We start from the raw sequence: 57,671 nt of genomic DNA on the forward strand, positions 1-57,671 counted from the left end.
CTCGCCGGGCATCAATCCGTGCGATACTCGTGTTCCCCGAGCGAAACATCAGTGCATCTTCCGATGGTGGGCTGCTTTGTTAAACGCGCGTTTTATGGGGTAACATGCCAGAAAATAACGGCGATTGTTGACCGGCCAGGAAGGTCGGTGATGATCACCATCGGGGTTTTGGAGGAGACTCAATGGCCTTTGCCCAGAAGTTCATCGTTGCAGACGATCACCCGCTCTTTCGTGCCGCACTGACCCAGGCGCTTAGACAAGTCGCCTCTCAGGCAGAGATCGTCGAGGCTGACAGCATGGAAGCGACCAACGAAGTCGTTGCCCGCCATCCCGATGCCGACCTGATCCTGTTGGACCTGCACATGCCGGGAGCCCACGGCTTCTCCGGTCTGATCCAGTTGCGTGGCCAGACACCGGACATCCCGGTGGCGGTCGTGTCCGGTAGCGAGGAGCCCTACGTGGTGCGCCGCGCCATCGATTATGGCGCCTCCGGCTTCATCCCCAAGTCCGCCAGCCTCGACGTCATCGCCGAAGCCATCGGCGAGATCCTCGAAGGCGAGGTCTGGCTGCCGACGGACATCGCCGAGGCCATGGGCGAGTCTTCCGAGGATGAATCGCGCTTCGCCGAGGCGATCGCGTCACTGACGCCGCAGCAGTTCCGCGTGCTCAACATGCTGACGGAAGGTCTGCTCAACAAGCAGATCGCCTATGAGCTGAATGTGTCCGAGGCCACCATCAAGGCCCACGTGACCGCGATTCTGCGCAAGCTGGGCGTGCATTCGCGCACCCAGGCCGTCATCGCGGCCCAGCGTCTGGAAGTCGAGCCGCCGAAAGTCCGCTCCTGATCCTGCGTCAGCGCTTGAGCTGAGGCTCTCCTCGAGAGTCGCGCCTTCAAGCCACAAAAAGCCCGCCCTGTCGCTGACAGGGCGGGCTTTTTGCTTCTACTAGGTCTAAAGAGCGACAGGCCAGCCCACCTGTTCAGGGGGCTGGGTCATCCGTCGCGGCATCGGGAGCATCACTCGCGCCACTGGTGTGCTTCTCGGCGCGATTGGCCTGCAGGCTGCGCGTCAGCAGCGCACGCAGCGCGGCGGGTCGCACCGGCTTGAGCAGCAGGTGATAGCCCGCACGGCGCACTTCCTCGGCGACCTCATCGGTGCGGTCAGCGGTGATCACGATGCCCGGTACCGAGCCCGCCAGGCGTTCATCCAGCGCATCCAGCGCCATCAGGCCAGTTACCTCATTGTCGAGGTGGTAGTCGGCGAGGATGGCATCCGGATCACCATCCAGGTTGCGGATCACCGACTTGGCGCCGCCGATCGAGGTCGCCGTGAACACCTCGCAACCCCAGCCGGACAGCATCGCCTTCATGCCCTCGAGAATCAGGCTCTCGTTGTCGATGCACAGGACGCGAGTGCCGGTCAGCTTGTTGCCGGCGCGCTTGCGAGCTGGGACGGCATCGGGCAGCTCGGCTGCCGGCAGCTCCTTGCTGATCGGCACGCTGACGGCGAAGACGGTGCCGATGCCGACCCAGCTGCGCACCGTGATCGGGTGGTCTAGCACCCGGCTCATGCGTTCGGCGATCGACAGCCCCAGGCCGAGGCCCTTCTCGCTCTCCTTGTGGCGCTCGGTCTGATCGAGGCGCCGGAACTCCTGGAAGATCTCGGTCAGCTTCGACTCGGGAATGCCGGGGCCGGTGTCCCAGACCTCGATGCGAATGCGATCGCCCAGACGGCGGCATCCCAGCAGCACATGGCCCTGGCGGGTATAGCGCACCGCGTTGGAGAGGAAGTTCTGCACGATGCGTCTGAGCATCTGGCCATCGGAATCCACCGCCAGCTGCGTCATCACCACTTTCAGGTCCAATCCGCGATCTTCCGCCATCACCTCGAACTCGGCCTTGAGCGGCTTGAGGATATCGGAGAGGCGGAACACGCTGCGGCGTGGCGCCAGTGCCCCGGCATCCAGCTTGGAGATGTCGAGCAGGGTGCTGAGCAGTTCCTCGGCGGCCTGCAATGAGTTGTCGATGTGATTGGTGGTGGTCTTCATCTCGCCTTCGACCTGCTGGGCGAGGGCGGAGGTGAACAGACGCGCCGCATTCAGTGGCTGCAGCAGGTCGTGGCTGGCCGCGGCCAGAAAGCGTGTCTTGGAGGCATTGGCATCCTCGGCCAGCTGCTTGGCCTGACGCAGTGCCTGCTCGGCCTCGGCGCGCACGCGGTTCTCGGTGCGCAGGGCCTCGTTGACCTGTGACAGCTCCTGGGTACGCACGCGCACGCGCTCTTCCAGGTTCTCGTTGGTCTCCTTGAGGGCGATCTCCGCCAGACGTCGCTCGGTGATGTCCTGATAGAGCGCGAAGAAGCCGAGGATGTTGCCCTTGGTGCTGAAGTGCGGCGTATAGGTGACCAGCATGTAACGCACGCCGCCTTCCGGGGCCTCCAGCGAGATCTCGAAGGAGACGCGCTCACCGGACAGCGCGCGCGTCATCCATGGCGCGCGTTGGCGATAGATGTCTTCCGGCATCGCCTCTTCGGCGGGCTCGCCGATCACGGCGGTACGGTCGATGCCCATCACCGCTTCATAGGCGCGGTTGGTGAAGAGGTAGCGACACTCCTTGTCGAAGTAGGCGATCAGCGCCGGCACGTTGTCGGTGTAGATGCGGATGTTGTTTTCCGAGCGGATCAACGCCTCTTCGGTGCGCTTCTGCTGGGTGATGTCCTGATAGGTGTAGACGAAGCCGCCACCGGGCATCGGGTTGCCCTGGATCTCCATCACGCTGTCATCCTGGCGATAGCGCACGTAGCGGTGCGGCTCGCCGTTGCGGATGGCATCCAGCAGCTGGTCGACGTGCTCTTCGGGGTCGCCCGGGCCGTATTCGCCGTTGTGGGCGTTGTAGCGGAAGATGCGATCGATGGGCGCACCGACCCGAATCAGGTTGTCGGGGAAGCGGAACATGTCCAGGTAGCGCTGGTTCCACACCACCAGGCGCATGTGCTGGTCGACCACGCTGATGCCCTGGTGAATGTTCTCGATGGTCGCCTGCAGCAGGGCGCGGTTGAATTCGAGCACCTGTGAGGCTTCATCGACGATGGAGATGACATCCGAGATGCCGATGCCGCGACCCTGCAGCGCCGAGTTGACGACGATGCGTGCCGAGGAGGCACCGAGCACCGAGGCCAGGAAGCGTTCGGTGAACTGGATCAGGTCGATGGAGGCGCGTGCATGCAGCTCCAGCGGCTGGCCGCTACGGCGCGCGTAGTCCTCGAAGGCGCGCTCCACCTGCTCATGGCTCAGGAATCGTTCGCATAGGACGCGCAGGTCCGAGACGGAGGTGGAGCCGGTCCAGGGGCGCGAGACGCTGGTCTGGCGGGTCTCGACGCTGTCGACGAACAGCGAGGCCTGGATGCGCTCGACCACGCGCTGCGGTGTCATCTGCGAGACGAAGATGTAGCAGAACAGGTTCAGGCCGAGTGACAGCATCACGCCGTGGGTCAGCGGGTCATTGAAGCGGAAGCCGAAGAGACCATGCGGCGACAGCCAGTCGATACCCAGCGGCCCCTGGTTGACGATCTCGGCCGGCATCAGACCCGCCTGTGCCAGTGCCGGCACGAGCAGGGACCAGGCCCAGACCGCGAAGCCGACATTCAGGCCGACGATGACGCCGAGGCGGTTGCCGCGCTTCCAGTAGAGGCCACCCATCAGTGAGGGCGCGAACTGGGCGACGGCGGCAAACGACAGCAAGCCGATGGCCGAAAGGGTGCTGTATTCGGCGATCAGCAGATAGAAGCCGTAGGCCAGCGCCAGGATCATCACGATGGTCAGACGGCGCGCCAGCAACACGATATGGCTGTAGTCGCGTGCCTCGGTATCGAACCAGCGCAGGCGGAACAACAGCGGAATCACGATCTCGTTGGAGATCATGATCGAGACCGCGACGGCGGCGACGATCACCATGCCGGTGGCGGCGGAGAAGCCGCCGATGAAGGTCAACAGGGTCAGCCAGGTCTGGTCTGCCGCCATCGGCAGCGCCAGCACGAAGCTGTCCGGTGATACCGAACCATCGGGGAACATGGTCAGACCGGCGGCGGCGATCGGCAGTACGAAGAAGGAGATGGCGATCAAGTAGATCGGGAACATCCAGCGCGCACGCCGGGCGTCATCGTGGTGGGTGTTCTCGACTACCGCGACGTGGAACTGACGCGGCAGGCAGAAGATCGCCAGCATCGCCAGCAGAGTCTGGGCCCAGAAGCCGGTGCCGAAGGTCTGAGTCTCCAGCTGCTGTTGCAGCTCCAGATAGGTGTCGGCCTTGGTGAACAGATCGCCCAGGCCATTGAACATGCCCCAGGTGACATAGACGCCCAGGGTCAGGAAGGCGACCAGCTTGACCAGCGATTCGAAGGCGATCGCCTGCAACAGGCCGACATGGTGCTCGGTGGCGTCGGTGTGGCGGGTGCCGAACAGGATGGCGAACAGCGCCATGATCGCCGCCACATAGAAGGCGGTATCGCCCAGCCAGGCGGTTCGCGTGACATCGCTGGTGTCGGTAAGTACCTGATAGGCACTCGAGACGGCCTTCAACTGCAGGGCGATGTAGGGCAGGGTGCCGACCAGGGCCACCAGCGAGGCGAACACCGCCAGCGACTGTGTCTTGCCGTAGCGCGAGGCGATGAAGTCGGCGATCGAGGTGATGTTCTGGCGCTTGGCGACCCGAATCATCTTGAGCAGGATCGGCCAGAACAGCAGGCAGGCCAGAATCGGCCCGATGAAGATGCTCAGATAACTCCAGCCGCTAGTCGCGGCCTGCCCGACGCTGCCGTAGAAGGTCCAGCTGGTGCAGTAGACCGCAAGCCCCAGACTGTAGACCGCTGGGCGCCGATTCGGCGACCCGTGTTTCTTGGCGTTGCGATCACCCCGCCATGCAATCGTGAACAGCACCGCGATATATGCGAGTGCCACTGCGATCAGCCACCAACCCTGGAACATGTCGCTCTCCTCTCTGGAAGCGCCATTCTACGCAGCCCCGCCACGAGTCCCAAGCACTGTGCATGACAGACTCGGCGTCTTGAGAGTCGTGAGGGAGATGCTCCGTCATCCATTGATACGCAGACGCCTCGATGATCGGCGTCAAGAAGCCGTAATTGGCGTCTGCACAACGGGCTTATTTTTCGGTATCGGCCAATGTCATGCGCGCAACGCGCGGAAGATTTCGTCAATCATCCTTCGCCCATTTGGCCAATAGACCAAGGGATTGCATCTTTAGGATATGAATCAACTTGTTGATTTTAAATGAATTGCATCGTTCTCAACCTTGCTCCATCAGGGGTGGCTGACATTCTCGACTAAAGTCAGCCTGCAACGTTGCAGGGCCTTGTCTACTGTCAGATTCGAGTCGCCAAGTTTCCTGTCATGCTCTGAAAAGCGCAGGAAATACCCATCAACCGCTGAGAAAGGATCATCCGCTGATGGGTGGTCATCGATCTCTGGATCACCAACCACTCCACTTCGCCAATCACAATAACAATGCGAGAACACCATCATGAAGGAAGCGAATGCCAAGGCGTATTGGTCCGCCAATATCAAACTGATCATGGGCTATCTCGTGGTCTGGTTCGTGGTGTCCTATGGATGCGGGATATTGCTGGTGGACGTGCTGAACAACATCCAGTTCTTCGGTTTCAAACTGGGCTTCTGGTTTGCGCAACAGGGGGCGATCTACTTCTTCCTCGCGCTGATCATTCTGTATGCCCGTTCGATGAACAAGCTCGATGAGCGCTTCGATGTTCACGAGCAATGAGTCAGTGACACGCCGGGCACAGGCCGCTCGTCGTGACGCACCGTAGTGTGAATAAGAACAATATGATCGACATCGCCAAGGACACTGCCAATGGATGTTCAACTGCTGACCTATCTCTTCGTTGGCGCATCATTTGCGCTCTATATCGGGATCGCGGTGTGGTCGCGAGCCGGTTCCACCAAGGAATTCTATGTCGCCGGGGGTGGCGTTCACCCCATCGCCAACGGGGCAGCGACCGCCGCTGACTGGATGTCGGCGGCCTCGTTCATCTCGATGGCGGGTATCATCGCCTACGTGGGCTATGACGCCTCCGTCTATCTGATGGGCTGGACCGGCGGCTACGTGTTGCTGGCCATGCTGCTGGCGCCGTATCTGCGCAAGTTCGGCAAGTTCACGGTGCCGGACTTCGTCGGTGACCGTTACTACTCCAGTGTCGCACGCACCGTGGCGGTGATCTGCGTCATCTTCATTTCCTTCACCTATGTCGCGGGCCAGATGCGTGGTACCGGTATCGTCTTCGCGCGTTTCCTCGAGGTGGACGTGAATGTCGGTGTCGTCATCGGCATGGCAATCGTCTTCTTCTATGCCGTTCTGGGGGGCATGAAGGGCATCACCTACACCCAGGTGGCGCAGTACTGCGTGTTGATCTTCGCTTTCCTGGTACCGGCCGTCTTCCTGTCGATCATGATGACGGGCCATGTGCTGCCGCAGACCGGTTTCGGCGGCACCCTGGTGGACGCACAAGGCAACGATACCGGCGTCTATCTGCTCCAGAAACTGGATCAGGTCGTGACGGATCTCGGCTTCCGCGAATACACCGAGGGTTCCAAGTCCACTATTGATGTGTTCTTCATCACGGCCGCGCTGATGTGCGGTACGGCGGGCCTTCCCCACGTCATCGTGCGCTTCTTCACGGTGCCGACGGTCAAGGATGCGCGTATCTCCGCCGGCTGGGCGCTGTTCTTCATCGCCTTGCTCTACACCACTGCGCCGGCCGTGGGGGCCTTTGCACGGGTCAATCTGGTCGAGACCGTCAACGAGACGGCCTATGAGGAGCTGCCGGGCTGGTTCTACAACTGGGAGAACACCGGGCTGATCGGCTGGGTCGACAAGAATGGCGACGGCATCATCCAGATGCGTGGCGGTGACCCCTTCGCGGGCAAGCCGAGCTACGAAGGCAGTGCCGACAGTCAGGCGGCACGCGGTGAGCACGGGCAGCGCCTGGTGAGCAACACGCCCACCGACAATGAGAGCGAGGTCTACATCGACCGCGACATCATCGTGCTGGCCAACCCTGAGATCGGCAACCTGCCGGCCTGGGTCATCGCACTGGTGGCGGCGGGTGGCGTGGCGGCAGCACTCTCGACGGCGGCCGGTCTGTTGCTGGTCATCTCATCGGCCATCTCGCATGACTTGCTCAAGAAGACCTTCAAGCCAGACATCAGCGAGAAGCAGGAGCTGATCGCGGCGCGCATGGCGGCGGCCGTGGCCATCGTGATCGCCGGTTACTTCGGCATCAATCCGCCAGGGTTCGTGGCGCAGGTAGTGGCCTTTGCCTTTGGGCTTGCGGCATCGAGCTTCTTCCCGGTCATCCTGCTGGGGATCTTCTCCAAGCGCATGAACAAGGAAGGTGCCATCGCGGGCATGCTGGTCGGCCTGGTCTTCACCTTCAGCTACATCGTCTACTTCAAGTTCATCTCGCCGGAACTCAACAGTGCCGAGAACTGGTTGCTGGGCGTATCGCCGGAGGGGATCGGCTCGCTGGGCATGGTGCTCAACTTCGTCGTCGCGGTCATCGTCTGCAAGATGACCCCGCCGCCGCCCGAGCACATCCAGCATATCGTCGAGGACATCCGTGTTCCGCGCGGGGCTGGAACAGCAGTGGATCACTGATTCAGGCAGCAGGGCCTGTTCGCGCAGCACGCAGCATCGGCGCGAACAGGCCCCCGTTTCCCGAAGCCCCGTCTTGCACCTGCAGGCGGGGCCTCGTGGTTTGAGGGCTCGTGCATCGATCAGCGGTGCACGCGCAGAAGGGAGTCGCTGTCATGCAAGCGTCACTGGTGGATATCGATTTCGAGGAGCCGCCGTTCAGTCTGCTGGGTGAGCGACTTCGGCAACGACTGGCCGAAGGGGTGGATCTTCACTATTTCGAGGCACTGGCGCAGCCGCTGGTGCCGGGGGCCGTCGGTGAGTCGGTCTACATCATTCACAAGGGCGAGGTGGCGGAACTGGCCGCCGATTCGGCACTGCCGGACGCCGCTAAGCTCGACAAGGCGCAGCGCGAGGGGCTGGATGCCTGGGTCAGTCTGCGCATTGGTCATTACACCGCGGGGGACCTGTTCGGGGCGCTGACGCTGCTCAACGGCCATTGCCGTACCCGCTTCGTCTGCGAGCAGGAGACGCTGTGCTACCAGCTGCCCGCACAGCTGTTCTTCTCGCTGTGCGACGAGTGTCCTGCCTTCGGCGAGTACTTCCAGCACAGCCTGAGTGACAAGGCGCGACTGCTGGCGGCTCAGCGTGACACCCGTCAGGGCGCGAGTCGCGACCAGGCGGGTTTCATGCTGGCGCGGGTAATGGACTGCATGCGTCCTCCGCTCAAGCTGGCGGCCAGCGCCAGTATCGAGCAGGGGGTCAAGGCCATGCAGGCGGCGGGGGCGGACAGCCTGATCATCACTGTCGAGGGGCGTCAGGGTGTGGTGACACGTACGGACCTGCTCAATGCGCTGGTGATTCAGGGCTTGGCACCCAGCCATCCGCTCGCCTCGCTGGGCAGTTTCGCGCTGGTGGCGGTCACGGCGGAGGAATATCTGTTACAGGCGCTGGTGCAGATGACTCGACACCGGGTCGCGCGAGTCGTGGTCAAGGAGCGCCTTCTGCCTGCCGCGGCGGTCGTCGGTGTCATCGAGCTGACCGACGTTCTGGGGTTCTTTTCCAATCGCAGCCAGCTGGTGAGTCTCGAGATCGAGCGCGCCTCTGACATGGCGGCGCTTGAGCAGGCCAGTGCGCGTCTGCCGGAAATGGTCAGAGCGCTGGCAATGCAGGGAGTGCACATGCGCCATGCGATGGGGCTATTGAGTGCGCTCAACGGGCGCCTGATCGAGCGCACCTTCGCCATGCTGGTGGAGGAGGAACACCGCGCCTCGAGTTGTCTGATGCTGATGGGCAGCGAAGGGCGCGGAGAGCAGATCCTCAAGACCGATCAGGACAATGGACTGATCATCGCCGATGGCCATCAGTGGCCCGATAACGAGGACACCCTGCAGCATTTCAGTGACGCCCTGGCGGGCCTCGGCTACCCGCCATGCCCGGGAAATATCATGGTCTCCAATCCGGAGTGGGTCGCCACCGAGTCGCGCTGGCGCGGCAAGATCGCGCGCTGGTGCGCCGGGCGCGATGGAGAGGCGTTGATGAATCTGGCCATCGTCTTCGATGCGCGCGCCAGCGGCGGCAATGAAGCACTGGTCGACAGCTTGCGCGGACACCTTGTGCGCCACGCCACGCGTGATGAACTGCTGCTGTCGCACTTCGCGCGCCCGGCGCTGCATTTCTCGACTCCACTGACGCTGTTCGGCTCCTTGCGTTCGCCGCGACACGGTATCGATATCAAGAAGGGCGGCATCTTCCCCATCGTGCATGGCGTTCGCACCATGGCGCTGGAACGTGGAGTGATGGCCACCGGTACCTTCGCGCGGCTTGAGGCGCTGGTCAGTGATGGGCGTATCGAGGCCAGCGACAGTGCCGACCTTGCCGAGGCACTGTCGCTGTTTGCCGATTTGCGCCTGCGCCAGCAGCTGCGCCATCTGGATGAGGCTGAACACGGCACGGGCGGGACTCGCGACTCGCGCAATGATGGCCAGGACACGACCGCGGCGGCGCGTGAGGCGGGGAGTCGCAACCTGATCATCACCCAGTCACTGTCCTCGTTGGAGCGTGATCTATTGCGCGATGCCCTGAGCCGGGTCAAGGACTTCAAGCAGCGACTGTCACATCGTTATCACCTGGAATACTGAGCCGGCCTCAAGGCCGAGGGGAGGTGGCATGTTCGAACAACTGAGGCGCGCCAGTGATCGTCGTCGTCATGCGCAGGGAGAGTTCGCCGAGCTCTTTCGTCCCTGGCATGCCGCCGAACGGGGCGGAGAGCGTGTGGCGCTGGATTGCGAGACCACCAGTCTCGATGTTGGCCACGCCGAGCTGGTCTCGCTGGCGGCGGTACGTTTCGATGCGCGCCATATCCATGCCTCCAGCGCCTTGTCGCTCTACCTGCAATGTCCGCAAGGGCTGCAGGGCGACTCGATCCGCATCCATCGCCTGCGCGGTATCGATCTGCATGGCGGAGAAGCGCTGGGGGATGCACTGCGACAGCTGCTGGAGTTCATCGGCAATCGTCCGCTGGTGGGCTGGTGCATCGACTTCGATGTCGCGGTGATCAATCGCCATCTGCGGCCACGCTTCGGCTTTGATCTGCCCAACCAGCGTCATGATCTGGCGCGCGATTACGCCCGGCGCTGCAAGCATGAGCAGCCGGATGCCGCCCCGGACCTGCGTTTCGAGGCGATGGCAGATGCCCTGGGCGTGCCGGTGATCGGTCGTCACAGCGCGCTGGGGGACGCCGTGACCAGCGCGCTGATGGCGCAGCGCCTGATGCAGGCCCCGCTGTCGCCCTCGCTGGCCAGCCAGGCTTGAGCGGGGCTTATGCCAGGGACTTATGTCAGAGGCTCTGGCAGGGCTTATGTCAGGGGCCTAGGCAGGCGCTGGATGAGTGTCAGGCCCGGTATCAGACGTCTCGTCAGCCGACATCATCCTCAAGGCTATTATTCCAAGGTCTGTTGCCGGAATGTCCAATGGCCCGGCTCACTGCCTTTGTCCACACTGGCAGCCATACGACACGCCCGCTGTGGCGAGAGGTCGACTCTGATTACACGCCAGTGCACTACCGGCCAGCAGTACGGCCAAGCCATGCAGGATGCAAGACCGAGCAGCTTAGATAACCATAATGAAGCGGCGACAGCGAGCAAAGGCCATGCGTGATACGGACCTGCTGTCAGCCAGCCACTGTCAGGCCTGAGGACGGAATCATTCTCTTCAGGATCGTCATCACTGCGCCAGGTGATGACTGTCGGGCCTCGGGCATCCGCTCGGGGCCCGGCTTCAGATAAGGCATCCGCCCGCGATTGCCTTCCTTATGACTCAGGGGTACTTGCCCACGAGGTGCGACATGCTGATCGCGACCAATACACTGTTGATTCTTGGCCTGGCCATCGTGCTGCTTGCCTACGGCCTCTATATTCGCCGGACTCAGGACATGCGCGGTGTGCTGATGTTCTGGTCACGCAAGCTTGCGCTCACTGCGCTTGAATTCAGACTGCAACGCTTCGGTATCCTCGTGATGCTGGGCGGGGTGGTGATCCGCTATCTGGAAGTGCTGCGCCTGTTCTAGTCCGCGCGGTCTTCCTGCAAGCGCCGTTGCTCCCCACGGCGCATGCCACACGCCAACGCCCGCTGACTGCGGGCGTTGGCGTATCTTGCGTCGGCGCCACGCCACCTGGCCTGACAGGGGCAGACCCCGCCTGAAGCAAGCTGCCTCTGTGACCGTCTACTAGCCAATGCTAGACTGTGCGCCCTTCCAAACTGCCAGCCTGATGCCCCATGTTCACACCCGATAGCGAGCTTTCGTCCAGCCCCACTGATGCGGCCACTGCCAAGCGCGAACTGAACAAGTTGCAGAAGCGCCTGCGGCGCAATGTCGGTAACGCCATCACCGATTACGGCATGATCCGTGATGGCGACAAGGTGATGGTGTGTCTGTCCGGGGGCAAGGATTCCTACACCATGCTGGATATCCTGATGAACCTGCAGCGCAATGCGCCGGTGCAGTTCACGCTGGTGGCAGTGAATCTCGATCAGAAACAGCCCGGCTTCCCGGAACATGTGCTGCCGGCATGGCTCGAGTCGGTGGGCGTCGAGTATCACATCCTTGAGCGCGACACCTATTCCATCGTCAAGGAGAAGGTGCCGGAGGGCAAGACGACCTGCGGGCTGTGCTCGCGTCTGCGTCGCGGCTCGCTGTATGGCTTCGCCACCGAGATCGGCGCGACCAAGATCGCCCTCGGCCACCACCGCGATGACATCCTCGAGACGCTGTTCCTGAACATGTTCTTCGGTGGCAAGCTCAAGACGATGCCGCCCAAGCTGCTCTCCGATGACCAGCGCCATATCGTGATTCGCCCGCTGGCCTACTGCCGTGAGTCCGATATCGAGGCCTATTCCAGCGCGCGCGAGTTTCCTATCATCCCCTGCAACCTGTGCGGCTCGCAGGAGAATCTGCAGCGTCAGGTGGTCAAGGAGATGCTGCAGGACTGGGAGAAGAAGCATCCGGGGCGGCTGGAAACGATGTTCCATGCCGTCACCTCGGTGGCGCCTTCACATCTGGCAGACCGCGACCTGTTCGATTTCGCCGGCCTGGATGAGCAGCGTGACCGCTTCCAGGCATCGCGCATCGATGCATTGGACATGAGTTCCGAGCAGGCCGGCATGGCCGATGATCTGTTCGAGGCCGAGCGCCGCGTCAAGCCGCTGGCCGACTCGGCGGCCTCGCTGGGGCATGAGCTGTAAGCCACACTCGACTGGCCATCGTCAGACATCATGAACGCCACCTCGCTTGCGGGGTGGCGTTCTGCGTTTCAGGTGGTCCGCTGCCATCCCGGCCTTGGTGGATGGCGCACCTGGCGTGAGTCAGGGGTGAAGGCCCGCGACCATTGTCGTCTCGCTTGCTGGCGCGACAGTCCGCATGCTTTGGTCATGTCAGGTGACTGAAGGGCAGGGAGGCGGCGATGGGCAATGATGTGGACAGTGACGAGCGCGGCAATGGCCAGCAGGGCCAGCGACTGGCGGCGACCGTGTTGCATGGCTTCGATGAATATCGATCACGCTTCAAGCAGATCTCCAGTGATGCGCGGCGACGCTTCATCGAGGCCGACTGGCGTGAGGCCCAGCAGGCCTCCGCCGCGCGTATCAACCTCTACGACGAGAAGGTCGCCACCACCATGGAGCGGCTGGAGCGCGCCTTCGAGCCCGACCGCCTGTGCGAGTGCACCCTGTGGGGCGAGGCCAAGCGGCAGTACATGGCGCTGATCGATCAACGCCTCGACTACAAGCTGGCCGAGACCTTCTACAACTCCATCTTCTGCAGCGTGTTTTCCCATCGTCACATCCGCGATGACTGGATGTTCGTCTCGCCATCCCGCCAGGGGCCGGCACGCCATTCCGGCTTGAGCATCAGTCATCGTGTGCCGGTCGAGGGTGACTGGGCCGGGGCACTCGAATCCGTGCTCAACGAGGCGCCGCTGGGGATCGCCTTCGAGCACCAGGGGCGCGATGTGACGCTGGGCGCCGAGATGTTGCTCGCGACGCTGCCTGAGGCGGTGCGCGATGCGCCGGACGCTGCCTTCGAGATGCTGCGCAGCGTCTTCTATCGCAACAAGGGCGCCTATCTGGTCGGGCGCATCGAGGGAGGTGGCCAGACCCTGCCGCTGGTGTTGCCGGTGCTGCATACCGAGCGCGATGGCGTCTATCTGGACACCGTGATCATCGAGCCGGAGGAGGTCTCGATCATCTTCTCCTTCACGCGGGCCTACTTCCAGGTCGAGATCGAAGTGCCCAGCGAGGTGGTCGGGTTCCTGCAGACTCTGATGCCCGAGAAGCCCATCGGCGAGCTGTACGCCGCCATCGGCTTCTACAAGCATGGCAAGACCGAGCTGTTCCGCGGCCTCAACCAGCATGTGGCGAGTCGCTCCGATCGGTTCATCATCGCGCCCGGCGTGCGCGGCATGGTGATGGCGGTCTTCGTGCTGCCCAGTTACCGGCTGGTGTTCAAGCTGATCAAGGACCGCTTCGCCCCCGGCAAGGACATGAGTCGTGATCAGGTGCGCGAGAAGTACCGTCTGGTCAAACGCCATGATCGTGTCGGGCGACTGGCCGATACGCAGGAATTCTCGAACTTCACCGTCGGCAAGGACCACTTCGACCCGGCCTGTCTCGAAGAGCTGCTGGAGGTGTGCAGTTCCTCGATCAGCCTGCGCGGCAACAAGGTGCTGATCCGACACTGCTATACCGAGCGCATGATGACGCCGCTCAACCTGTATCTCGAGGAGTGTGACGCCGAGGAAACCCGCGCGGTGCTCAATGATTATGGCAATGCGATCAAGCAGCTGGCTGCCGCTGATATCTTCCCCGGCGACATGTTGCTCAAGAACTTCGGCGTCACGCGCCACGGGCGGGTGGTCTTCTATGACTACGACGAGATCAGCTACCTGACCGAGTGCAACTTCCGTGAGATTCCCGAGGCACGTTACCCTGAGCAGGAACTGGCCAGCGAGCCCTGGTATTCGGTGGGGCCCAACGACATCTTCCCCGAGGAGTTCGGCCCCTTCCTGTTTGCCGACCTCCAGCTGCGCAAGCTGTTCTACGAGCTGCATCCCGAGATCTTCCAGGCCAGCTGGTGGCGTGGCCTGCAGGACGCCATCGCGCAAGGGCGCGTGATCGATGTCTATCCCTATCGCAACAAGCGTCGCTTTGGAGTCGATCGCAGTCAGGACTTCATCGATGACTGAGTGTGGTCGCCATGCCCGCTGTTCGAACCTGTCCAACGCCAGAGAGAGTGCTAGATGAGTGAAGGCTTCAAGGACCCCGGTGCACGCCATGGACGCCATCTGGTCGTGTTGAGTGGCGCCGGCATCAGTGCCGAGAGCGGCCTGCGCACCTTCCGCGCCGAGGATGGCCTGTGGGAAGAGCATCGTCTGGAAGATATCGCGACGCCGCAGGCATTCCGACGTGACCCCCAGCAGGTGCTGCGCTTCTACGATGATCGCCGCATCCAGGTGCGTCGCGCCAGGCCCAACGCGGCCCACAAGGCGCTGGCTGAGCTGGAGCAGCACGGCTTTCGCGTCTCGGTCATCACCCAGAACATCGACGACCTCCACGAGCGAGCAGGCTCGCGCGAGGTCGTGCACCTGCATGGCGAGATTCTCAAGGCGCGCTCCAGCGTCGACCACGGCCTGCGCTATCCCTTGCCGCGTGGCGGCATTCGCCTCGGGGACCTGTGTGACAAGGGCAGTCAGCTGCGTCCTGACGTGGTGTGGTTCGGTGAGGCGGTGCCGCTCTATACGGTCGCCGAGGAGATCGCCGCCGAGGCGGATCTGCTGTTGATCGTCGGCACCTCGCTCAAGGTCATGCCGGCGTCCAACCTCTATGCAGCAGCTCCGCTGGACGCCCCCATCGTGCTGGTAGACCCCAATGCCGATGAATTGGCCGAGCCCGGCGTGCTGCCGCTGGCCGAAAGTGCCGGTCAGGCGGTACCGAGGCTTGTGCGCCATTGGTTGTATCAGGGCCACCTGGGGCTGCCTGATACGTTATGATGCGCGCCTTCAGGCCTGCCATGGGAGGCGGGCCAGCAATTTCCGGGAAATCGATGCCCCGGGCGACCGAAAAGTGAAAAGCATGTTCGAGACGCTGAATCGTTTCTTCCCCTTGTGGGCGCTGGTATTTGCCGGCATCGCCGTGGTGGCTCCGACGCCGTTCGTGGCGCTCAAGGGCACCATTCAGCCTCTGCTGGCGCTGATCATGTTCGCCATGGGCCTGACCCTGTCGCGTGACGACTTCATACGCGTGGCACGTCGCCCCGGCCCGATCGCGCTCGGATTGCTGCTGCAATATAGCGTGATGCCGCTGGCCGCCTTCCTGATCGCACGCCTGCTGGGGCTGGACCCGGCGCTGACGGTGGGCATGGTGCTGGTCGGCGCCACGGCAGGGGGGACCTCCTCCAACGTGATGACCTGGCTGGCCGGCGGACATGTGGCGCTATCGGTCTCGATGACCATGGCCTCGACGCTGCTCTCCATCGTGATGACGCCGCTGCTGACCTGGTGGCTGCTGGGCACCGATATCAACGTGCCGGTCAGCGGCATGCTGCTGAGCATCGCCAAGCTGGTGGTCGCCCCCATCGTGCTCGGCGTGGTCGTGCACCACTTCGCGCGAGATCTGATCCGCGAGTGGGAGTCGGCACTAGCGAGTCTGGCCATGTTGGCCATCGTGCTGATCATCGCCATCGTGGTCTCGCTCAACGTCGGGCGCCTCGCCACGCTGGGCCCGCTGGTCGCGCTGGCGGTCGTGGCACACAATGCCATCGGCCTGAGCGCAGGCTATGGCCTGTCGCGTCTGTTCGGGCTGGATGAACGCACTTCGCGCACCATCGCCATCGAGGTCGGTATGCAGAACTCCGGCCTGGCGGCGTCACTGGCCAGTCAGTTCTTCTCCGCCACGGCGGCGCTGCCGGGGGCGATCTTCTCAATCTGGCACAACGTCTCGGGGTCGCTGCTGGCAGGCTACTGGAAGCGTCGTCCGCCCAGGTTCGTGACCGGCAGCAAGCACCGCTACGAGGTCTGATCCCGCGAATCGGCAGCCTGAGTTGCGACAGAAGAATGGGAGAAAGGGACGCGCATGCTAGAATGCGCGTCCCTTTTTCTTTGGTTCTGACTGCTCATCATGTGTGATTCCCGCCCCCCGCCGGCTGATGGCGACGATATCGCCGCCTGTGCGCCTCACTCTGTTTCCGCTGTCGTCTCCAGCGTCGATGGCGACGCTGTGGCAACCGATACCGTCGCGCCAGGCGAAGGCAGTGGCATCACCACGCTGCCCAGTGGCGAGCCTGAGGCGTGGCACGGGCGGCATCCACGCCGCGAGTTCAAGGCACGTGGCAGTCAGGTGATTCGCTGTGAGGCGTGCCGTCTGCCCAGGCTCAATTGCCTGTGTCCGTATCAGGTCACCGCCGAATCGCGGATCAAGTTCTGGCTGATCACCCATCCGCTGGAACATTACAAGCCGACCAATACCGGGCGTCTGATCTCGGATGTGCTGGCGGGCACCGAGGTCTTCAGCTGGTATCGCGTCGAGCCGGACCCGCGCCTGCTGGCGCTGCTGGAAGATGAGCGCTATCAGCCCTTCATCATCTTCCCGGATGACCAGCCCGACTACGCCGACCGCGTGGTCGACGTGAATGCCATCGCCGGCGTCGGCGCCGATGTGGCGACGCATACTGCCAGCGGCGAGGCGCGCGTTCCGGTGTTCATCCTGCTGGATGGTACCTGGCGTCAGGCTCGGCGCATCTTCCGAAAGAGTCCGTATCTGGACGGCTTGCCGGTGTTGCCATTGCACACCACGCGTCTGACGCGCTATCACCTGCGCAAACCGGCGTCCCAATCACATCTGTGTACGGCGGAGGTGGCGGCGGAGCTGTTGCGTCAGGCCGGAGAGGAGGAGGCGGCCAGCGTGCTGGATGATTACTTCGATGCCTTCAACGACTGCTATCGTGCCAGTCGTATCCACTATGTGCTGGAGCCGACCGCGCCGATGCGCCGCCTGCTGGCGCGCCGTGACGCCACTACCGGCGAGTCATAGTCGAAGCAATGCAATACAAACGCCCCCGTCGGAGTGCTCCGACGGGGGCGTTTGTATTCAGGGCGCCGCTCCCGGCCTTCTGGCGGCTGTCAGCGCCGCCAGAAGGCCGGCGTGAACAGCACCAGGATGGTGAAGATCTCCAGACGCCCCAGCAGCATGGCGAGGATCAGGATGCCCTTGGCGGCCCCCGGGATATCGCCGTAGTGGGTCGCGACCTCACCCAGTCCCGGCCCCAGGTTGTTGAGCGCCGAGCCGACCGCAGACCACGCCGTCACCTGGTCAAGCCCGGTGGCCAGCATGCCCAGCATCATCAGCACGAACAGCATCAGGTACACGGAGAAGAAGCCCCATACCGCCTCAGCCACACCCTCGGAGATGCGCATCTTGCCGACCTTGACCGACAGGATGGCATTGGGGTGGATCAGACGATGGATCTCGCGCACGCCCTGCTTGAGGATCAGCAGGATGCGGATGACCTTCATGCCGCCACCGGCGGACCCGGAACAGGCGCCGATGAAGGCGGCGATGAACAGCATCATCGGCAAGACGCCCGGCCAGCCGGTGAAATCGGCGACACCGAAGCCGGTGGTGGTGGCGACCGAGACGGCCTCGAACAGGCCGTGGCGCAGCGCCTTGCTGTCATCGTAGCTGCCGGTGAGCAGCAGGCCGGCGATGGTGACGCAGGTCAGGATCAGCAGCAGGATCAGGAAGAAGCGCGTCTCCGGGTCGCGCAGATAATGACTGATGCGACCCTCGCGCCAGGCGGCGAAGTGCAGGCCGAAGCTGATCGAGGACACCACCATGAAGAACACGCAGATCATCTCGATGCTGGCGGAATCGAAGTAGCCGATACTGGCATCGTGGGTCGAGAAGCCGCCGACCGCGACGGTCGAGAAGCTGTGGCCCAGGGCATCGAACCAGCTCATGCCGGCCGCCCAGTAACTGGCGAAGCACACCAGCGTCAGCGCGGCGTAGATGTACCACAGCGCCTTGGCCGTCTCGGTGATGCGCGGCGTCAATTTGGAGTCCTTCAGCGGGCCGGGAATCTCGGTGCGGTAGAGCTGCATGCCGCCGATGCCGAGTGTCGGCAGGATCGCCACCGCCAGCACCACGATCCCCATGCCGCCCAGCCATTGCAGCTGCTGGCGGTAGTAGAGGATGGAGTGAGGCAGCAGATCGAGTCCCGTCATCACCGTGGCGCCGGTGGTGGTGAGTCCCGAGAACGACTCGAACATGGCATCGATGATGGTCAGGTTCGGGTCTTCGGCGAGCAGGAAGGGCAGCGAGCCGAAGGCTCCCAGCACGGTCCAGAACAGCACCGTGATCAGGAAGCCATCGCGGTTGCGCAATTCCTTGCGGGCATGCCGATTGGGGTAGAAGAGCGCGAAACCGGTCAGCAGGGTGATGCCCATTGCCACGGCGAAGGCGCTCAGGGTGTCGTCCTCGAAGACCCTCGAGATCAGCATCGGCGGCACCAGCGTCAGGCTGAACAGCATCAGCAGGATACCGAGGATGCGAGAGATCACGCGTAGACTCATGCGGCGCCTCCCTGAGAGAGGCGCAGCGTGGCGAGGCCGCCGAGTGACAGTCGGTGCGGGTGCGGGGCGGTAGTCATTGAGGCCGGCATCAGAAGAAGGTCAACCCGACCTGGAACAGACGCTCCACCTCGCGGATGCGACGCTTGTCGACCACGAACAGGATGACGTGGTCGTTGGACTCCACCACCAGGTCATGATGCGCCACCAGCACTTCCTTGCCGCGTACCACGGCACCGATGGTGGTGCCCTCCGGCAGGTTGATATCCTCGATGCGCCGACCTACCACCTTGGAGGAACGCTCATCGCCGTGGGCGATGGCCTCGATGGCCTCCGCCGCACCACGGCGCAGCGAATGGACATTGACGATGTCACCCTTGCGCACGTGGGTCAGCAGCCCGCCGATGGTCGCCTGCTGGGGTGAGATGGCGATGTCGATCTCGCCGCCCTGCACCAGGTCCACGTAGGCCGCGTTGTTGATCAGCGTCAGCACCTTCTTGGCACCGAGTCGCTTGGCCAGCATCGACGACATGATGTTGACCTCGTCGTCGTTGGTCAGCGCGCAGAAGATGTCGCAATCCTCGATGTTCTCCTCCAGCAGCAGACGCTTGGAAGTGGCGCTGCCGTGCAGGACCACGGTGCGATCGAGGCGCTCGGAGAGGTTGGTGCAACGCGCCAGCGAGTGCTCGATGATCTTGACCTGATGGCTGTGCTCCAGCGTCTCGGCCAGACGCTCACCGATATGGCCGCCACCGGCGATCACCACACGGCGGAAGTTGCGATCGACGCGTCGCAGCTCGCCCATCACGGTACGGATGTCCTTGCGTGCCGCGATGAAGAACACCTCATCATCGGCTTCGATCACGGTGTCTCCGCGCGGGATGATCGGACGGTTGCGACGATAGATGGCGGCGACGCGGGTATCCACGTTGGGCATGTGACGACGCAGGAAACCGAGCTCCTGACCGACCAGCGGCCCGCCGTAATAGGCCTTTACCGCGACCAGCTGGGCGACGCCATTGGCGAAGTCGAGCACCTGCAAGGCGCCGGGGTACTCGATCAGGCGGCGAATGTGGTCTGTCACCACCTGCTCGGGGCTGATCAGTACGTCGACCGGGATGGCGTCGTGCGAGAACAGGCCCTTGCGGGTCAGATAGGCGGTCGAGCGCACACGCGCGATCTTGGTCGGCGTGTGGAACAGGCTATGGGCGATCTGACAGGCGATCATGTTGACCTCGTCAGAGTTGGTCACCGCGATCAGCATGTCGGCATCCTCGCCACCCGCCTGCCGCAGGATCTGCGGATAGCTCGCCGGCCCCGTGACCGTGCGGATGTCGAGTCGGTTGTGCAGCTCGCGCAGCCGTTCGCTGTCGGTATCCACCACCGTGATGTCATTTTCTTCATGGGCCAGATGTTCGGCGAGCGTTCCGCCGACCTGACCTGCACCCAGAATGATGATTTTCATGTCCGGCTCGTCCGCTGTTGCTCAGTCGGCACAGGATAAACCAGTGCCAGGACGGAAGACAGCCGCGCCCCGAGAGTCGGGGCGCGGCTGTCCGGGAATGTCAGGCGTGGCGTCTCATGTCATCACGGACGTCGCGCCGACACGGCTCGCCTGGCTGTGATCAGGCGCTGGCCTTGGTGATGTGGGCCAGGTAGAAGCCGTCGTGGCCATTGACCTGCGGCAGCATCTGACGGCCAGCACCGGAGACACGGCCCCAGTCGGCCTTGATGGTCTCGGCCTTGGCGTCCGGTGTCGCGGCCAGGAAGCGGTCCATCACGCGGGCGTTTTCCTGGGTGATGATGGAGCAGGTGCCGTAGACCAGGGTGCCGCCGGGCTTGAGCATGCCCCACAGATTGGCCAGCAGCTTGCCCTGCAGGCGCGCCAGATCGCCGATGTCGTTCGGGCGACGCAGCAGCTTGATGTCCGGATGACGACGGATGACGCCACTGCCGGAGCAGGGCGCGTCGAGCAGGATGACGTCGAAGGCTTCGCCGTCCCACCAGTCGCGTTCACTGGCATCGGCACACACGACGCCGGCACCCAGCTCCAGACGCTCCAGCGTCTCTTCCACGCGCTCGAGGCGCTCGCCGTCTATGTCGATGGCGGTGGCGTCCAGGCCCGGGAAACGCTCCAGCATGTCCGCCAGCTTGCCGCCCGGCGCGGTGCAGGCATCCAGCAGGCGCACGCCTTCCCCTTCGGCGTTGATGGCCGTGACGGCCGGTGCCAGCAGCTGACCGGCCAGCTGTGCCGCTTCATCCTGCACGCTGACCAGACCTTCCTCGAAGCCTGGCAGGGCGCTGACATCGCAGGCGCTGGTCAGGGTGATGCCGTGCTCGGCGAACGGGCAGGCCACGCCCTCGATCTCGGCTTCCGCCAGCTGGGTGAGGTAGTCATCGCGGCTGATGGCGGAGACATTGACGCGCAGTGTCATCGGCGCCTGGGCGTTGTTGGCCTCGGCGATGGCCTGCCAGTCGTCCGGCCAGTTGCGCTGGAAGGTATCCAGCAACCACTGGGGGTGGGACAGGGCGACGGCGGGGTCCTTGTCGACCTCGGCTTCCAGCGCTTCCTGCTCGCGCTGGAAGCGACGCAGGCAGGCGTTGAGCACGCCGGTGGCCCAGCCCTTGCCCAGGCCACGGGCGGCGCCTGCGGTCTCACCGACGGCAGCGTGCGGGGCGATGCGCATGTACAGAAGCTGATAGAGGCCGAGCAGCAGCAGGGCATGGATGTCCTGATCCTGTGACTTGAAGGACGACTTCAGCAGCTTGCTCGCCAAGGCATCCAGACGCGGCAGCTGACGGCAGACGCCGAAGCACAGTGCCTTGTAGAGCCCCTGATCACGCCCGGCGACGCCAGACGGCAGGCTGTCCAGGTTCAGCGAGGTGCGCGCGGCCAGCACCGGGGCCAGCGTCCGCGCGGCCGCGACACGTACTGCAGCGCCCGGTGAGGCCGGTGCATTGTCAGGCTTGCGACGGGCGCCGCCATGCTTCTGAGCGCCGCCCTTTCTGCGGGCCGGCGGCAGGGAGTTGCGCTTCTTGCCGTTGCCCTTGGAGGACGGGTTGTCTGACTGGCTCATGCGGAAGTCTCGGTCTGGGAATCGGTATCTGGGGCGTGATCTGCGCCGAGGACGAGGCCCTCGGGGAAGCGCGCAGCACGGGAATTGAGCAGGTCCTTGACGGACAGCGGCTTGGCGCCGGGCAGCTGGGCGCGGGTGATCTCGAGCACCTCATGGCCATCACCGCAGGCGATGCGCAGGCAGTCCTTGCCGGGCGCCAGCAGGGTGCCGGGCGTTACGCTGTCCGCGAGGCGTTGCTCGCCGGTGCGCGAAATCCACAGGCGCAGCGGTTCGCCCGCAAGGCGTGTCCAGGCTACCGGCCACGGATTGAAGGCGCGGATGCGCGCGTCCAGCTCGGCGGCAGGGCGGGTGAAATCGAGTTCGGCCTCGGCCTTGGAGAGCTTGGCGGCGTAGGTCACGCCGTCTTCCGGCTGGCGGGTCGCGGGCAGTTCGCCAGCGGCGATGGCGTCGAGGGCCGTGACGATGGCCTCGCCACCCTGGGCCGCCAGCGCATCGTGCAGCTCGCCACCGGTGGTGCTGGCAGTGATCGGAGTACGGCGGATCAGCAGCATGTCACCGGTGTCCAGGCCGGCATCCATCTGCATGATGGTGACGCCGGATTCGCTGTCACCGGCTTCGATGGCACGCTGGATCGGCGCGGCACCGCGCCAGCGCGGCAGCAGAGAGGCGTGGATGTTCAGACAGCCCAGACGCGGGATATCGAGCACCGCCTGCGGCAGGATCAGCCCGTAGGCCACCACCACCATGATGTCGGCCTCGAGGTCGCGCAGAATCTGGCGATCGGCCTCGTCCTTGAAGTTGAGCGGCTGATGGACAGGGATATCATGCTGGAGTGCCAGCTGCTTGACGGGGCCCGGGGTCAGCTTGCGACCACGCCCGGAGGGACGATCAGGCTGGGTGTGGACACTGATGATCTCGTGGCGACTGTCCAGCAGGGCGGACAGACACTCGGCGGCGAAATCGGGGGTGCCGGCAAAGGCGATGCGCAGGGCTTTCGACATGTGCTATGACTCATGTAGGAGCACGGAGGCGGCCGTGCTCAAGGTGCTGACGGTTGCGGCAGGACGCTCAGCGCGACAGGCGCGGCTGATGGACCCGTAACTACACGAAGGCCGAGGGCATCCCCTCGGCCTTCGTGCGGTGCCGCCATGCGCTCAATATCGGCCATGTGGCCGAGCGTGAGGGATCAGGCTTCTTGCAGCTTGTGGCGTTTCTGCATCTTCTTCATCACCCGATCACGCTTGAGCGGGGAGAGGTAGTCGACGAACAGCTTGCCTTGCAGGTGGTCGTGCTCGTGCTGGATGCAATGCGCCAGCAGGCCATCGGCTTCCAGTTCGTAGGCATCGCCGTTGCGGTCCTGAGCCTTGAGTCGTACCTTCAGATAGCGCGGGACTTCGGCATAATATTCAGGAATCGACAGGCAGCCTTCCTGCATCGGTTGCTGTTCATCACCGATCGGGGTGTATTCCGGGTTGATCAGCACCAGCGGCTGGGACTGATCTTCGCTGACGTCAATGACGATGAGACGGCGATGCTCGTCGACCTGTGACGCGGCGAGGCCGATGCCACGGGCGTCATACATGGTCTCGATCATGTCGTCGATCAGGGTCTGCAGCTCGGCGTCGATCGTGTCGATCGGGGCGGCAACGTTGCGCAGACGCTCATCAGGGAATTCAAGGATTTCGCGTTTGGCCATGGCTGGTGTAATTACCGTTGTGCTGTCAGAAAGGATTTGCCTGATATTGTAGTGTGCGCAAGCGAGGAACGGAACCGAATGCCGTCAATGCTGCTACTATCGCGGCAATAGTCAGGATTGATATGACATGGCGATGGGCAGGGGCAGCAGCCACCAGGCGCGGGGCAGAGCGGGTCTGCGCGGTGCGGAGTTCAGAACAAGACCATCACCACCGAGCGATGGGTGGCAATAACGCAAGGGACGCAGGAATGGGCATGAAACGACTGGTCGGCAATGCCGTCTTAACGGCACTCCTCGGCATGGCGACGCTGGGGGCAAGTGCAGGGATGTCGCTGGCACAGGCAGCAACCGTGCGTGATGACGTACCTTCCACCTATGTGGTGGTGCGTGGCGATACGCTCTGGGACATCTCCGGACGCTTTCTGCGTGAGCCCTGGCTGTGGCCGGAAGTCTGGCGCGCCAATCCGCAGATAAAGAATCCGCACCTGATCTATCCGGGCGATCGCATCTCGCTCTACTACGAGAATGGTGAGCCACGTCTGCGCCTGGAGCGCGGCCAGGGTGGTGTCGTCAAGCTGTCTCCCCAGATTCGCAAGATTCCCAAGCGCGAGGCGGTGCCGCCGATTCCGCTGGAGAAGATCTCGGCCTTCCTGAAAGAGCATCGCGTGATTGACCCGGCGCTGCTCAACGATGCGCCCTATATCGTGGCCGGGGATGACACCCGCCTGATCAGCGGCGCCGGCGATACCATCTATGCCCGCGGCAACTGGTCCTCCAATGACACCTACAGCGTCTACCGCAAGGGGCAGCGCTATCTGGACCCGGACACCCAGGAGTTTCTGGGGCTGGAGATGATCAGCATCGGCGACATCAAGCTTGAGCGCCGCGAAGGTGATATCGGCGTGCTGCGCGTGCTGTCGGCCAATCGCGAGATTCTCAATGGTGATCTGTTGCTGCCGGCGGACGGTGGTGCGATCACCACCAGCTTTCAGCCGCAGCCGCCCGAAGAAGATGTGGGCGGCGTCATTCTCGCGGCCCCCGATGGACTGCGCAACATCGGTCGCAATGACATCGTGGCGCTCAACCGCGGCAGCCGTGAAGGCGTCCAGCCGGGGTACGTCTTCGGTATCGAGCGCCGTGGCGAGACGATCACCGACCCCGTGACCGGTGAGCCGATCACCCTGCCCGGTGAGGAAGGTGGCCTGGTGATGGTATTTCGCATCTACGACAAGGTCAGCTACGCGCTGGTGATGCAGGCAGCACGTCCCTTGAGCGTCGGTGACAAGCTGCTGGAGCCCCACGGCTGATCGAAAGCCTCTGTCACCCGCAAGCATCGGCGTGGTGAAACGCCTTGTGGTGCTGAAGCGAACAACCAGAGAGAGTCAATAATCCGCTCGGGAGGTGTGGCGTGTCGATCGATGTCGAACAACGCGGCCCCTCGCGGGCGGATTTCGTCTTTCTGGCGCGCCTGCCGGGCTTTGGCACGCATACTGCAGCCAAGCTGCGTGAGCGGGCCGACTGGCCGCAGGGCTGGCTGGCCATACTGCCGCCACGCCTGGCGGCACCGCTGCGCCTTTGGTGCGAGCGCCCCGAATCCTCGCCGCTCTATCAGCAGGTGATGACCGACCTTGCCTGGCATGCGCCGGCGCAGGGCTATCATCTGCTCACCCCCGCTGACCCCGAGTGGCCAGCCATGCTTGATACCCTGCCGGACCCGCCGTTGGCGCTCTGGGCGCTGGGGCGGCAGTCGCTGCTTGAGTTGCCCATGCTGGCTATCGTCGGCGCGCGCAAGGCGAGCCAGGCAGGCCTGCGGCATGCGCATGACTTCGCGGCTGAGCTGGTCTCTCGTGGCTGGAGTGTCGCCAGTGGGCTGGCACTCGGGGTCGATGCCGCGGCGCATCAGGGGGCCCTTGCGGCGTCAGCGCGCCTCGGCGCACACGACTATGCGGCCAGTCCCTCGACGCTGGCGGTGCTCGGTTGTGGGGTCGATGTGGTCTATCCCGCCCAGCATCATCACCTTCGCCAACGGCTGCTGGAGGGTGGCGGCCTGCTGCTCTCGGAGCACCCGCCTGGCACCGGCGCGCATGCGCGTCATTTCCCACGCCGCAATCGGCTGATCACCGGTCTGTCACTTGGCGTGCTGGTGGTCGAAGCCACGCTGCGCAGTGGCTCACTGGTCAGTGCCCGGCTGGCGATGGAGCAGAATCGCGAGGTGTTCGCGCTGCCGGGACGCATCGATGACATCACCGCCAGCGGTTGTCTGGAGCTGATCCGTCAGGGGGCGACGCTGGTACGCGACGTCGATGACATGCTGGCGGAGCTCGAGCACCTGCTGCCGGCGCACTCGACCGAGCCGCCGTCAGCGCAGGCCAGGGTGGCGTCATCCACACAGTCCGCTGCCGTCTTTACGGGCTCACTCTCAACCCCTCGCTCAGCTAATCGTTCAGCCACCCGCGACGCTGAATCGTCACTGCCCCTGCCATCGCTCGAGATGCCAGTCTTGCAGGCAGCCACGCCGCCTGTGAGTCAGGAGGCGGCGCCGCTATGCTTTCTGGGGGCGGTGCCACTGGCGCTGGACAAGCTGGTCGAGCTGAGTGGCACCTCGGTCAGCGAGCTGAGCATGCAGTTGCTGGAACTGGAGCTCGAGGGGCGAGTCATGCAGGCGCCGGGTGGCTGGAAGCGGCTCTGAGGTTCTTAGCCAAGGTCGCCGTCCTGACATTGGTGATCTGAGGTTGCCGGCCTGGCAGTGTTGATCCGAGAGGCCGGCACCCTGAACTCATTTGCCCTGGCTGACCATGCCGCTCTCGGGCTGCCAGGCATTGAGCGCCGCATCACGCATGGCGCGCTTCTCGTGCTCACTGGCACCCCAGTTGCCATCGTAGAGCACGCCTTCCCACTCGCCGTAGGTCGGGTTGGGCAACAGCACGAAGCGACGGCCGAACTGATCCGCCTGGCGGGCGACCTCGGCATTGCGTGCGCGGGTGGTGGACTGCTGGAAGGCCTGATCGAAATCGCCGAGGTTATCGCCCATCAGCAGCGCGATGTCATGCTCGGCCGTGACCCGCGCGCGACGCGCGGTCTTGTCGGAGCTGTCGGTGCGCGGCATCACGTGCTCGGCATTGGCCTGCGGGAAGCCCAGCGCGGCAAGATTGGCGATGGTGGCCTGCTTTCCGGCCGCCTTGCGGTTGGTGATGTAGTAGACATCGACGCCGCTTTCGTGAGCGTAGTTGAGGAAGTCGACGGCGCCCGGTGAAGCCGTGGAGACGGCATCATCCACCCAGTCAGCCCAGCTCTGGCTGTCATAGGTGCGGCCTTCACGCAGCGCCCAGCCACCGTAGCTGGTGGTGTCGAGCACGGTATCGTCGACATCGACCACCACGGCCAGCGGCTTGTCCTGTGCTTGGCGACGCGCCAGCGCCAGATTCAGGCGGTCGTGGGCCACGTTGAAGGCCTGCAGTGACAGGGCATGAAACTCCGCGCTGCGCTGTATCCACAGGGTCGCCAGCATGGCCTGGTCGCTCAAGGGCGCCTGCGCCGCGGCATCCTGCAGCGGGGCAGGGCGTGGCGCCGGCGCTGTCGGTGTCTGGGTGCCAGAGCTGGCACAGCCTGCCAATGCCAGCAGTAGAGCGGCTGAGGTGGTCAGTGAGAAAGCGCGACGCATGGATCACATCCTTGTCTGAAGAAAAGAGGGAGGGAAAGTGGGGGAAACGCCACCAGGCCCGGCGCTGAAGGCTGTCCAGCAAAGTGTCCAAATGACCTCGATAGTCTTTTGAAACAAGCCTTTGCGTCAGTTTCGCAATACCCTGAGGGCGATGGACCCATTCATCATGCCGTGAACTGGGCGGTGCGCCTATGCCACCCCGGCGCGACGCCGTGTTGCGTCGATGTGCAGCGTCGGTCTCGCGCCGGTGAGCGTGCTAGAATCGCCGCCATCGTGTTGCCGCAGCTAGGAGTTCGAGCAGATCATGAATGTCAGTGATGTTTCGCTGGATCAGCGTGCCCTCGACGGCGCCGCTGCCTGTCTTCGCAATGGGGGCATCGTTGCCTATCCCACCGAGGCCGTCTGGGGGCTGGGGTGTGATCCCGATGATGGTGAGGCCTTGGCACGGTTGATCAAGCTCAAGTCCCGTGACGCCGCCAAGGGCCTGATCCTGATCGCCGGTGATATCGCTCAGCTGGAACCTTGGTTGGCGGGAGTTACCGTCGAGCAGCGTGAGCAGCTGCTGGCCAGCTGGCCAGGGCCCTATACCTGGTTGGTGCCTGACAATGGCCGTGCGCACCCCTTGCTGCGCGGTGAGCACGTCAGCCTGGCCGTGCGCGTGACCGATCATCCGCTGGTCCGGACATTGTGCGCCGCCTTCGGTGGCCCGCTGGTGTCGACCTCGGCCAACCGCGCCGGCGAGTCGCCTGCCATGACTGCAGACGAGGTGCGTGACGCCTTCGGCGACGCGCTGGTCAATGACGTGATCCTCGAGGGGCCGCTCGGTGGCAACCCGCGACCCAGCACCATTCGTGATCTCGCGACCGGCAAGGTGCTACGCGCCTGAGCAGCAGGATCGCCGCTCGGGTTGATCCAGATCAGTGCCGCGTCATCCAGGTGCCCAATAGGGGTATCTTCCGGCCTGCCGAGCGTAGCGTGTCGCGGTAAGCTGGTAGTTCACCGCCAGCAGCGGCCAACGACGGGTGTCGCCCCGTCATCATTCATTCCCGTTCTACCGGAGGCATCGTGGCCCACGCCAATCTCGAAGACGTCAAGGTCTACCTGCTCGATCTGCAAGACCGCCTGTGCGAGGCACTGCAAGCCTGCGATGGCCAGGCAAGTTTCCGTGAAGACAGCTGGGAGCGTGCCGAGGGCGGCGGTGGTCGCTCACGAGTCATCGAGAATGGCGGCGTCTTCGAGAAGGGTGGCGTCAATTTCTCGCATGTCTTCGGGCATGAATTGCCGGCTTCCGCGACGGCGGTGCGTCCGGAGCTGGCCGGTCGCAGCTTCCACGCCGTCGGGGTCAGCTGGGTGTTGCATCCGCACAACCCGCACGTGCCGACCAGCCATGGCAATGTGCGCTTCTTCATCGCCGAGAAGGAGGGCGAAGCGCCGGTATGGTGGTTCGGGGGCGGCTACGATCTGACGCCGTTCTACCCGCATGAAGAAGACGCGCGTCACTGGCACCAGACGGCCTATGATGCCTGCATCGCCTTCGGCAGTGATGTCTATCCGCGCTACAAGGCCTGGTGTGACGAGTACTTCTACCTCAAGCATCGCGACGAGACGCGGGGCGTGGGTGGCCTGTTCTTCGATGACCTCAACGAGTGGGGCTTCGAGCGCTGTTTCGCCTTCCAGCAATCCGTCGGCGACAGCTTCCTTGAGGCGTATCTGCCCATCGTCGAGCGCCGCCGCGAGACGGCCTTTGGTGAGCGTGAACGCAACTTCCAGCTCTATCGCCGCGGGCGCTACGTGGAGTTCAACCTGGTCTGGGACCGTGGCACGCTGTTTGGCCTGCAGAGCGGCGGACGTACCGAGTCGATCCTGATGTCGATGCCGCCGGTGGTGCACTGGGAGTACGGCTACGAGCCCGAGGAAGGCAGTACCGAAGCGGTGTTGTATCGCGACTTCCTGCATGCCCGCGACTGGCTGGGCGAAGAGGCCTGATCGCCACATTGACCTGACGCTTTTCTGTGATTGCCCCGGAGTCCTGATGTCCCGTTACGCTGTATTCGGCAACCCGATTGCCCACTCGAAATCCCCGTTGATCCATCGCTCCTTCGCTGAGCAGCTCAAGGACTCCCTGAGTTATGAGGCACGATTGGCGCCGGTCGATGACTTCGCGGCCGGATGGGCCGAGTTCGTCGCCGAAGGTGGCCAGGGGGCGAATGTCACCATGCCTTTCAAGGAGCAGGCCTTCCGGCTGGTCGATGTGCTGAGTCCGCGTGCCCGACGCGCCGGCGCCGTCAATACGCTGATGCTCGGCAAGACGGGGCAGCTGTACGGCGATACCACCGATGGTGTCGGCCTGACCCGTGATCTCGAGCGTCTCGAGGCGCCGCTCAAGGGGGCGCGCATCCTGATTCTCGGCGCGGGGGGCGCCGTGCGTGGTGTGCTGGAGCCCCTGCTGGCCAAGCAGCCGGCGGCATTGGTGATCGCCAATCGCACCGCTGCCAAGGCCAGTGCGCTGGCCGAGGACTTCGCTGACCTGGCGGGGGAAGGCTGCCAGTTGTCCGGCGGCAGTTATGCGGCCATCGAGGGCCCGTTCGATCTGGTCATCAATGGCACCAGCGCATCGCTGGGCGGCGAGCTGCCGCCGTTGCCGGATTCGCTGTTCTCTCCGCAGGCGCTCGCCTACGACATGATGTATGCCGCCGAGCCGACCGTCTTCATGCGCTGGGCCAGCGAGCGCGGTGCGCGGGTCGAGGATGGTCTCGGCATGCTGGTGGAGCAGGCGGCCGAATCCTACTTCCTGTGGCGTCACAAGCGACCGGAGACGGGGCCGGTGGCGGGCATGTTGCGCAGGATGCTGGCGGAGGGGTGAACCGCGTGGGCTTGCCAGGCGTGCACGTCGTTTCAGACGGCTAGCCAGACGGCCAGCCAGATGAACAGCCAGGCGGTAGACGTTGAAAAAGAGCGGGGGACTCTAACGAGTCTCCCGCTCTTTTTTTGTTGGCCACGGTCCAGCGTGCTCACGCCTCGCTGTTGATGCTCAACTGCTCTTGACGGGGGCCGTGGCACAGGATTCGAGCCGATATCCGTACTGATAGACGCTTTTCAGCCTGAGCCCACGGCTGCCGTTCAGTCCTAACTTGCGCCGCAAGCGGCTGACGTGGGTGTCGACCGTACGGGTCGAGATATCCCCGTTGACCCCCCAGATCATCTCCAGCAGGTAGGCGCGTGAGTAAAGCTCTCCGACATGGCGCAGCAGCAGGGAGGCCAGCTGATACTCGCGCTGGGTCAGGGCGACCGGCTCCTCGCCGCACCAGATGGTGTGTTCATCCGGCTCGATCCGGTATTGATCGCTGATGGCCACCTTGGGTTGCAGGTAATTGGTGTCGGAGGTGACGAAGCGCCTACCCAGCGCTTCCACACGCGCCGCGAGCTCGGCAGGGCGGATCGGCTTGGCCAGGAAGTCATCGGCACCGTGCTGAAGCGCATGCACGACATCCTCCTCTCCCTGGCTTGCGGTGATGAACAGGATCAGCCCCCGCCAGCCGTGCTCGCTGCGCAGCGTGCGTGTCAGCTCCATGCCGCAGGCATCCGGCAGTTGCCAGTCGATGATCAGCAGGTCGAAGCTGTGCTCGCGCAGTGCGCGCAACAACTGACTGGCGCGCTCGAAGCCTGCCAGCTCATGTCCCTGGGCCTCGAGACACAGGGTCAGGTAATCACGTTGATCATGATCATCTTCCAGAATGCCGATTTGCATGTCGCTGCCTCCCTGCGTGGGTATCGCAAGCAGTCTACGCGTCTCTTGCGTGAGACCGCGTCACAATGGTTCACGTTTGGCAGGACGATGACGACATATACTCGAGTTCATCCCCTCTCGCTGCTTTATGGCGCGGTGCCGCTGCTGACGCGTGAATGGCGAGGATGATACGCGACGGCGAATCCCCGGCCGTCGTCCATGGTTGTCCATGACCCCTGGAGTCTTCCCATGCCGCTTCTCATTCTACTGCGATGCCTCACCATGGCGTTACCCCGTATGCGCCATTGGCTTGTGCTGCTGACACTGTCGTTTTCCCCCTTCGCCATGGCCCTCGAGGCTCCGCAGGGTCCGGTGGTGCTACGCGTCACCGGGGATGTTACCCATGCCAACGCCGGAGGCGAGGCGCATTTCGATCGCGCCATGCTCATGGCGCTGACGCAACGGGAAACCGTGACCACGACTCCCTGGCATGACGGCGAAGTGAGCTTCAGCGGTCCGCTCGGTTCAGCGTTGATGGAGGCAGTGGGCGTCGAGGATGGCACCATGCGTATCGTGGCGCTCAACGACTACGCCGCCACCGCGCCGGTGCAGGACTATTTCGATCATCCGGTGATACTGGCCATGGAAGTCGATGGCAAGCGACTGCGTGTGCGCGACAATGGCCCCATCTTCATCATCTACCCCTTCAGTGAGCAGCCGGATCTCCTCAACGAGGAAATCATGACCCGCTCTGTCTGGCAGGTGAAGCGCATTGAAATTGAACGCTGACCCCGCTTTTACCGCTCAACTTCATGAGCTCTGGCAGGATGCCCGTGCATGAACCCACTCCGTTCCCTGCATTTCAGAACCGCCATCGCCATTGCCGCGACGTTGTTCTTCGTCTCGGCATTGGTGACTGGCGTTCTGGTCTATCAGCGTCAGCAGGCACTCGAGCACAAGCTGCGTGAGAATCTGATCTGGGCGGTCTATCAGTTCGACAGGGAAGTTCGCGAGCTGCGCATGGTGGTGGCCGAGGAACAGAAGACCCCCACGCCGCCCGCCTTGATGGATGACAGCGAGCTGCTGTTGCGGCTCGACATCCTCTATAGCCGGGTGCAGCTTCTGCAGAGCGGCCAATTGGGCAGCATGCTGGCGGGGATGCCCGATCTGCATTCCCAGTTGATGGCCATGTTGCCCAGAATCGAGGTGCTGGACAGCGCCATCATGGACCTGGCGAGTCGTCAGGCGCGTGATGCGTCCCTCTATGTTCAGATACTCAGCCGGCTTGCCTCGCTTCAGGAGCAGACCGGCGAGCTGCTGCTGAACATCAATTCCGAGGCCGCTATCCAACGCACCAAGGAGCGCTCGGAGCTCCTGAACCTGTATGCCCTCGCACTGTCGCTGGTGCTGCTGATGACGTTGAGCGGCATCGTGCTGGTGGTCGCGCTGATCGTCGAGAGTCGCGGACGGGCCTCAAAGACCCGCAAGCTGGAGGAGCGCACCCAGGAGCTGGATGGCATGGTGCAGCTGGCGCAGGCGGCCAGTCGTGCCAAGTCGGAATTCATGGCGATCATGAGCCATGAGATACGCACCCCGCTCAATGGCATGGTCGGCGTGTCGGACCTCATCGGCGAGGAAGTCTCGACCCGGCGTGGCCAGCAATATCTGGCGATGTTGCGCCAGAGTGCCGAGAGTCTGCAGGCCGTCATCAATGATGTGCTGGATTATTCCAAGATCGAAGCCGGCAAGCTGGAGCTGGATCAGCGCTGCTTCTCGCTGCCCGAGTTCCTCGATTCCCTGGCCGCGCACTACCATCGCCAGACAGGCAATGCCGGCAAGGGATGCTCGCGCATCTTCCTCGAAGAACGTGGCGATGACCTGCCCGTCTGGGTCAAGGGTGACGTCAATCGCCTGCGTCAGGTACTGACCAACCTGCTCAACAACGCCTTCAAGTTCTGTCCCCAGGGCACCATCCGGCTGAGGGCATCATTGGAAGATGGCGAGACGCTTCATTTCGAGGTTCACGACAGCGGTTGCGGGATCGCCGCCGACCAGGTGAGCCAGTTGTTTGCCCCCTTCACCCAGGTGGATACCTCGATTGCGCGCCGTCATGAAGGCACCGGGCTCGGGCTTGCCATCTGCAAGCGACTGGTGGAGGCGATGGGCGGCGAGATCGGCGTCGAGAGCCATCTCGGGCTCGGCAGCCGCTTCTGGTGCCGCGTGCCATTGCCGGTATTGACCGCCGCCGAGGCTTGTCCGCAGCAGGCGGTGGGAGATGCGCCCTTGCCCCACGCAAGCGTGCTGGTGGTGGAAGACAACGAGGTCAATCAGTCACTGGCGCGGGCCATGCTCGAGTATCTGGGACAGCAGGTCACGGTGGTGGAAGACGGTGAGCAGGCACTCGAATGGCTGGCGCAGGCTGGCAACGATGTCGATCTGGTGTTCATGGACATGCAGATGCCGGTACTGGATGGCGTCGAGACAACGCGTCGCTGGCGTCATCACGAGGCCGAGCAACCCGCCAGCGCTCGTCTGCCGATCATCGCGATGACCGCCAACGTGATGCAGGAGGATGCACGCCGCTGTATCGATGCCGGCATGCAGGGGGTGCTGCACAAACCCTTCACGCGTGATGATCTGCATCGGGTACTGCAACAGTATCTGGTCCAGACCTCTGATTCGCAGGAGAAGGTGCTCGCGCCAGACAAGCCAGAGGCTTCGGCTGGCGAGCGGACAACCGCCGTGCAGGCACCTGGCGATGATGGCGTCAGCTCGTCAGCGGCTGAAGATCAGGACGCGCAGATCGACGCTGCTCCGGCGCTCGATGTGGCAACTGACGACTCAGTCGCGCGCGCTCTGTCTGATGCCGCGCCGTCATTGCTGCAACACGCAACCTGTCAGGAGCTGCTCGCGACCCTGAGTGGCGAGGCCTATTCACGGCTGCTGAGCAATTATCTGACGCGGCTCGAAGGACGCCTTGATCTAATGGTAACTCTGCTGAAGCAGAGGGATCTTACGGAGCTCAAGCGCGAGGCACACTCCCTGAAAGGGGCGTCAGCCTCGCTGGGATGCAGCGGCATTGCCGGTGGCGCCAAGGCGCTGGAGGAGGCCGTGAGCAGCGACGACATGCCCCGGGTACACCAGCATGTCGCCACGTTGCGCTCCTTGTGTATACCGACGCGGGACAGCCTCCTCGCAGAAGGCTATCTGTTCTCCTGAGAGTATTGGGACGTGATGGCGTGATAGATCGCTGTTAGCTTCACTACCGCCCCTCTTGTTCTCCCGTTCCCGCCTTCACTCGTTCTCTTCATCCTGGCCCTCACTACACAGACGCCACCCATGGTGACATGGGTGGCGTCTGTGTAGTGAAGGAGTTGCGGTATTTCCGCTGACTGTCTTGTGTTGCGGGGGATGTCAGCTCCCTCAGTGGACGGCGGAGGCGTGGCGTTGGCTGAGTGCATTGACAGCGCTGGGCGGGCAGCGACTCCAGGCATTGAAATCGGTGACGGGCATGGGGCGCGCGAACAGATAGCCTTGGCCGATATTGCAGCGGGTATCGCAGAGGTAATCGCGTTGTTCCGCGGTCTCGATGCCTTCACCGACCACTGCGAGATTCAGGCGCTGACCCAGTTCGACGATGGTACGGGTGATGGCGCGCGCTTCCGGGTGGCTGTCGCTGCGCCCGACGAAGCATTGGTCGATCTTCAGCTCGTCGAATGGCAGGTTGTAGAGCTGCATCATCGAGGAGAAACCGGTGCCGAAGTCATCCAGCGCCAGGCGATAGCCGCGCTCGCGAATGGCATTCAGCAGGTGACGAGCATAGGTGAGGCAGTCGATCCCGCAGCTCTCCGTGAGTTCCAGCGTGATGGAGTGCGGATCGACATGATGCTGACTGGCCAGGGCGTCCAGCGTCTTCAGCATGTCACGGGTGCGCAGCAGCTGCGGTGACAGGTTGAGAGCGAGATCAAGGTGAAGCCCCTGGGACTGCCATTGGCCCTGCTGGCGGAAGCCATGCTCGATGACCTGCCAGGTGAGGGCCTCGATACGGTTGCTGCGCTCCGCCAGGGCAATGAACTGGTTAGGCATGACCATGCCGCGTAGAGGATGCTGCCAGCGCACGAGAGCCTCCGCGCCGCTGAGCCGGCCGCTGGCGAGGTCGATCTTGGGCTGGTAGACGAGGTGAAGCTGGCGCTCGGTCAGAGCATCATCCAGCTCATCAAGTGTCAGCGGATTGCGTTGCTTGTCTAGCTCTGCCAGCAGAGAGGCCAGATGCATGATGTCGAAGGGTTTGCCGAGTTGGCCCAGCATCTCCAGACCGCTGCGCTTGCCCCTGGCGACCATCGCTTGCATGTCGTCGTTGTGACAGGCGCTCATCAGAATGATGCCCGCCTCGACATTGCGTTCGCGTAGATAGCCGAGCACATCATCTCCGGTGAAGTCGCCCAGTTCGTAGTCCACCAGGATGAGGTCCGTCTCCAGACAGGCGGGGTTGCAGGCGATGTCCTGCAGCCCTTCGCTTTGCGTGCAGTCGAAACCATGGGCGGAAAGCAGCCCGCTGATGAGTTCACGAAAATCCGGGTCGTCGTCAATGATGAGTGCGTGTCGAGTCATGTAAGGCATCCTCAAGCGAGTGTCGGGAATACGCTCGCTCCGTTGCGCTTGAAGTGTCTGCATGAGCAGTGCGCAGGCGAGCAGGTGATTCCAGATTAGCAATGCGGTTACATGATTCGCGGATATCGACACATTTGACGGCTTCTTTTTACATTCGGGAAGTCAGGTCGATAGTTCAGAGAGCGGGTAGCGTGAGCCAGCCAGGGGAGAGGCTGCCAGGGGCAACTGGCCAAGGAGAGACGGGGAAGATCAGCCAACAAGCAAGGGGGGGGGCAGCTGGATGGAAACTGCCGCCGCTCGCGCAGCCCCGGGTTCTTCAGGGGGCCGCGCGAGTGGGTGTTACCTGAGACTGACACCTGAGACTGATCAAGCCACACCATACAGGTGGATTCAGCGCAGTCGATTGCAGTCGGGTTTCTCGCCGGCGGCGCGGGCCTGCTGATAGGTCGGCAGAGCGGTCTCGAGGCGCTCGTTGAGGGCCGCCATGCGCTGCTCATCGCTGGGGTGCGTCGACATCCACACCGGGGGCTGCGCGCCACCGGCAGCGTTCATGTTGGCCCACAGCTTGATACTGGCGCGCGGGTCGAAGCCGGCTTCAGCCATCAGGTCGAGTCCCAGCAGGTCGGCTTCGGACTCGTGGGAGCGTGAGAACGGCTTGAGCACGCCGTATTCCGCGCCCATGCCCAGCAGGCCCATGAGCTGATCGCCACCGGTGCCTTCGAGGCCTGCCAGTGCCTGGGTCAGTGACAACCCGGCGGAGGTCAGCGATTGGGTCGAGACGCGCTCGTTGGCGTGGCGCGCCAGCACGTGGGCGATCTCGTGGCCGATGACGGTCGCCAGCTGGTCCTGATTCTCGGCGACCTCAAGCAACCCGGTGTTGACGCCGATATAGCCGCCCGGCAGCGCGAAGGCATTGGCGGACTCGTCCTCGAATACCTTGACCTGCCAGCCGCTGATGCCATAGCTGGCAGGCACCTTGGCGGTCACCGCATCCGCCACGCAGCTGACGTAGGCATCCTGACGACCTTCCACCACCGGCAGCTCCTGCTGGTACTTGCTGAAGCTGGCTTCCCCCATCTTCTCCAGTTCCTGATCCGAGTAGAGGGTCAGCTGGCTGCGGCCCAGCGGAGAGCTGGCGCAGGCACTCAGGGCGACGGACGCCGCAAGGGCCGCCAACGGGAGCAGACGACGCAGGGCGCGGGGAGATGAGAGATCGAGCAATCCTGGCATTGGGGCCTCCTGGCTAGATGACGTGACAATCTTCAAGCGCACGGCAGGGCGACGCTGAACGTGCAAGAAACGTGCAGACAGCATAACCGGATAGACGCAATGGTGCAGTCAGCGAAATGATACGTTGCTGAGATCACAGCAACGTCGGGCCAGACGGCTCCGCCGGGCATGAGATACTGGGCGTGATCTGATGGGCCTGCCACGGCCCGGACCCCATGTATCTGACAGGGAATCATCATGTCGCCAGAGTTTGAACGCCGCCTCTCGCATCTGCTGGACCGACTCGAACCGATGCTGCCGCCGACGGCTGTCGAAGTGGACTGGACACGCGATGTCGCCGCCTTGTGGACTCGGCACCCGCTGGGAGGGCGCCTGACGCCGATCGCGCCGCGTGACGCCCTGACACTTGAGGATCTGCTCGGCATCGCACGCCAGAAGCGTGAGCTGCTGGCCAACACTCGCGCCTTCCTTGCGGGCAAGCCGGCCAACCACGCGCTGCTGTGGGGTGCGCGTGGTACCGGCAAGTCATCGCTGGTCCGCGCACTGCTCAATACCCTGGGTCGTGAGGGGCTGCGTCTGATCCAGATCGATCGCCACGACCTGCCGGCACTGCCGGCGCTGGTCGCCGAGCTGGCTCAGCAGCCGCATCGCTTCATCGTCTACTGTGATGACCTGTCCTTCGAGGGCAGTGATGACGCCTACAAGGCGCTCAAGAGTGTACTGGATGGCACTCTGACCGGCCCGCCGGAGAATGTGCTGCTATATGCCACCTCCAACCGTCGTCATCTGCTGCCGGAGCACATGAGCGACAACCAGGCCACCCACATCGTCGATGGCGAGCTGCATCATGGCGATGCGGTGGAAGAGAAGATCTCGCTGTCGGACCGCTTCGGCCTGTGGCTGGCCTTCCACCCCTTCAATCAGGATGCCTATCTGGAGACCTGTCAGCATTGGGTGGAATGGCGTCTCGGTGCGGGCAGCTTCGATGAGGCGGCGCGTGGCGAGGCGCTGCGCTACGCTACCCAGCGCGGGGTGCGTAGCGGGCGCGCCGCCTGGCAGTTCGCCAATCTGTGGGCGGGGCAGAAGACGCTGGAGGCGTGAGCCTGGTGCTTGACGCCCGTGAGATGATTGCGGCGCTTGAGATGCTTGAAACATCAGTGCTCGCGACATGAAAAAGCCGCCCCTGCAGATGACTGCAGGGGCGGCTTTTTCATGGGGCAGGCTGGCGGATCGGATCCGCTGGCCTGCCATCACCCACAGGCGCAGTTCACGCCATCAACGGCGCTGCTTGCGCTCCTTGCGAGCTTCCTTGGTACGCGCCAGTGAACGCTCCTTCGCGCGCTCGCGGTCGTCAGCACCCTGGGCACCATCGAAAGGGTTATCGCCGGAGCGGAACTCGAAACGCATCGGCGTACCCTTGACCTTGAGCACCTTGCGGAAGGTGTTGGTCAGGTAGCGCTTGTAGGCTTCCGGCAGACGGTTGGTCTGGTTGCCGTGCACCACGATCAGCGGCGGATTGGCGCCACCCTGGTGAGCCATGCGAAGCTTGATGCGACGGCCATTGACCATCGGCGGCTGGTGCGCCTGGGTGGCGTCCTGCAGCAGGGTGGTCAGACGCTTGGTCGACCAGCGGGCCACGGCGCTTTCGAAGGCGCGGTCGATGGACGGGTAGAGGTCACCCACCGCAGTGCCGTGCAGTGCGGAGATGAAGTGCAGGTCAGCGTAGTCGGCAAAGCCCAGACGACGCTTGATCTCGGAGCGCATCTTCTCCTTGGCTTCGCTTTCCAGGCCATCCCATTTGTTGACCACCAGCACCAGCGCGCGGCCGCTGGTCAGCACGAAGTCCAGCAGGTGCAGGTCCTGCTCGACCAGCCCTTGGCGGGCATCGAGCACCATCACGGCGACGTTGCACTTCTTGATCGCTTCCAGTGTCTTGATGATGGAGAACTTCTCCACCACTTCGCGCACGTTCTTGCGACGACGGATCCCGGCGGTGTCGACCAGCAGGTAAGGCTTGCCACGACGCTCGAAGGGAATCTCCACCGCGTCGGTGGTGGTACCGGCCTGGTCATAGACGACCACGCGCTCTTCGCCCAGCAGGCGATTGACCAACGTCGACTTGCCGACGTTCGGGCGACCGATGATGCCGATGCGCACGCCGCGATCATCCAGTTCCGGGTGCAGGTCCTCGTCTTCGCCTTCCTCGACTTCGGGGTAGGGCGAGAGCACCTCTTCCAGCAGCGTGGTGACGTTGCGACCATGCTCGGCGGCGATGGCGCGCGGGTCACCCAGACCCAGGGTCCAGAAGTCGGACTTGCCGATCTCCTCGTCCATGCCGTCGGTCTTGTTGACCACCAGCCAGGTCTTCTTCTGGTTGACGCGCAGGTGATTGGCGATGGCCTCATCCGCCATGTTCAGACCGGCGCGCGCATCGACCATGAACAGCACGATGTCGGCTTCGTCGATGGCGGCCAGGGACTGGCCGGCCATCATCAGATCGATGCCTTCCTCGTCACCGCTGATGCCGCCGGTGTCGATGACGGTGTAGGGCTTGCCGCCGACCTTGCCGGTGCCGTACTTGCGGTCACGGGTCAGGCCGGGGAAATCGGCGACCAGAGCATCACGGGTCTTGGTGAGGCGATTGAATAGCGTCGACTTGCCGACATTCGGGCGGCCGACCAGGGCGATCACGGGGTTCATGGAATCTCACAGCATTCGCAGGGATAGCATCGATGCCGGCCCCGTACGGTCTGCTTCGAACCATGATGGCTGGAAAGCACCTTGTGCAGGCAGGGCGATAGCGATGATATCGGACTTGGGGCACTGGATGACGACGCAGGCGTCGCATGCATCCAGTATGGTCCGCCGACAGGGGGTCAGCACTGTCGGCGGAAATATCTCGTGGCTGAATCATTGGCTGCGTGGTGCGGCAGGCCTGATCAGCGGGGGCAGCATTCTAGCATTGACAGGGAGTTGCTACCAATGGCGCATTACGACAACGGCAGCCAGGTGGCTGCCGTTGTCGTGACGAGGGCTGAACGAGGCGCATGTCAGATTGCGGGGCAGGCTGACGTGCGCGCTCGATCAGTGGCTTACGGGGCTTCGAGGTCCAGCGCCGTCAGCTCTCCATCGTTGGTGTAGACATAGATGCGCTTGCCTTCGGTCAGCGGGGTGATACTGATGCCATCGCCCCCCACGTCATAGCGGCCGGCCATCTCGCCGCTCTGGGCGTCGATCAGGTGCACATAGCCTTCGTAGTCACCGACCACCAGCTTGCCATCGACGAAGGCCGGAGAGGTCAGCCAGCGGCCTTCCAGGTCTTCGGACTTCCACAGCACGTTGCCCGTGTTGGCATCCATCGCCAGCACATGGCTGGCGTTGTCGATGCTGAACAGGTAATCGCCGACCACGATGGGCGTCAGATAGCTGGAGGACGGCTTGTCCCACAGCGGCTCGCCGTTGCGAGCGTCCAGCGCGATCAGGCGACCGTTGTAGCTGGTGACGAACAGGCGGCCATCCTGGGTCAGCACCGGCTGGCCATCGAGATCGACCAGCTGGTCCACCTCGGTACGCCCGGCCGGCACGGCAACGCGCAGGTCCCACAGTTCCTGACCTGAGCGATTGTCGAGCGTGACCAGCTTGCCGTTGGCGAAGCCCGCGAAGGTGACCGGCTGGATGACGCGCGGTGCGCCGGTGCCACGCAGCGTCAGAGCCGGAATCGTGGCCGAATAGGCCCACTGCTCTTCGCCGGTGAAGCGATCAAGCGCGGTCACGGTGCCATCGACGCTCTGCACCACGACCAGCTCGTCGTTGTACTGCGGCGCGGCCAGCACTTCACTGGAGACACGCGTGCTCCACTCGATGCTGCCATCTTCCTGGCTGACGGCGCTGACCTTGCCATCGCGCGTACCGACGTACAGGCGGGAGGCATCGGCATTCAGTGCGCTGGTGATGCCAGCCGGCAACCGTGTCTGCCAGATGTCGTCGCCACTGTCGGCGGCGAGGGCTTCCAGTTCACCGCCTTCGGCACCGACGAACAGCCTGTCGTTGGCGAAGATCGGGGACAACGGATAGTGGGCACGGCCAAGGCCATTGCCGACCGATTCGCTCCAGACGGAATCCAGCGCGACCTGGCGATCGAAATCGACCAGCTCCTTGGGCGCATATTCCGGTTGGGCACTGCTGGCGCAACCGGCCAGCAGACTCACGGCCAGCAGCGAGGCCGGTACGCTCAGACGACGAGTGACGCTCATGAAGAAGACTCCGCAGCCAGATCGGCGAGTTTCAGGTCGAGACCGTAGACCGGCTGACCACTTTCCTGCGACAAGGCGCTGGCCTGCTGATAAGCGGCGATGGCCTCATCACGCTTGTCCTGTGCGGCCAGGGCATCGCCACGCACCGCAGCCGCCTGCGCTGCCAGCGGCGCCGGCGGGCTCTTGAGCAGGGCGAGTGCCGCGTCGTTGTCGCCGCGCTCGACGTTGATTCGCGCCAGACGCAGGCTGGCCAGCCCCTGCAGATAGCTGTCATCGCTGTTGTCGATCACGCTCTGCAGCGCCGTGGCGGCTGCATCGAGATCGTTGGCCTTGACCGACATGCTGGCATCCAGCAGGTGCGCCATCTGGGTGTAGAGGCTGTCGCCGTGCTCGCTTTCCAGTTCGCCGATCAACGTACGCGCCTGCTTGACACCGGCGTCTTCCAGCTTGGGCTGGCTGACGAGGCTGATCAGTTGCTGGTAACGCACGGAGGCCGCTTCGGACTGGCTGGCTTCGTAGTTCTGCCAGGCCTTGAAGGCAAAGACACCGGCGCCGGCCAGTACGACACCGGCAATCAGTGACTTGCCGTTCTCGCTCCACCAACGCTTGATGGCTTCAAGCTGTTCTTCTTCGCTTCTGAGCTCTTCCGCCACGGGCGGTCTCCTTGACCTGGCCGGCATGCCGGCACTTGCATTCGAGAGGCGGAGAGCTGGCTCTCCGCCCGATATTCATTGGCAGTCTCAGGCGCCGAAGACGCTGTCGAGACGTTCGCCCAGCGCACGCTGGTTCAGCGTTTCCTGGTCGCGTTCCTCGCGCAGGAACTTGAGCGCCACCGTGCCTTCGATGACTTCATTCTCACCAAGAATCAGCGCGATGCGTGCACCGCTCTTGTCGGCCTTCTTCATCTGACTCTTGAAGCTGCCGCCACCGCAATGCAGCACCAGGCGCAGGTTGGGCAGGGCGGTGCGCAGCTCTTCGGCCAGACGCATGGCTTCGCTTTCGGCCTGCTCGCCCATCGACATCATGTAGACATCGACGGTCTCGCGGACGTCCTGCGGTACCAGTTCCAGTGTCTCGAGCAACAGGATGAGGCGTTCGACGCCCATCGCGAAGCCGACCGCCGGCACCGGCTTGCCGCCGAGCTGTTCGAACAGGCTGTCGTAGCGGCCGCCGGCACACACGGTGCCCTGGCTGCCCAGTGCGGTGGTGGTCCATTCGAACACACTGCGCGAGTAGTAATCGAGGCCACGCACCAGGCGCGGGTTGATGACGTACTCGATGCCGGCGGCATCGAGACGTGCCTTGAGGCCCTCGAAGTGCACGCGGGATTCTTCATCCAGGTGATCCCCCAGACGCGGTGCGGCGTCGACGACGGCGGCCATGTCCGGGTTCTTGGTGTCGAGGATGCGCAGCGGGTTGCTGTGCAGACGACGCTTGGAGTCTTCGTCGAGGACATCCAGGTGCTGTTCGAAGTATTCGACCAGCAGATCACGGTAGGCGGCACGCGCCTCGAGGCTACCCAGCGAGTTGAGCTCGAGCGTGACGTGCTCCAGCAGGCCCAGCTGACGCCACAGACGCGCGGAGATCAGGATCATCTCGGCATCGATGTCCGGACCTTCCATGCCGTAGGCTTCGACGCCCACCTGATGGAACTGACGATAACGGCCCTTCTGCGGGCGCTCGTGGCGGAACATCGGGCCGGTATACCACAGACGCTGGATCTGGTTGTGGACCAGGCCATTCTCCATCGCCATGCGCACGCAGCTGGCGGTGCCTTCCGGACGCAGGGTCAGGCTGTCGCCGTTACGGTCGTCGAAGGTATACATCTCCTTCTCGACGATGTCGGTGACTTCGCCGATGGAGCGCTTGAACAGCGCGGTCTGCTCGACGATGGGGGTGCGGATCTCGCGATAGCCGTATTGGCCCATCAGCGCTTCTACCTGGTGCTCGAAGTATTGCCATACCGGTGACTGGTCCGGCAGCAGGTCGTTCATGCCACGAATGGCCTGGATCTTGGTACTCAACGTTCTCTCCTGAATTCTTGCGCGTCTCCCCACGGCGCTCGCATGACGTCATGCAGGCGGGTGGGGAGACGAAGGCGCGTCACTCTCGACGCGCAAGCCAGCCGAGACAAGCTCAGCTCTGGCGAATGATGGTGTCGGCCTCACGGGCCTCTTTTTCCGCGACCTTGTCACGGATGAGTCGCTCAAGATCGTCAACCAGGGTGTCATTGGTCAACTTGCTGGCCGGCTTGCCGTCCAGGTAGACCAGATTGGCGGGGCTGCCGCCGGTCAGGCCGACATCGGTCTCCTTGGCTTCGCCGGGGCCATTGACGACACAGCCGATGACCGAGACGTTCAGCGGCGTCATCACGTCTTCAAGACGTGTCTCCAGTTCGTTCATGGTCTTGATGACGTCGAAATTCTGACGCGAGCAGCTGGGACAGGCAATGAAGTTGATGCCCTTGGCGCGCAGCTTGAGGCTCTTGAGCATGTCGAAGCCGACCTTGATCTCCTCGACCGGGTCCGCTGCCAGTGACACGCGGATGGTGTCACCGATGCCATCCATCAGCAGCATACCCAGGCCGATGGAAGATTTGACGGTGCCCGAGCGCAGGCCGCCGGCTTCGGTGATGCCCAGGTGCAGCGGCTGTTCGATGCGCGCCGCCAGGTCACGATAGGCGGCGACGGCCATGAACACGTCGCTGGCCTTGACGCTGACCTTGAAGTCCTGGAAGTCGAGGCGGTCCAGATGGTCGATGTGACGCATGGCAGATTCGACCAGCGCCGCCGGTGTCGGTTCGCCGTATTTCTTCTGCAGGTCCTTTTCCAGGGAGCCTGCATTGACGCCGATGCGGATCGGGATGCCGTTGTCGCGTGCGGCGCTGACCACGGCACGCACGCGGTCTTCACGACCGATGTTGCCCGGGTTGATGCGCAGGCAGTCGACGCCAAGTTCCGCCACACGCAGGGCGATCTTGTAATCGAAGTGGATATCGGCCACCAGCGGAATGTTGCTCTGCTGCTTGATGCGACCAAAGGCTTCGGCGGCATCCATGTCCGGCACGCTGACACGCACGATATCGGCACCGGCATCCTCGAGGCGCTTGATCTGCGCGACGGTGGCGGCGACATCGTTGGTATCGGTGTTGGTCATGCTCTGCACGGAAATCGGTGCATCGCCGCCGACGGCCACATTGCCGACATGAATCTTGCGCGAGACGCGGCGCTTGATGGGGGAGTGACTATGCATGGGATTCCGGATCATTCACCGAGGGTAAGTTTGGCGACACTGCCGCGCGTCACGCGCGTGAGGTCGACCGCTTCATTCATGTAACGCAATTCGACGCCAGAGGCATTGCCGATGGTCAGCGTGAAGGGCGGCTTGCCCTCCAGCGTCGTGCTGGTGCCGGCCTCGTTGCTGCCGCGCAGCAGGCGCTTGCCATCGGCATCACGGATGTCGGTCCAGGAATTGATGTTGAACGTCAATTCGAGCTTGCGCGGGTCTGCCGCCGGTGCAGCGTCCTCTGCTGCGCTCTCTTGTGAGGAGGCGGCACTGGCATCGGCGTCAGCGGCGCTATCGGTGGCAGCGCCAGATGCTGACGTGCCAGCCTCTGCAGCGCCCGGCGCGGCGGCAGTTGCGCTCGTATCGAGCGCGTCAGCACTCTGCGCTGTGGCCTCGGACGAGGCTGCTGCCTCGACGGCAGATGCATCACCGGTAGCAGTGGAGGGCGGCGCCGTTTCACTGGCAGAGGACTGCGAGAGCGAAAGCTCGATGGAGCCATCGGCGTTCACGACCGGTGCGTCGTTGTCCGCATCGCTGCCACCTTCGAGGGCGGAGGTTTCGGCCGGCGAGGTGCGGCCATAATCGCCACTCTGCCACCACACGTAGCTGAGGCCGATCAGGCCAGCGATGACCAGCAGGCTGACGAGGCGGAACAGGTACTTGCCCATCTTGCCCGGCGGGCGCACCGACGGTGTGGAGCTGGGAGTGTAGCGCTCGGCTTCGGTAGTGCCGAACTGGGCATTGTACTGCCCGACGATCGCTTTCTCGTCCATGCCCAGCAGACGGGCATAGGCACGCAGATAGCCGCGACGATACGCGGCAATGGGAATCTGGTCGTAGTGGTCGCGTTCCAGATCATCGACCAGGCTGGGGCGCAGGTTGAGCTGTGTCGCCACCTCATCACGCGACAACCCCTGATGCTCGCGCTCCAGCTTGAGGCGCGTGCCAGGCAGTGAATCACTGGCGTGCTGATCAGGGGCGGGTTGATGTTCGCTCATGGCGCATCCTTGTAAGGAAAAACTGACTACCGAACGCACATCCGGGCGCTCTTCCGGTACTGCGGGAACTGCTCCTGATACTGACGCTGGAGCATGCTGACTGATGCTATCGCGCGATTGGCCGGGTGCTGCACGACTCGTCGGTCATCGTGCGAGTGAGCAGCGTGAAAAGCGATGACCCCCATGCCAATCGACGCGCACGAACACATGTTCGTCCGCGTCGGCACTATACCAAGCCCGCGCCGAGATTTTCACCGGCATTTCGGTCTTCTCGGTCCTGCTTGCAGCGACCCCGCCCACGAGGTGGCGCCATCAGCGGGGTCATTGCGCCTGGCTCAGGGAGTGCGAATCACCGCGCGACCGGATTCCCGTGTCAGGACCTGCTCGAGCTGACGGCTGTAGAGATCTGCCAGACGGCTGTCGCCGCGTGCGGTGGCCACATCGACGGCCAGGGCGAGACTGTCGCTATCGGTGCCTGCCAGGCGGAAGTAGCGGCTCAGCGCCGACTGGGCGGCGTCATTGTCGCCGGCGTCATGCGACATGCGTGCCACCGCCAACCAGGCCTCTGACTCACGCGGGTTGATCTTGACGGCGCGTTCGAAACTCTTCGCGGCCTCGCTGGTCTTGCCCAGCTGCAACTGACAGCGCCCCAGATTGGTATAGAGCTGGCCACGGTTGTCGTAGGTCAGGTCTTCTGCCGCGATCTCGAGCTGCCGACAGGCCTCGACGTATTCACCGCGAGAATAGAGAAAGGCCGCGTAGTTGTTGCGCGCACGGGTAAAGGACGGATCGCTGGAAATGGCCTGATTGAAATAGTCATCGGCGAGCACATTCTCACCCTGGCGCTGGTAGATCATCGCCAGTCCGGCCTTGGCCTCGGCATTGTTGCTCTGCAGCTTGAGTGCCTTCTGGAAGGCGCTGTCGGCGCGTTGCAGCTGATTACGACCCAGATAGGCCTCTCCGAGTTCCACGTAGGCATTCGAGGCCTTGTTGTCATCCGGCGGAGCGTAGGGGTCGTTGGTTTCCACGCGTGTCGCGCAGCCTGCGAGGGTCAGGCCGGCAAGCCCGAGGCACAGCAGCAGGGCTCTGGTGCGGCGAGTGATGCCGCGAGCAGCGGAGCGGGTGTGGGAATCATGCTGACAGGGGCCCTGTGCGGCAGTGTCATGCGCGACAGGGTCATGCTCATTGGTGCGATGACGGGGCAGACGACTCGGCATGCAATCCTCGCGTGAATGAAGGCTCATGATGTGCCTGCGGGCGAGGGTCGCGGCAGGCAACAAAAGCGCCCCCATCAAAGCGCCGCACCTGCCACAAGTCAAGGTGGCAGGGCGGCGCATGGCCATGGCGATAGCGTCAGATCAGGGCTGGCAGCCGCTCAGTCGGCGTCGAGCTGGATGGCGTTGATGTAACGCTCGGCGCGACGGGTGCGATCCTTGACCTGACCGACCAGCTGGCCACAGGCGGCGTCGATGTCATCGCCACGCGTCGCGCGCACCGGTGCGGTATAGCCCAGCTCATAGAGACGCTGCTGGAAGCGCATCACCTGGTTGCGTGACGGCTTCTCGTAACCGGAATGCGGGAACGGGTTGAACGGGATCAGGTTGATCTTGCACGGCAGCTCGTCGAGCAGCGCGGCCAGTTCCTCGGCGTGCTTGATCTGGTCGTTGACGTCCTTGATCAGGGTGTACTCGATGGTGACGATACGTGCGTCGTCACACTTGGCCAGGTAGCGATGGCAGGAGTCGAGCAGCGCGCGAATGTTCCACTTGCGGTTGATCGGCACCAGCACGTTGCGCAGTTCATCGTTGGCCGCGTGCAGCGAGATCGCCAGGCTGACATCCATCTCGTCACCGAGCTGATCCAGCTTGGGCACCACACCGGAGGTGGAGAGGGTGACGCGACGCTTGGACAGGCCATAGGCGTTGTCATCCAGCATCAGCTTCATCGCCGGCACGACGTTGTCGTAGTTCATCAGCGGCTCGCCCATGCCCATCATCACCACGTTGGTGACCGGACGCTTGCGGGTGTCCTTGCGGTCTTCGGCGCCACGGGTGGCGACCCATACCTGGCCGATGATCTCGGCGGCGGTCAGGTCACGCTCGAAGCCCTGCTTGCCGGTGGAGCAGAAGCTGCAGTCCAGCGAGCAACCGACCTGGGAAGACACGCACAGGGTGCGACGGTTGCCGTTCTCGGAGGGGATCAGCACGGTCTCGACGTAGCTGCCATCGCTGACTTCCAATACCCACTTGCGGGTCCCGTCCTTGGACTCGCCTTCATAGACGATGCCCGGCGCACGGATCTCGGCGACCTGCTTGAGGCGCTCGCGCAGCGGCTTTGCCAGGTTGGTCATCTCGTCGAAGCTGTCGACGCCTTCCTGGTGAATCCATTTCATCACCTGGGTGGCACGGAATTTCTTCTCGCCGATGCTCTCGAAGAAGGCTTCCATCGCCGGGCGCGGCAGGCCCAGCAGGTTGGTGAGCTTGACGGCGGCAGGCGCCGCGGCATCGGTGGCAGTTGCAGTGGTATCAGTCATGGTATGGGCCGGTCGTGTCAGGGATGGGCAGGCGCCTCACAAAGGATAGACGTCTGCAGGGCGACGCTGTCAGCGGAGGTGGCGATGGCTCGCAGACCTCAAGAGGCTCTCGTCATCAGCGCAGTGCGCGTGGGCGTCACATGGCGTGGGGAGAGGGCGCTGCAGCGGCTTTCAGAAAAGCGTATCGGACCTGCTCAAGCGTCGAATCTGCTTCAGGAGATGCATGCTGTCGCGCGGCGCTTCAGCACGTCCGATACCACGACGGCCCCGCCTCGCAGGCAGGGCCGTCGTGTCATGCACGGCAGAGAGACGCGTGCCCCGAAGGGCTGGGCTTCTCAGTCGTACAAGGCGAAATCAACCGCGCGGGCAGATTTCGTTGTCGCCGAAGAAGTAGGCGATTTCGCGAGCGGCAGATTCCGGCGCGTCAGAACCGTGAACGGCGTTGGCGTCGATGGAAGTGGCGAAGTCTGCACGGATGGTGCCGGCTTCAGCTTCCTTCGGGTTGGTAGCGCCCATCAGGTCGCGGTTCTTGGTGATGGCGTCTTCGCCTTCCAGCACCTGGATCATGACCGGGCCGGAAGTCATGAAGCCGACCAGCTCACCGAAGAAGCCACGTTCGCTGTGCTCAGCGTAGAAGCCTTCGGCCTGTTCCTTGGACAGGTGAACCATCTTGGAAGCGACGATCTGCAGACCGGCCTTCTCGAAGCGAGAGTAGATTTCGCCGATCACGTTCTTGGCAACGGCATCCGGCTTGATGATGGACAGAGTACGCTGAGTCATGGTGAATCTCCTGAGACAAGCTTTGAAGAGCCGCACGGCAGATGCCGCACGGCGGAAAACGGGCTCTGTCGGCATGCGCGCGACAAAAGTGGGCGGCATTATAGCGGCAAGTGCCACCGGCTGCATCCATCATGCCTGAGTCGCATGACGCGCAGATGGCAAGCGCCTCGTCGGCATGGGCTGGCGAGGCGCTGAGGGTCGGCTCAGACGTTGAGGTCTGGCTTGGACGCTGAAGCCTGGTCTACACGCTGAAGCTCTCGCCACAACCACACTCGTCCTTGACGTTGGGGTTGTTGAAGCGGAAGTAGCGGTTCAGGCCGTCCTTGACGTAATCCACTTCGGAGCCGTCGAGCACGGTGAGGGCTTCGGTGTCGACATAGACGGTGGCGCCGTGATCGACGAAGACGGCGTCTTCCTCGTTGGCCTCGTCGGCGAAGTCGAGCACGTAGCTGTAGCCGGAGCAGCCGCTGGGCTTGACCGAGACACGCAGGCCAAGGCCGTGGCCGCGCTCGGCCAGCACGACGCGGATCTGGTCGGCGGCGGAGGGGGAAATCGACAGGTGTGCCATGAGCAGTCTCCCGGGTCAGGCGCGCAGCGAGATCAGGGCATGCCTGATCTCGCCGAGCGCGGATTCAATGTCGGTGGCGGTGGTGAAACGTCCGAAGCTGAAGCGCAATGACGCCAGCGCCAGTGGACGGGGCACCCCGATGCCGGTGAGGACGAACGACGGTTCGACACTGGCGGAATTGCAGGCCGAACCGGTGGAAATCGCGATGCCGCGCAGCGCCATCAGCATCGCCTCGCCATCCACGCCCTCGAAGGCGAGATTGACGATGTTGGGCGCGCTGACCTCTATATCGGTATTGAAGTGCACGCCTTCAAGGCCGGCAAGCCCGGCGACGAACTGGTCACGCAGCGCGACGAGGTGCTGGTGGTCGGCGTCGAACTGCTCGGCGCTCAGACGGTAGGCCTCGCCCATGCCGACGATCTGATGGGTCGGCAGGGTGCCGGAACGCATGCCGCGCTCATGACCACCGCCGTGGATCAGGGCATCGACCTTGATCTGCGGCTGGCGACGCACGTACAGCGCACCGATGCCCTTGGGGCCGTAGGCCTTGTGGGCGGACAGCGACAGCAGGTCGATGGGCTGACGGCTGACATCGATCTGCACCTTGCCGGGCGCCTGGGCGGCATCGACATGGAAGGCCGCACCATGCGAGTGGGCGATGTCGCCCAGCGCCTCCAGGTCATTCAGGCTGCCCAGCTCGTTGTTCACCGCCATCAGCGATACCAGGATGGTATCGCTGCGTAGGGCGTCGCGCAGGCTGTCCGGGCTGATGCGCCCGTCAGGCTGCGGGGCGATGCGCGTGACCTCGAAGCCTTCCGCTTCCAGTGCACTGGCGGTATCCAGAATCGCCTTGTGCTCGATGGTCGAGGTGATCAGATGGCGGCCGCGCGCGGCATTGGCACGCATGTAGCCGGTCAGCGCCAGGTTGTCGGCTTCGGTGGCACCGCTGGTCCAGACGATCTCGCGCGGGTCGGCACCGATCAGATCGGCGACCTGACGACGCGCACCCTCGACGGCCTGCTCGGCCAGCCAGCCCGGCATGTGACTGCGCGAGGCCGGGTTGGCGAAGGTGCCGTCCTGCGTCAGGTGACGCATCATCAGCTCGGCGACGCGCGGGTCGACGGGCGTGGTGGCGGCATAGTCAAGGTAGATCGGCTGGGACATGGTGACTTCCTGAAGACACGACAGACAGTGATGACGGTGAACGTGATGAAGGCGATCTCGAGGGCGGCGGGGCGCGGCGAGCATCGCCTGGCCTGCTCAGCCTGGCAAACGTGGCTCAGCTGCCTTGCATGACGGTGATCGGTGTCGGCTCGCATGCCTTGCGCTGGCGACTGGCGATCTGGCGAATCTCTTCGCGCGCGACCAGGTCGGCCAGGCTGATGCCGTCGAGGAAGCCGTGGATCTCGTCGGACAGATCACACCACAGGTGGTGCGTCAGGCAGGTGTCACCGGCCTGACAGTCCGACATTCCCTGACAGCGTGTGGCATCAACTGACTCGTTGACGGCGTCGATGATGCACGCCACCGAGGTGGTCTCGAGTTCGGTATCCAGTAGATAACCGCCACCGGGACCACGCACGCTCTTGACCAGACCTGCACGCCGCAGACGCGCAAACAGTTGCTCCAGATACGACAGCGAGATGCCTTGGCGTTCGGAAATATCGGCCAGACAGGTCGGGCCGCAGCTGGCATGCAGGGCCAGATCGAGCATCGCGGTGACGGCGTAGCGTCCCTTGGTGGTCAGGCGCATGACAGAGTCCGTGAGCAGATGGAGCCTGCGACGTTGAGGACGAGGCCGGGCATAGTCGCCGCCTCTGGCGAGACGGCGTCTCAATGCGCCCCATTATGGTGGGGTGGTCTGGCGGGGTCAATCCCGACTGAATTGGTCAACTTTAGCCATGCTGACGTTCGGCGGGTTCCTGAGTATCGCTTGCCTGCTCGGTCGGCGAGTGCCCAGTCGATGACCCTTGGGTCGAGGTCTGCTCGGAACTGGAGGCTGCCCGAGCCTTGGGCGAGGTGCTGCCCTGGGCCGCGGCCACGTCAGCGACGGCCGTCTCGCCACCGCAGGGCCCTAGTTCATCGATCAGCTGGGCGAAGTCGGCATCGTCGAGCTCGGGCAGGCGCCCGGCGCGATAGCTGGCATCCAGCTTGCGCAGCGTGCCGCACATCTGTTCGATGCGCTTGTCCACGGCATGCATGTGATCGAGCATCGCATGCATGGAGCGCGCGACCGGGTCGGGCATGTCCTGGCCCATGCCATAGGCGTCAAAGCCGAACTTCTCCTTCATGGCCTCGCGGCTTTCCGGGTCGACCGACGGCTCCTCCGCCACATCCGGCTCGGCGCGCTTGACGATCTTGCCGGGAATGCCGACGACGGTGGCACCGGCAGGCACTTCACGCGTGACCACGGCATTGGAGCCGACCTTGGCGCCGGCACCGACGGTGAACGGGCCGAGAATCTTGGCGCCAGCACCGACGATGACACCGTCGCCGAGGGTCGGGTGGCGCTTGCCGGCGTTCCAGGTGGTGCCGCCGAGAGTGACGCCGTGATAGAGGGTCACGTCATCGCCGATCAGGGCAGTCTCGCCGATCACGACGCCCATGCCGTGGTCGATGAAGAAGCGGCGACCGATGGTGGCGCCCGGGTGGATCTCGATGCCGGTCAACCAGCGCATCAGGGTCGAGCCGGTGCGCGCCAGCCATTTGGCGTTGTGGCGCCATAGCCAGTGATTGATGCGATGGGCCACCAGTGCATGCAGGCCCGGATAGTTGGTCAGGACTTCAAAGAAGTTGCGCGCCGCCGGATCACGGGCAAACACGCTATCGATGTCTTCACGCAGTCGAGTGAACATGGCGTGTCCTCAGGAAGTGCGGTTGGCCGTGTCGGCTTGTGCCAGGCGAACCTGCTTGTCCACCGCGGAAAGAATGCCGCGCAGAATGTTGATTTCCATGCTGTCCGGACGCGCGCGCAGATAGAGGCGACGCAGGCGTGCCATCAACTGGCGCGGCTGTTCCGGATCGAGGAAGTCGACGCTGATCAGTGTCTTCTCGAGATGCTCGAACAGGCGCTCGAGGTCGGCGTGGCTGGCCAATGGGCTGTCCCAGTCGATACCGAACGGCTGGTCATCCTCGGCACGTGGCGTCTCGCCGGCGGCTTCCTGGTCGGCCAGCCACGCCTGGCGGCACTCATAGGCCAGTACCTGCACCGCCGCGGCCAGATTCAGCGAGCTGAAATCCGGGTTGGTCGGGATGTGCACGTGACGGTGACAGCGCTGCAGCTCTTCATTGGAGAGCCCGGAATCCTCACGGCCGAAGACGATGGCCACGCGGGCATCCGGCAGGCGGGTTTCATCTGCCAGGGTGGCTGCGAAGGCGCGCGGCGTGATCATCGGCCACGGCAGGTTGCGCGAACGTGCGCTGCAGCCGACCACCAGGCTGCAATCCGCCACGGCCTCTTCCAGCGTCTCGTGCACCGAGGCGCTGGCGACGAGTGCATCGGCACCCGAGGCGCGTGAGGCGGATTCCTGGCATTGCACCTGACATCGCGGCGCGACCAGTGCGAGATCGGCCAGGCCCATATTGAGCATGGCGCGGGCTGCACCACCAATGTTGCCGGGGTGGCTGGTGCCAATCAGGACAATGCGCAGACGTTCAAGCATGAGGACTTCCAGGATAGCAATTGAAGGGCGGGTCGGCCGACGCGGCTGGCGCAGTACGTGATCCGCATACGCAGACTCAGCGATAAATCGCGCGTCAGGAGCCGATATCCTAGCATGAAGCCGCGTCAGGGAGCAGTTTCCCGCCGGTGTTGAGGGCAAGCGCGGCGCGAGGGAGGCGCGCGCGGGCAGGGCGCAGGGAGGCGACGTGCAGGCAGAGGGTGGCCGCAGGCAATGGCAGCTCGAGCCGAGCTCTGGTAGACTACGCCGTCCCGTCATGTCGCAACATGTGTTCGCCCTCGCTGGCGCCACGTGCTGTGGCGGCTGGCAGCCTGCATGCATTGCACTATGCAGCGCGCCCCGCGCCGTATCAGGATTCCTGTGCGGGCTACATGACCGCCTGATCCGATTGCACCCAGTTTCGCTCGATCCGTGTTGCGCCGCGTTGATATCTCACGCGCCGTGGCACCCGTTCTTTAACAGCTCCCGACTCGTCAAGGCCTTGATCATGCATCCGATGGTCCAATTTGCGCTGCGTGCTGCACGCGGTGCCGCAGAGCAGTTCGTCCGTGCTCGTGAACGTATCGAAGTCGCCCGTGGCGACAACGATCTCGACACCTTCATTGCAGACACTGCACGTCGCGCCGAAGCGCACATCGTGCGTCAGCTGGAGCGCGGTTATCCGCAACACGGTCTCTCCGGCCGTTATACCGACCATCGCGATGGTGAAGGTCAGGGCTCTGACTACCACTGGCGCATCGAGCCGGTGCACGGTTACTCCAACCTGGCATCCGCAGCCTCCGGCTTCGCGCTGTCCGTGGTCTGCCTGTTCAAGGGCCGTGCCGAGCACGCCGTGGTCATCGCACCGTTCACTGACGAAGAGTATATCGTCAGCCGCGGTCGTGGTGCCCAGCACTCCGGTCACCGTATCCGCGTGACCAACGCCACCTCCATCGAAGGTGCGCGTCTTGCGATGGGCCTGCCGGAAAGCTGGCAGCGTCCGCGTCACCTGCCGACCTACCTCTCCATCGTTCAGCAGGTCGGCCCGCAGGTCGAGATGCTGCGCACCAGCGGTTGTGCGCTACTGGACGTGCTCGAGCTGGCCTCCGGCCGTGTCGACGCCGTCTATGTGCTGGGTCTGGATGCCGGTGACAGCGAGATCGTCAGCCTGTTCCTGAAGGAATGTGGCGCACTGGCAGGCAGTGCCGACGGCACGCCGGTCGTGGTTGCCGAAGGCACCCTGATGGCCGCTGGCGCGCGTCTGTACAAGGCGCTGGCGCAGACCATGCAGCCGCACCTGTAAGCCCCTGCAAGACGACGTGACCTGACAGCCTTCGGGGCCGTCTGGAGAACGAAAAAACCCCACCTCGCATGAGGTGGGGTTTTTTTGTGCCTGGCGATCCGTGCCTGGCGGTCTGTCTCTGATGGAGGAGCGAGACGCTTACGGCGCGCCGTCCTCGAACTGCTCCTTGGGCGGGGGGGTCAGATCCACACGCTTCAGGCCGACCACCAGCAACAGCGCCGCTGCCACGTAGATGGACGAGAAGGTCCCCGCGACCACACCGATGATCAGTGCGATGGCGAAGTTGTGGATCATGTCACCGCCGAGGAAATACAGCGCCAGCAGCACCAGCAAGGTGGTGCCGGAGGTGGACAGCGTGCGTGACAGCGTCGCGTTGATGGCGTCATTGAAGATCGACGGCATGTCATCGATACGCGATTTGCGGATGTTCTCGCGAATGCGGTCGTAGACGATGATGGTGTCGTTCAATGAGTAGCCGATCACGGCCAGCACCGCGGCCAGTACCGTCAGGTCGAAGTCGAGTCCGAACAGGGCGAAGATGCCCAGCAGGATGATGACGTCGTGACCCAGCGAGATGAGTGCGCCGAGGGCGAACTTGTACTGGAAGCGGAAGGCCACATAGACCATCACCACGGCCAGGGCGAGCAGCATGCCGAGACCGGACTGATCGCGCAGCTGATCACCGACCTGGGCACCGACGAACTCGGCGCGGATCAGGTTGACGCTGTCACCGGTGGCCTGCAGATGCGCCACGATGTCATTGCCGATGCCGGCTTCGAAGCTCTGCTGCAGACGCACCAGAATCTCGTTGCTGGCACCGAAGGTCTGGACCGAGACATCCTTGTAGCCGGCGGCTTCCAGTGTCTGGCGCACGCTTTCCAGTGCCGGCGCTGTCTGGTATTTCACTTCCACCAGGGTGCCGCCGGTAAAATCGAGGCCCAGGTTCAGGCCATGAATCACAAGGGCGCCAATGGCCACGATCGTCAGCACGATGGAGACGATGAAGGCCGCGCGCCGCTTGCTCATGAAGTCAAACTGTCGCATCACGATGGCCCCTCAGATCCAGAGTTTCTTGAGTGTCTTGCCGCCAATGGCAAGATTGATGATGCCGCGCGAGACCATGATCGCCGTGAACATCGACGTCAGGATGCCGATGGACAGCGTCACCGCGAAGCCCTTGACCGGGCCACTGCCGATGGAGAACAGGATCACCGCGACCAGCAGGGTGGTGATGTTGGCATCGACGATGGAGGTGAAGGCGCGCTCGAAGCCGGTATGCACGGCTTGATGCAGCGGCATCCTGGAGCGCATTTCCTCGCGGATACGCTCGAAGATCAGCACGTTGGCATCCACCGCCATGCCCAGCGTCAGCACGATACCGGCGATACCCGGCAGGGTCAGGGTGGCGCCCAGCATCGACATCGCGGCAATCAGGATCGCCAGGTTGGCGGTCAGGGCCACGTTGGCGACGACACCGAAGGCCTTGTAGCGCGCCAGCATGAACAGCACGACCAGCAGCAGGCCCAGCTCGACGGACAGGATGCCGCGCGAGATGTTCTCGGCACCGAGGCTCGGGCCGATGGTGCGTTCCTGCACGAAGTAGATCGGCGCGGCCAATGAGCCGGAGCGCAGCAGCAGCGACAGCTCCTTGGCTTCCGTCGGCGAGTCGAGGCCGGTGATGCGGAAGCTGTTGCCCAGCGCACTCTGGATGGTTGCCAGACTGATCAGCCCCTTCTCGGTGTACGGAATGCGCTTCTCGACCTTCTCGCCGTCTTCCATCACGGTGCGCGTGCGGGTCTTGTGCTCGATGAACAGTACCGCCATGTTGCGGCCGATCGCGGCACGCGTGACGCGGTTCATGATCGAGCCACCGGTGCCGTCCAGGTTGATATTGACCTGCGGACGGCCGCTTTCATCGAAGCTGGTGCTGGCGCTGGAGACGCTGTCACCGCTGATGATCACGTCCTTCATGATGTTGGCGGTGCGGCTCGGCTGGTTGCGGAACGCGAAGCTCTCCATCTCGCTGGCCGGCGTGTCGCTGGCCGCTTCGAGACGGAATTCGAGGTTGGCGGTGGCACCCAGTACGCGCTTGGCGGCGGCCGTGTCCTGCACGCCCGGCAGCTCGACCACGATGCGGTTCGGGCCCTGGCGCTGAACCAGCGGCTCGGACACGCCCAGCTCGTTGACGCGATTGCGGATCGTGGTCAGGTTCTGATTGACCGCGTAATCCTGAATCTCCTTGACGGCGGCGGCGGTCAGGGTGAGATCCAGTACGGCCCCACGCTCGACATCGCGCTCGTCGTATTCGAAGTTCTGGAAGTCGCGCGAGATCAGTGAGCGCGCCTTCGAACGGTCTTCCTCATCGGAGAACGTCAGGCTCAGGGTGCCGTCGTCGACTTCGCTGCCGCGGTAGCGAATACGCTCCTCGCGCAGGGTTTCCTTGATGGCACTGGCGTTGACTTCCAGGCGCTGCTTGACCGCGGCGTCCATGTCGACTTCCAGCTGGAAGTGGACACCGCCACGCAGGTCAAGGCCCAGCTTCATCGGTGAGGCACCGAGGCTGGCCAGCCACGACGGCGTGGCATCGGCCAGGTTCAGCGCGACGATGGCGTCATCGCCGAGCGTCTCGCTGATCAGTTCCTTGGCGCGCAGCTGCTGGTCGTTGCTGGTAAGGCGAATCAGGCCGGTGGAACCGTTGAGTTCCCCGGACTTGGGCGTGATGCCGGCGTTTTCGAGGGCACTGGTGGCGCGATCGAGGTCTTGCTGGTCGATGGCCTCGGCGCCGCTGGCGGCACTGATCTGCACGGCCGGGTCTTCGGGGTAGAGATTCGGCAATGCGTAGATCACGCCGACGGCAAGTACCAGGCAGATCACCAGGTACTTCCAAAGCGGATAGCGGTTGAGCATGGCAGCCCTGTCCTTGGTGGAGCGGGAGAGAAAAGCATGCTGCCGGCACAGGGGCCGGCAGCAGGAGGGATCAGATGGACTTGATGGTGCCCTTCGGCAGGACTGCAGCCACGGCAGACTTCTGCACGTTGACTTCGTTGCCTTCGTTCAGCTCCATGGTGATGAACTGCTCGCTGACCTTGGTGATGCGGCCAACCAGGCCACCACCGATGACGACTTCGTCACCCTTGGCCAGATTGCTGATCAGATTCTTGTGTTCCTTGGCGCGCTTGGACTGCGGACGCCAGAGCAGGAAATAGAAAATGACCACGAAGCCGACCAGCATGACGATCTGGCCGATGGCGCCGCCGCCGGCGACAGCCGCTTCGGCTTCCGCGTGTGCGGCAGGAATCAGGAATTCCAGCATGTGTATCTCCAGAGGTTGCGAGTGAACTGTTGTTATGCAATGAGCGTGATTCAGGCTCTTCTTCACGTCTGGCTCGAGTCGAATATCAAGACGACCGGAGGATTTGGCCCCCGGTCGTCATTCGCCTCGATCAGTCGGCCAGCGGCGGCACCGGCAGGCCGCGCGCGGCATAGAACTGTTCCACGAAGTCCTGCAATGTACCC

At 63.5% G+C, this 57,671-nt stretch carries 48 protein-coding genes (1 of these 48 only partly in view); 20 read left to right on the top strand and 28 right to left on the bottom strand.

Translation table 11 applies throughout. The annotated features are described in order from the left end of the window. Window positions 1-182: 182 nt before the first annotated feature. Window positions 183-845, top strand: coding sequence for a response regulator (locus QQF40_RS13155; protein ID WP_043333788.1), 663 nt, complete (start codon window positions 183-185; stop codon window positions 843-845). Between the two features lie 133 nt (window positions 846-978). Here QQF40_RS13155 and QQF40_RS13160 read toward each other — a convergent pair whose 3' ends face one another. Continuing rightward, entirely contained in the window at window positions 979-4,977 is a 3,999-nt protein-coding gene (locus QQF40_RS13160) for a NahK/ErcS family hybrid sensor histidine kinase/response regulator (protein WP_285461602.1), read from the bottom strand. A gap of 553 nt (window positions 4,978-5,530) precedes the next feature. Between QQF40_RS13160 and QQF40_RS13165 the strand changes: the two genes are divergently transcribed. The 10 genes from QQF40_RS13165 (at window position 5,531) to QQF40_RS13210 (ending at window position 17,239) form a co-directional block, all read left to right on the top strand. Then, a complete protein-coding gene (locus QQF40_RS13165) occupies window positions 5,531-5,788 on the top strand; it encodes a DUF4212 domain-containing protein (protein WP_043333789.1) in 258 nt (85 codons plus the stop codon). A 90-nt stretch (window positions 5,789-5,878) separates the two neighbouring features. Continuing rightward, complete coding sequence (locus tag QQF40_RS13170; protein ID WP_175089117.1) at window positions 5,879-7,681, top strand: sodium:solute symporter family protein; 1,803 nt, start codon at window positions 5,879-5,881, stop codon at window positions 7,679-7,681. Window positions 7,682-7,833: 152 nt separating this feature from the next. Further along, the gene (locus QQF40_RS13175; RefSeq protein WP_285461603.1) at window positions 7,834-9,798 is read left to right on the top strand and encodes a DUF294 nucleotidyltransferase-like domain-containing protein; all 1,965 of its coding nucleotides are present in this window, start codon (window positions 7,834-7,836) and stop codon (window positions 9,796-9,798) included. Window positions 9,799-9,826: 28 nt separating this feature from the next. Beyond that, window positions 9,827-10,471 carry a 3'-5' exonuclease gene (locus tag QQF40_RS13180; RefSeq protein WP_175089118.1) on the top strand — a complete coding sequence of 215 codons (645 nt, stop codon included), beginning with the start codon at window positions 9,827-9,829 and terminating at the stop codon, window positions 10,469-10,471. A 532-nt stretch (window positions 10,472-11,003) separates the two neighbouring features. Beyond that, complete coding sequence (locus QQF40_RS13185; protein ID WP_175089119.1) at window positions 11,004-11,225, top strand: hypothetical protein; 222 nt, start codon at window positions 11,004-11,006, stop codon at window positions 11,223-11,225. 209 nt (window positions 11,226-11,434) lie between these two features. Beyond that, window positions 11,435-12,400, top strand: a complete 966-nt coding sequence (ttcA, locus tag QQF40_RS13190; RefSeq protein WP_285461604.1) for a tRNA 2-thiocytidine(32) synthetase TtcA — start codon at window positions 11,435-11,437, stop codon at window positions 12,398-12,400. 218 nt (window positions 12,401-12,618) lie between these two features. Further along, on the top strand, window positions 12,619-14,397 hold the full coding sequence (aceK, locus tag QQF40_RS13195; RefSeq protein WP_285461605.1) for a bifunctional isocitrate dehydrogenase kinase/phosphatase: 1,779 nt from the start codon (window positions 12,619-12,621) through the stop codon (window positions 14,395-14,397). A 54-nt stretch (window positions 14,398-14,451) separates the two neighbouring features. Then, window positions 14,452-15,201 carry an SIR2 family NAD-dependent protein deacylase gene (locus tag QQF40_RS13200; RefSeq protein WP_175089122.1) on the top strand — a complete coding sequence of 250 codons (750 nt, stop codon included), beginning with the start codon at window positions 14,452-14,454 and terminating at the stop codon, window positions 15,199-15,201. An 82-nt stretch (window positions 15,202-15,283) separates the two neighbouring features. Further along, entirely contained in the window at window positions 15,284-16,228 is a 945-nt protein-coding gene (locus QQF40_RS13205; protein WP_285461606.1) for a bile acid:sodium symporter family protein, read from the top strand. A 99-nt stretch (window positions 16,229-16,327) separates the two neighbouring features. Next, window positions 16,328-17,239 (top strand): tRNA-uridine aminocarboxypropyltransferase, encoded by a 912-nt coding sequence (locus tag QQF40_RS13210; protein WP_175089124.1) that lies wholly within the window; start codon window positions 16,328-16,330, stop codon window positions 17,237-17,239. Window positions 17,240-17,328: 89 nt separating this feature from the next. Here the strand turns inward: QQF40_RS13210 and QQF40_RS13215 are convergent, their stop codons facing one another. The 5 genes from QQF40_RS13215 to def form a co-directional block, all read right to left on the bottom strand. Next, window positions 17,329-18,777, bottom strand: a complete 1,449-nt coding sequence (locus QQF40_RS13215; RefSeq protein ID WP_043333794.1) for a TrkH family potassium uptake protein — start codon at window positions 18,775-18,777, stop codon at window positions 17,329-17,331. Window positions 18,778-18,865: 88 nt separating this feature from the next. Then, window positions 18,866-20,239, bottom strand: coding sequence for a Trk system potassium transporter TrkA (gene trkA / locus QQF40_RS13220; protein ID WP_176677919.1), 1,374 nt, complete (start codon window positions 20,237-20,239; stop codon window positions 18,866-18,868). 160 nt (window positions 20,240-20,399) lie between these two features. Then, the gene (gene rsmB / locus QQF40_RS13225; protein ID WP_285461607.1) at window positions 20,400-21,851 is read right to left on the bottom strand and encodes a 16S rRNA (cytosine(967)-C(5))-methyltransferase RsmB; all 1,452 of its coding nucleotides are present in this window, start codon (window positions 21,849-21,851) and stop codon (window positions 20,400-20,402) included. After that, window positions 21,848-22,852 carry a methionyl-tRNA formyltransferase gene (gene fmt, locus QQF40_RS13230; protein ID WP_285461608.1) on the bottom strand — a complete coding sequence of 335 codons (1,005 nt, stop codon included), beginning with the start codon at window positions 22,850-22,852 and terminating at the stop codon, window positions 21,848-21,850. Before fmt ends, rsmB begins: the two co-directional genes overlap by 4 nt. Before the next feature lie 185 nt (window positions 22,853-23,037). Then, on the bottom strand, window positions 23,038-23,547 hold the full coding sequence (gene def / locus QQF40_RS13235; RefSeq protein ID WP_043333797.1) for a peptide deformylase: 510 nt from the start codon (window positions 23,545-23,547) through the stop codon (window positions 23,038-23,040). Between the two features lie 254 nt (window positions 23,548-23,801). On the opposite strand from def, the gene QQF40_RS13240 reads away from it, so the two are divergent. Both QQF40_RS13240 and dprA read left to right on the top strand, forming a co-directional pair. Then, window positions 23,802-24,854 (top strand): LysM peptidoglycan-binding domain-containing protein, encoded by a 1,053-nt coding sequence (locus tag QQF40_RS13240; RefSeq protein ID WP_285461609.1) that lies wholly within the window; start codon window positions 23,802-23,804, stop codon window positions 24,852-24,854. Window positions 24,855-24,955: 101 nt separating this feature from the next. Beyond that, window positions 24,956-26,236: a DNA-processing protein DprA gene (dprA, locus tag QQF40_RS13245; protein ID WP_285461610.1), complete on the top strand. Its 1,281-nt coding sequence runs from the start codon at window positions 24,956-24,958 to the stop codon at window positions 26,234-26,236. A gap of 87 nt (window positions 26,237-26,323) precedes the next feature. Here the strand turns inward: dprA and QQF40_RS13250 are convergent, their stop codons facing one another. Then, window positions 26,324-27,208, bottom strand: a complete 885-nt coding sequence (locus QQF40_RS13250; protein WP_175089129.1) for a 5'-nucleotidase, lipoprotein e(P4) family — start codon at window positions 27,206-27,208, stop codon at window positions 26,324-26,326. A 304-nt stretch (window positions 27,209-27,512) separates the two neighbouring features. Between QQF40_RS13250 and tsaC the strand changes: the two genes are divergently transcribed. The 3 genes from tsaC (at window position 27,513) to aroE (ending at window position 30,071) form a co-directional block, all read left to right on the top strand. Beyond that, the gene (gene tsaC / locus QQF40_RS13255; protein WP_285461611.1) at window positions 27,513-28,094 is read left to right on the top strand and encodes an L-threonylcarbamoyladenylate synthase type 1 TsaC; all 582 of its coding nucleotides are present in this window, start codon (window positions 27,513-27,515) and stop codon (window positions 28,092-28,094) included. A gap of 179 nt (window positions 28,095-28,273) precedes the next feature. After that, the gene (gene hemF / locus QQF40_RS13260; RefSeq protein WP_285461612.1) at window positions 28,274-29,194 is read left to right on the top strand and encodes an oxygen-dependent coproporphyrinogen oxidase; all 921 of its coding nucleotides are present in this window, start codon (window positions 28,274-28,276) and stop codon (window positions 29,192-29,194) included. A gap of 43 nt (window positions 29,195-29,237) precedes the next feature. Continuing rightward, on the top strand, window positions 29,238-30,071 hold the full coding sequence (gene aroE, locus QQF40_RS13265; protein ID WP_285461630.1) for a shikimate dehydrogenase: 834 nt from the start codon (window positions 29,238-29,240) through the stop codon (window positions 30,069-30,071). Between the two features lie 168 nt (window positions 30,072-30,239). Here the strand turns inward: aroE and QQF40_RS13270 are convergent, their stop codons facing one another. Then, a complete protein-coding gene (locus QQF40_RS13270) occupies window positions 30,240-30,956 on the bottom strand; it encodes a response regulator transcription factor (RefSeq protein ID WP_175089132.1) in 717 nt (238 codons plus the stop codon). A 261-nt stretch (window positions 30,957-31,217) separates the two neighbouring features. On the opposite strand from QQF40_RS13270, the gene QQF40_RS13275 reads away from it, so the two are divergent. After that, a complete protein-coding gene (locus QQF40_RS13275; protein WP_254627047.1) occupies window positions 31,218-31,724 on the top strand; it encodes a putative pterin-binding protein in 507 nt (168 codons plus the stop codon). Window positions 31,725-31,772: 48 nt separating this feature from the next. Continuing rightward, window positions 31,773-34,154, top strand: a complete 2,382-nt coding sequence (locus QQF40_RS13280) for an ATP-binding protein (RefSeq protein WP_285461613.1) — start codon at window positions 31,773-31,775, stop codon at window positions 34,152-34,154. A 204-nt stretch (window positions 34,155-34,358) separates the two neighbouring features. Here QQF40_RS13280 and QQF40_RS13285 read toward each other — a convergent pair whose 3' ends face one another. Together QQF40_RS13285 and QQF40_RS13290 are read right to left on the bottom strand one after the other, a co-directional pair. Beyond that, a complete protein-coding gene (locus tag QQF40_RS13285) occupies window positions 34,359-35,546 on the bottom strand; it encodes an EAL domain-containing response regulator (RefSeq protein WP_285461614.1) in 1,188 nt (395 codons plus the stop codon). Window positions 35,547-35,936: 390 nt separating this feature from the next. Then, entirely contained in the window at window positions 35,937-36,776 is an 840-nt protein-coding gene (locus QQF40_RS13290; RefSeq protein WP_175089135.1) for a M48 family metallopeptidase, read from the bottom strand. A gap of 237 nt (window positions 36,777-37,013) precedes the next feature. Between QQF40_RS13290 and QQF40_RS13295 the strand changes: the two genes are divergently transcribed. Next, window positions 37,014-37,877 (top strand): ATP-binding protein, encoded by an 864-nt coding sequence (locus tag QQF40_RS13295; RefSeq protein WP_043333805.1) that lies wholly within the window; start codon window positions 37,014-37,016, stop codon window positions 37,875-37,877. A 174-nt stretch (window positions 37,878-38,051) separates the two neighbouring features. Here QQF40_RS13295 and der read toward each other — a convergent pair whose 3' ends face one another. The 14 genes from der to QQF40_RS13365 all read right to left on the bottom strand — a co-directional run bounded on the left by der (window position 38,052) and on the right by QQF40_RS13365 (window position 52,855). Beyond that, window positions 38,052-39,476: a ribosome biogenesis GTPase Der gene (der, locus tag QQF40_RS13300; RefSeq protein ID WP_043333806.1), complete on the bottom strand. Its 1,425-nt coding sequence runs from the start codon at window positions 39,474-39,476 to the stop codon at window positions 38,052-38,054. 392 nt (window positions 39,477-39,868) lie between these two features. Continuing rightward, entirely contained in the window at window positions 39,869-41,029 is a 1,161-nt protein-coding gene (gene bamB / locus QQF40_RS13305) for an outer membrane protein assembly factor BamB (RefSeq protein ID WP_175089137.1), read from the bottom strand. Continuing rightward, window positions 41,026-41,682: a YfgM family protein gene (locus QQF40_RS13310; protein WP_233593351.1), complete on the bottom strand. Its 657-nt coding sequence runs from the start codon at window positions 41,680-41,682 to the stop codon at window positions 41,026-41,028. Before QQF40_RS13310 ends, bamB begins: the two co-directional genes overlap by 4 nt. A gap of 87 nt (window positions 41,683-41,769) precedes the next feature. After that, on the bottom strand, window positions 41,770-43,053 hold the full coding sequence (gene hisS, locus QQF40_RS13315; protein WP_285461615.1) for a histidine--tRNA ligase: 1,284 nt from the start codon (window positions 43,051-43,053) through the stop codon (window positions 41,770-41,772). A gap of 112 nt (window positions 43,054-43,165) precedes the next feature. Continuing rightward, window positions 43,166-44,281 (bottom strand): flavodoxin-dependent (E)-4-hydroxy-3-methylbut-2-enyl-diphosphate synthase, encoded by a 1,116-nt coding sequence (gene ispG, locus QQF40_RS13320; protein ID WP_043333809.1) that lies wholly within the window; start codon window positions 44,279-44,281, stop codon window positions 43,166-43,168. A gap of 11 nt (window positions 44,282-44,292) precedes the next feature. Then, window positions 44,293-45,312 carry a RodZ domain-containing protein gene (locus QQF40_RS13325; protein ID WP_285461616.1) on the bottom strand — a complete coding sequence of 340 codons (1,020 nt, stop codon included), beginning with the start codon at window positions 45,310-45,312 and terminating at the stop codon, window positions 44,293-44,295. Between the two features lie 335 nt (window positions 45,313-45,647). Continuing rightward, on the bottom strand, window positions 45,648-46,556 hold the full coding sequence (gene pilW, locus QQF40_RS13330) for a type IV pilus biogenesis/stability protein PilW (protein WP_285461617.1): 909 nt from the start codon (window positions 46,554-46,556) through the stop codon (window positions 45,648-45,650). A 131-nt stretch (window positions 46,557-46,687) separates the two neighbouring features. Further along, on the bottom strand, window positions 46,688-47,845 hold the full coding sequence (gene rlmN, locus QQF40_RS13335; RefSeq protein WP_175089142.1) for a dual-specificity RNA methyltransferase RlmN: 1,158 nt from the start codon (window positions 47,843-47,845) through the stop codon (window positions 46,688-46,690). A gap of 354 nt (window positions 47,846-48,199) precedes the next feature. Continuing rightward, entirely contained in the window at window positions 48,200-48,625 is a 426-nt protein-coding gene (gene ndk, locus QQF40_RS13340) for a nucleoside-diphosphate kinase (RefSeq protein WP_043333812.1), read from the bottom strand. Between the two features lie 241 nt (window positions 48,626-48,866). Then, entirely contained in the window at window positions 48,867-49,193 is a 327-nt protein-coding gene (locus tag QQF40_RS13345) for a HesB/IscA family protein (RefSeq protein WP_166020123.1), read from the bottom strand. A gap of 15 nt (window positions 49,194-49,208) precedes the next feature. Further along, complete coding sequence (locus QQF40_RS13350) at window positions 49,209-50,357, bottom strand: aminotransferase class V-fold PLP-dependent enzyme (RefSeq protein WP_285461618.1); 1,149 nt, start codon at window positions 50,355-50,357, stop codon at window positions 49,209-49,211. A 115-nt stretch (window positions 50,358-50,472) separates the two neighbouring features. After that, the gene (iscR, locus tag QQF40_RS13355; protein WP_175089144.1) at window positions 50,473-50,946 is read right to left on the bottom strand and encodes a Fe-S cluster assembly transcriptional regulator IscR; all 474 of its coding nucleotides are present in this window, start codon (window positions 50,944-50,946) and stop codon (window positions 50,473-50,475) included. A 142-nt stretch (window positions 50,947-51,088) separates the two neighbouring features. Further along, window positions 51,089-52,048 carry a serine O-acetyltransferase gene (gene cysE, locus QQF40_RS13360; RefSeq protein ID WP_285461619.1) on the bottom strand — a complete coding sequence of 320 codons (960 nt, stop codon included), beginning with the start codon at window positions 52,046-52,048 and terminating at the stop codon, window positions 51,089-51,091. A 9-nt stretch (window positions 52,049-52,057) separates the two neighbouring features. After that, entirely contained in the window at window positions 52,058-52,855 is a 798-nt protein-coding gene (locus QQF40_RS13365; protein WP_175089146.1) for an RNA methyltransferase, read from the bottom strand. Window positions 52,856-53,360: 505 nt separating this feature from the next. Between QQF40_RS13365 and QQF40_RS13370 the strand changes: the two genes are divergently transcribed. Continuing rightward, window positions 53,361-54,155: an inositol monophosphatase family protein gene (locus tag QQF40_RS13370; protein WP_043333816.1), complete on the top strand. Its 795-nt coding sequence runs from the start codon at window positions 53,361-53,363 to the stop codon at window positions 54,153-54,155. 138 nt (window positions 54,156-54,293) lie between these two features. Here the strand turns inward: QQF40_RS13370 and secF are convergent, their stop codons facing one another. The 4 genes from secF to tgt all read right to left on the bottom strand — a co-directional run. Beyond that, the gene (gene secF / locus QQF40_RS13375; protein WP_285461620.1) at window positions 54,294-55,199 is read right to left on the bottom strand and encodes a protein translocase subunit SecF; all 906 of its coding nucleotides are present in this window, start codon (window positions 55,197-55,199) and stop codon (window positions 54,294-54,296) included. Between the two features lie 12 nt (window positions 55,200-55,211). Continuing rightward, on the bottom strand, window positions 55,212-57,062 hold the full coding sequence (secD, locus tag QQF40_RS13380) for a protein translocase subunit SecD (protein ID WP_285461621.1): 1,851 nt from the start codon (window positions 57,060-57,062) through the stop codon (window positions 55,212-55,214). Between the two features lie 70 nt (window positions 57,063-57,132). Further along, window positions 57,133-57,468: a preprotein translocase subunit YajC gene (gene yajC / locus QQF40_RS13385; RefSeq protein ID WP_153636512.1), complete on the bottom strand. Its 336-nt coding sequence runs from the start codon at window positions 57,466-57,468 to the stop codon at window positions 57,133-57,135. Between the two features lie 130 nt (window positions 57,469-57,598). Beyond that, window positions 57,599-57,671, bottom strand: partial view of a tRNA guanosine(34) transglycosylase Tgt gene (gene tgt / locus QQF40_RS13390; protein ID WP_502871435.1) — the final stretch only. Its footprint extends 1,046 nt past the window's final position; only the last 73 of its 1,119 coding nucleotides appear in the window; its start codon lies off the right edge, out of view; it ends in the stop codon at window positions 57,599-57,601.

Origin of the sequence: Cobetia sp. LC6 (assembly GCF_030264805.1) — a bacterium.
Classification (GTDB): domain Bacteria; phylum Pseudomonadota; class Gammaproteobacteria; order Pseudomonadales; family Halomonadaceae; genus Cobetia.

What these genes read in the sequence shown, in the direction of transcription:
- ndk (WP_043333812.1), bottom strand. Translation starts at nt 48,625, where the DNA reads ATGACTCAGCGTACTCTGTCCATCATCAAGCCGGATGCCGTTGCCAAG.
- def (WP_043333797.1), bottom strand. Translation starts at nt 23,547, where the DNA reads ATGGCCAAACGCGAAATCCTTGAATTCCCTGATGAGCGTCTGCGCAAC.
- QQF40_RS13270 (WP_175089132.1), bottom strand. Translation starts at nt 30,956, where the DNA reads ATGCAAATCGGCATTCTGGAAGATGATCATGATCAACGTGATTACCTG.
- yajC (WP_153636512.1), bottom strand. Translation starts at nt 57,468, where the DNA reads ATGCTGGAATTCCTGATTCCTGCCGCACACGCGGAAGCCGAAGCGGCT.
- rsmB (WP_285461607.1), bottom strand. Translation starts at nt 21,851, where the DNA reads ATGAGCCAGTCAGACAACCCGTCCTCCAAGGGCAACGGCAAGAAGCGC.
- QQF40_RS13155 (WP_043333788.1), top strand. Translation starts at nt 183, where the DNA reads ATGGCCTTTGCCCAGAAGTTCATCGTTGCAGACGATCACCCGCTCTTT.
- QQF40_RS13200 (WP_175089122.1), top strand. Translation starts at nt 14,452, where the DNA reads ATGAGTGAAGGCTTCAAGGACCCCGGTGCACGCCATGGACGCCATCTG.
- QQF40_RS13175 (WP_285461603.1), top strand. Translation starts at nt 7,834, where the DNA reads ATGCAAGCGTCACTGGTGGATATCGATTTCGAGGAGCCGCCGTTCAGT.
- rlmN (WP_175089142.1), bottom strand. Translation starts at nt 47,845, where the DNA reads ATGACTGATACCACTGCAACTGCCACCGATGCCGCGGCGCCTGCCGCC.
- QQF40_RS13290 (WP_175089135.1), bottom strand. Translation starts at nt 36,776, where the DNA reads ATGCCAGGATTGCTCGATCTCTCATCTCCCCGCGCCCTGCGTCGTCTG.
- ispG (WP_043333809.1), bottom strand. Translation starts at nt 44,281, where the DNA reads ATGCATAGTCACTCCCCCATCAAGCGCCGCGTCTCGCGCAAGATTCAT.
- QQF40_RS13365 (WP_175089146.1), bottom strand. Translation starts at nt 52,855, where the DNA reads ATGCTTGAACGTCTGCGCATTGTCCTGATTGGCACCAGCCACCCCGGC.
- iscR (WP_175089144.1), bottom strand. Translation starts at nt 50,946, where the DNA reads ATGCGCCTGACCACCAAGGGACGCTACGCCGTCACCGCGATGCTCGAT.
- QQF40_RS13250 (WP_175089129.1), bottom strand. Translation starts at nt 27,208, where the DNA reads ATGCGTCGCGCTTTCTCACTGACCACCTCAGCCGCTCTACTGCTGGCA.
- tsaC (WP_285461611.1), top strand. Translation starts at nt 27,513, where the DNA reads ATGAATGTCAGTGATGTTTCGCTGGATCAGCGTGCCCTCGACGGCGCC.
- trkA (WP_176677919.1), bottom strand. Translation starts at nt 20,239, where the DNA reads ATGAAAATCATCATTCTGGGTGCAGGTCAGGTCGGCGGAACGCTCGCC.
- QQF40_RS13180 (WP_175089118.1), top strand. Translation starts at nt 9,827, where the DNA reads ATGTTCGAACAACTGAGGCGCGCCAGTGATCGTCGTCGTCATGCGCAG.
- bamB (WP_175089137.1), bottom strand. Translation starts at nt 41,029, where the DNA reads ATGAGCGTCACTCGTCGTCTGAGCGTACCGGCCTCGCTGCTGGCCGTG.
- QQF40_RS13240 (WP_285461609.1), top strand. Translation starts at nt 23,802, where the DNA reads ATGAAACGACTGGTCGGCAATGCCGTCTTAACGGCACTCCTCGGCATG.
- der (WP_043333806.1), bottom strand. Translation starts at nt 39,476, where the DNA reads ATGAACCCCGTGATCGCCCTGGTCGGCCGCCCGAATGTCGGCAAGTCG.
- QQF40_RS13185 (WP_175089119.1), top strand. Translation starts at nt 11,004, where the DNA reads ATGCTGATCGCGACCAATACACTGTTGATTCTTGGCCTGGCCATCGTG.
- QQF40_RS13345 (WP_166020123.1), bottom strand. Translation starts at nt 49,193, where the DNA reads ATGGCACACCTGTCGATTTCCCCCTCCGCCGCCGACCAGATCCGCGTC.
- QQF40_RS13285 (WP_285461614.1), bottom strand. Translation starts at nt 35,546, where the DNA reads ATGACTCGACACGCACTCATCATTGACGACGACCCGGATTTTCGTGAA.
- QQF40_RS13275 (WP_254627047.1), top strand. Translation starts at nt 31,218, where the DNA reads ATGGCGTTACCCCGTATGCGCCATTGGCTTGTGCTGCTGACACTGTCG.
- secF (WP_285461620.1), bottom strand. Translation starts at nt 55,199, where the DNA reads ATGCGACAGTTTGACTTCATGAGCAAGCGGCGCGCGGCCTTCATCGTC.
- cysE (WP_285461619.1), bottom strand. Translation starts at nt 52,048, where the DNA reads ATGTTCACTCGACTGCGTGAAGACATCGATAGCGTGTTTGCCCGTGAT.
- QQF40_RS13325 (WP_285461616.1), bottom strand. Translation starts at nt 45,312, where the DNA reads ATGAGCGAACATCAACCCGCCCCTGATCAGCACGCCAGTGATTCACTG.
- QQF40_RS13350 (WP_285461618.1), bottom strand. Translation starts at nt 50,357, where the DNA reads ATGTCCCAGCCGATCTACCTTGACTATGCCGCCACCACGCCCGTCGAC.
- QQF40_RS13170 (WP_175089117.1), top strand. Translation starts at nt 5,879, where the DNA reads ATGGATGTTCAACTGCTGACCTATCTCTTCGTTGGCGCATCATTTGCG.
- pilW (WP_285461617.1), bottom strand. Translation starts at nt 46,556, where the DNA reads ATGAGCCTTCATTCACGCGAGGATTGCATGCCGAGTCGTCTGCCCCGT.
- QQF40_RS13205 (WP_285461606.1), top strand. Translation starts at nt 15,284, where the DNA reads ATGTTCGAGACGCTGAATCGTTTCTTCCCCTTGTGGGCGCTGGTATTT.
- QQF40_RS13210 (WP_175089124.1), top strand. Translation starts at nt 16,328, where the DNA reads ATGTGTGATTCCCGCCCCCCGCCGGCTGATGGCGACGATATCGCCGCC.
- QQF40_RS13370 (WP_043333816.1), top strand. Translation starts at nt 53,361, where the DNA reads ATGCATCCGATGGTCCAATTTGCGCTGCGTGCTGCACGCGGTGCCGCA.
- QQF40_RS13280 (WP_285461613.1), top strand. Translation starts at nt 31,773, where the DNA reads ATGAACCCACTCCGTTCCCTGCATTTCAGAACCGCCATCGCCATTGCC.
- ttcA (WP_285461604.1), top strand. Translation starts at nt 11,435, where the DNA reads ATGTTCACACCCGATAGCGAGCTTTCGTCCAGCCCCACTGATGCGGCC.
- QQF40_RS13295 (WP_043333805.1), top strand. Translation starts at nt 37,014, where the DNA reads ATGTCGCCAGAGTTTGAACGCCGCCTCTCGCATCTGCTGGACCGACTC.
- aceK (WP_285461605.1), top strand. Translation starts at nt 12,619, where the DNA reads ATGGGCAATGATGTGGACAGTGACGAGCGCGGCAATGGCCAGCAGGGC.
- secD (WP_285461621.1), bottom strand. Translation starts at nt 57,062, where the DNA reads ATGCTCAACCGCTATCCGCTTTGGAAGTACCTGGTGATCTGCCTGGTA.
- QQF40_RS13165 (WP_043333789.1), top strand. Translation starts at nt 5,531, where the DNA reads ATGAAGGAAGCGAATGCCAAGGCGTATTGGTCCGCCAATATCAAACTG.
- QQF40_RS13160 (WP_285461602.1), bottom strand. Translation starts at nt 4,977, where the DNA reads ATGTTCCAGGGTTGGTGGCTGATCGCAGTGGCACTCGCATATATCGCG.
- QQF40_RS13215 (WP_043333794.1), bottom strand. Translation starts at nt 18,777, where the DNA reads ATGAGTCTACGCGTGATCTCTCGCATCCTCGGTATCCTGCTGATGCTG.
- fmt (WP_285461608.1), bottom strand. Translation starts at nt 22,852, where the DNA reads ATGTCGAAAGCCCTGCGCATCGCCTTTGCCGGCACCCCCGATTTCGCC.